Raw genomic sequence first — 42,288 nt, forward strand, 5'->3', positions numbered from 1 at the left:
TCAATCCAAGCAGTTTCCTAAAACGTGACCGCTTACTTAAGTCTCTTTGGTGAACAATAAAGCTCACCGACAAAGCCGCTCGCCACGTTTCTCTTTCTTCAAATATGCAATTGTCCAAATAACCGATGCTAAGATCAGCGCATCCAAATACCATTCCGCGTGCCAAAACCCTGGAGTTCAAACACGTCAATCAGCGAAGCTAATCGGCGGAAGTGAGGTCAACATGGTTGGTCGCGAGAGCGACCGTCGACCCCGTCGGTGATGCGCATATAGGGTGAAGCGCCCTTCAAAGTCAACACGCATTTTTCAAAAATCTGAAAAAATCCGGCTTCCGCCGCTTTCCCGCACCCTGACGCCGATGTTTGCTGATATCAGTAAGGCACAAGACAGGGAGGCGGACATACACAATCTCATCACCGATATTGCCGGCATAGGCGTCGGCAACGCTGACGACCGCAGGCTTGCCTCCGGCGTGACGACAATCGTTTTCGACCGGCCCGTCATCGCGTCCGGACTTTCTCTTGGCGGAGCGCCGGGCAGCCGGGACCTGCTTCTGCTCGACCCCGGCCGCACGGTCCAGACTGTCGATGCCTTCGTGCTTGCCGGCGGTTCTGCCTTCGGCCTTGATGCCGCCGGCGGCGTTCAGTCCGGGCTGAGGGCCGATGGTCGCGGACTGGCGCTCGGGCCTGCCCGCATTCCGATCGTGCCAGGGGCAATCCTGATGGACTTGCTGAATGGCGGAGACAAGGATTGGGGCCTGCACGCCCCATACCGCGACCTTGGCTACGAGGCCTACCGGGCGGCGCGGCCCGGCGCCTTCGCCCTCGGCACGGTCGGCGCGGGGACCGGCGCGACAACCGTCAACCTCAAGGGCGGGCTCGGATCGGCGAGCTCTGAAACCGCTGCAGGCTTCCGGGTCGGCGCGCTTGTCGCCGTCAACGCCATGGGCAGCGTCACAGTCGGCGACAGCCCGCATTTCTGGGCCTCAGCGCTGGAGGATGCAGCAGAATTCGGCGGGTTGGGACTGCCGAGGCCCGTCTCGCGCGACGCATTGTCGCTTGCCATCAAAGGTGGAACAACCACGGCGACAACAATCGGCGTGATCGCCACGGATGCCACGCTCACCAAGCAGCAGGCCTATCGCCTGTCGATCATGGCTCATGACGGCTTTGCCCGCGCAATCCATCCGGCCCATCTTCCCTTTGACGGCGACACGGTGCTTTCCGCGGCGACGGGCGAAAAGCCGTCGCCCGATGACCTCGCCTTTGCCGAGATTTGCCTTGAGGCGATGCGGACCATGGCGCGGGCGATCGCGCGCGGGGTCTATGAAGCTGAAACGCTCCCGCAAAGGGGAGCGTTGCCAAGCTGGAAGGACAGATTTGCGAAAGGTCAAAGCATTTCGCAGTCAGATGGAAACCTCTGACGTCCGCGAAAATGCCTCAAAACAAATAGATAGAGCGATTGCGCGTTTCCAGGAAAGGCAGAACCGCTCTAGATCTTACTGCGCCGCATAACCACCGCCGATCGCGACATTGAGCGCGACGAAATCGCCCGCCTGCTGCGCGATCGCATCGGCAAGGCTCGCCTCGGCGTCGGACACGGCACGCTGGGCGTCAAGCACGTCGAGCAGCGAAGTCGCGCCGTCGCGGTAGCTCGAGGTCGACAGTGCGAGCGCATCGCGATAGGAAGCGACCGTCGCACGCAGGGCAGACACCGTTCGCCCGTCGCGGGTGACAACAGCGAGCGCCGTCTCGACTTCCTGCACGGCGTTGAGCACGGTCTGCTTCCAGGCGAGATAGGCCTGACGGGCCTGGGATTCGGAACTTGAAACATTGGCGCGCAGCGCGCCGCCGTCGAAAATCGGCAGGCTGAGGGTCGGGCCGAAGGACCAGGACGTCTGGCCGGCATTGCCGAGGGAATTGGCGGAAACGCTGGCCTGCAGCGTGCCGTTCAGCGAGATCATCGGATAGAGCTGGGCCTCGGCGACCCCGATCGCGGCTGTCGCGGCGGCAAGATTGCGCTCGGCTTCGCGAATATCCGGCCTGTTGCGGATCAGGTCCGCCGGAACGCCGGAGGCAAGACGCGCATGGGTGACCGGGATGGGCTTCACCTTGTTCATCTGGTCGATCAGGGTGGCCGCCGGCAGGCCCATCAGCGTCGACAGCGCGTAGACCTGCTGACGATAGGCGGCCTCGAGCTGCGGAATTGTGGAAAGCTGCGCGTTCACCAGACCTTCCGACTGAACGACATCAAGCCTCGAAGCCGCACCGGCATCCAGCTGGAACTGGGTCAGGCGCAGCGTCTCGCGTCGGCTCTTCAGGTTGGAGCGCGCGATCGCCAGGCGTTCCTGATAGAGCCGGGCATTGATGTAGGAGTCAATCAGGCTGGAAATCAGCGTCAGCTTGGCGACGTCGGCGCTCGCATAGGCGGCGTCCAACTGGGCCATGGCCGCCTCGCCGGCGCGCTGATAGAGACCGAAGAGGTCGAGAACCCAGGAGACCGGCACGGAACCGCCGAAAGTGTTGGAGGTCTTGCGCGCCTGCGCGGATGCGCCGTCGCCGCCTGCGCCAGCACCCGTGTCATAGGCCTGAAGGTTGACCTGCGGGAAGGCGCCAGCCGTCGAGGTGACGACATTGGCTTCCGCCTGAACGATCGCCTCCAGCGCCTGCAGCACAGACAGGTTCTGGGCCATGCCGGCTTCGACGTAGGAATTCAGCAGCGGGTCGTTGAAGCTCTTCCACCAGGCGACGTCGGTGACGTCGCCGACGCTCTGGCTGCTGCCTTCGGAGAATTTGTCCGGCAAGGCCGTTTCCGGCGCCACGTAATCCGGGCCGACGGCACAGCCGGCCAGAAGCAGCAACAATAGCGGGACGGGGGTAACGCGGCTCAACACCATGGTCTCAATCCTGTCATCTCGGCATGCCCGAACCCGGGCCGCCTACCCTTACTCTTTTAGACGCCGGCACGAGGCCGGCGCAATATTGTTAATTTTCTTTTAAACGATCTGTTGCTCTTCTGCCGATTTGTCTTCCTTCTTGCCGATGCCCATGACGCGGCAAACGGCGACGAAGAAGGACGGCACGAAGAAGATGCCCAGGGTCGTTGCGGCAATCATCCCGAAGAACACCGCGGTACCGATGGCGTTCTGGGCCGCGGAACCGGCGCCCGTGGCGCGCACCAGCGGAAGAACGCCAAGGATAAAGGCCAGCGATGTCATGATGATCGGCCGGAGCCGCATCCTAGCAGCATGAACCGCCGCGTCGAACAGGGAGTCGCCCTTCTCGCTCTGCTCGCGGGCAAACTCCACGATCAGGATCGCATTTTTCGCCGCAAGCCCCATTGTCGTCAACAGACCCACCTTGAAGTAGATGTCGTTGTCCTGACCGAGGAAATGCGCGCCCATGACAGCGCCGAGAATACCGACCGGCACCGCGAGGATGACCGAGAACGGAATAGCCCAGCTTTCATACAACGCGGCAAGGCAGAGGAAGACGAACACGATCGAAACGGCGTAGAGATAGGCCGCCTCATCGCCCGAGATCACTTCCTGCAGCGACATGTTGGTCCAGGCGACCGAGAAACCACCCGGCGTCTGGTTCACGAGATCGACCAATTGGTCCATCGCCTGTCCCGAGCTCGCGTCCGCGGTCGTCTCGCCCTGGATGTCGACCGCCGTGTTGCCGTTATAATGGGCGATCGTCGGCGCGCCGGTCGTCCAGGTGATATCTGTGAAGGCGGAGAACGGGACCATATCGCCCCTGCTGTTCTTCGCGTACCACTGATAAATGTCCTCGGGCTGCATGCGGTAGGGCGCATCGCCCTGAACATAGACCTGCTTGACCTTGTCGCTCAGGGTGAAGTTGTTGATGAAGGAACCGGCATAGATGGTCGACAGCATGCTGGTCGCCTGGGCGATGCTTACGCCGTAGGCGCCGGCTTTCTGTCCATCGATGTTCAGCATCATCTGCGTTTCGTCGCCCAGCGTGTCGGTGCGGACCTGCGCGGCAATGCCGCCTTGATTCATCTGCTGGATGATCCGGTTGGTATTGGTCAGCGTCGCAGTCTGCCCCTGGCCGCCGGTATCGACCACATAACCCGTCCAACCGGTCGAGTTGCCAAGGCCGGGGATGGCGGGCGGCGAGACCACATAAACCTGCGCATCGCGCACATGGGTGTAAAAATAGCCATTGGCGCGCTGTGCAAGCGCCTGCGCCGATTGAGACGGCTTGGTGCGATCCTCGAACGGCTTCATTTGCACGAAGCTCAGGCCGTAATTCTCACCCTGCCCGGCAAACGAGAAACCAAGAACGGCGAATACCGCCTCGACCGAATCAGATTCCTGATCGCGGAAGTAGCTCGTGACCACGTCGGAAACCGCCGACGTTCGCTCCGTCGTCGCGCCTGTCGGCAGGTTGATCAGCACGAACAGCGAGCCCTGGTCCTCATCCGGGAGGAAGGATTCGGGAAGCTTCATGAAGTAGTGATAGACGCCGAAGAGAACGACCGCGAAAACGGCGAACACGACAACAGGCCACTTCAAGAGAACGCTCACCGTATTGGTATAACCATGCGTCAATCCGTTGAAACCGCGATTGAACATGCCGGAAATGCCGCGATCCTTCTTGGTCGGATCGACCGGCTTGAGGATCGTCGCGCACAGCGCTGGCGTGAAAACCATGGCCACGAAGACCGAAAGGATCATGGCCGCCACGATGGTGACGGAAAACTGGCGGTAGATGATGCCGGTGGAGCCGCCGATGAACGCCATCGGAATGAACACGGCCGTCAGCACGATCACGATACCGACAAGCGCGCCCTGAATCTCGCCCATCGAATGAATCGTCGCTTCCTTGGGAGGCAGCCCGTCCTCATGCATGATTCGTTCGACGTTCTCGACCACGACGATGGCATCGTCGACGAGAAGACCGATGGCCAGCACCATGGCGAACATGGTTAGGGTATTGATCGAGAAACCCGCAAACGCCAGCACCCCGAAGGCGCCGAGCAGCACGACCGGCACCACGAGCGTCGCGATCAACGTCGCCCTGAGGTTCTGCAGGAAGATCAGCAGCACCAGGAAGACAAGCACGATCGCTTCGATAAGCGTGTGGACAACCTGCTCGATCGAGAGCTCCACGAACGGTGTCGTGTCATACGGATAGATCACATCGACGCCATCGGGCAGAGACGGCTTCACGGAATTCATGAAGTCGATTACCCGTTTGGACGTGTCGATCGCATTCGCGCCGTTGGCAAGCTCAACCGCGAAACCCGCTGCTGCCTGACCATTGAAATAGCTTGAGAACTGATAGTAGCGCTGACCAAGCTCGACCCTGCCGACATCGGAGATCGTGACCGTCGCCCCGTTTTCCGTCGTCTTCAGAATGATGTTCTCGAACTGCGGCGCGGTCTGCAACTGACTTGACGAAACAACCGTCAGATTGAGCTGCTGGCCGTCTGACGCAGGTTCGCTGCCGAGATCACCCGCGGCAACCTGATTGTTCTGCGCCTCGATCGCGTTGATGACGTCATTGGAGGTCAGCTTGTACTGGTTCAGCTTGAACGGATCGAGCCAGATGCGCATGGCATAGGGCGTGTAGAAGCCCTGAATGCTGCCCACGCCATCGATACGAGCAACGTTGTCGTTAATCTGGCTGTCGATCATGTTGCCGAGGTCGGCAGCGCTATACTGGCCGGTTTTGTCGGTCAACGCCACGACCATAAGGAAGCTCGCCGAAGAACGCGCCACGGTGATGCCGAGGCTTTGGACGATCTGCGGCAGCTGTGGCTGGACAAGCTGCAGCTTGTTTTGCACCTCGACCTGCGCGATCTCGGGATCGATCGACGGTCCGAAGATGACCTGGATCTGCGAGAAGCCGGGACTCGAGGTCGACGTCAGATAGAGCATATCATCGAAGCCGGTCAGCCCGTCCTCGATCACATTGGTCACAGTCGTTTCCACCGTTCGCGCACTCGCGCCCGGGAAACTTGCCGTGATCGAAACCGTGGTCGGGGCGATCTGCGGATACTGCGAGATTGGCAGCGTCGCGACCCCAAGACCGCCGATTAGCATGATCACGATAGCGACCACCCAGGCGAATACAGGCCGATTGATGAAGAAATTAGACATTAAGCATTCCTCGAGCGCGTGGTCGTGTCAGTTGAGTGCCCATACGCTCAGCCATTGCTGCCTGAAGCCTTGGTCGCATCGGACGAACTGCCCGAGGCATCGCCGTTGGATCCGGATGAAGACGTATCGTCGACAACAACGCCCTTGTCGTTGATCTTGGCAGGAACCGGCGTTACTTCGCTTACGCCGCCTGCAAGCCTCTGAAATCCATCCACGATCAGGCGATCACCGTCGGAAATGCCTTTGCTCACAATCCAGGAATTGTTGGAAACCTGAACTTGGTCGAACACGCGGGTCTCGACCTTGTTGTCCTTGGTCACGAACTGCGCCGTCACCTTGCCGCCGGGCTCGATCTGGGCCGCAAGCTGCGGAATCAGATAGCCGTTCTCCTCGGTGATGAGCAGGGTTGCACGCACGAACATGCCGGGAAGCAGCACATGGTCAGGATTGTCGAAGACGGCACGCAGATTGACCGTACCGGTCGATTCGTCAACCGTGCGGGCTGACACGTCAAGATTGCCGGTCACATCATAGGTGCTGCCGTCATCCAGCTGAACCGTCACTTTCACCTTGGAAAGATCGGTCTCCGTTTTGAAATCGGCATATTTGCCCGTCGCGGCGAGCACCTGACCGGCTGACTCGTACATGTCGACATAAATCGGATCGAGCTGATTGAGCTCGACGAGCGGCGACTGCGCCGAAGGGGAGGCGATATTGCCGACCGAAACGTTGGAAACACCGAGAACGCCAGCGAACGGCGCCGTGATTTCGGCATGATTGAGGTTGATTTGCGCGGACTTCACGGCGGCCTCGGCAGCGGTAACCTCGGCCAGCGCCGTGTCGTAGCGGGTCTTGGCGTCGGTGACCTGTATTTCGGTCGCCCCGGTGTTCACGATCCGCTGATACCGTTCGTAATTTTCCTTGGCGCCGGGAACCGCGGCATTGGCTTTCTCGAGATTGGCCTGCGCGGCGGCAAGAGAGGCCTGGTAGGTGTCCTTCTCGATGACGTAGAGCAGATCGCCCTCGTTGACGAGAGCACCGTCCTTGAACGCCTTCTCGGTGATGAGACCCGACACCTGCGGACGAATCTCCGCAAACTGATACGCAACAGCCCGGGCCGGCAGGGTTGTCGTCACCGGAACAGTCTGCTCCTTCATCGTAATGACGCCAACCTGGGGCGGCGGCATCTGCATGCCGCCCTGTTGTTTCTTACCATCATCACTGCAAGCGCTAAGCGCCATTGCAAGAACACTAAGAGCGGCAATTGGAAGCTTGCGCGACAGCATGGGCACCTATCCAGAATAGAAAATCAATCAATGGCCACTTTCTTAACACAATCCCGACAGCGCAGAAACTTAATATCTCGCGTATCGGCAATTGCGGCAGAAGTTCACCACAACGCACAAAACGAATCTCCTTGGTGACGTATCGTAGATAACGTCACTTTACAACGCGGTTTTTTAAACCGCCGTCGACAAGGGCGACGATCAGCTGCGTTTTGTCAGCCAGTGTTGCGGGATCGGCACATGCGATCATGCGGGGATTCAAAACGCAGCTCAGCATGTCGACGATGGCGGCGGCATCGCGTGCGGGATCGCCCGGACCGTAAATCCCCTCCTCCATGCCCTCGGCGATCAGCGAGCACAGTTTTTCCTCGACGAGCCGGCGATAGATGCGGCCGCCCTTGGCCGGATCCTCCAGCACCAGCGGGATCATCTCGAACAGGTACTGGTTCTCGCGCTTGTCGCGCACATGTTCGCGCGAAAGCCTCGACAGGAAGGTTGTCAGCCGCCGGTCCGGAGGGTCTGAAAGGTCCTCGATCGAGCAGCGTTCGGCAAGGTGGCGGGCATGACGATAGGCGATGGCCCGTCCCAGCGTCAGCTTGCTGCGGAAATGCTTGAAGACATTGGCCGGCGACATGCCGAGTTCGCCGGCAATATCGGCAATCGAGACCGCGGCATAGCCGCGCGCGCGAAACAGCCGTTCTGCCGTTTCGAGGATGGCCTCGCGTGTTTCCTCCGCCGATCGCCGCGGTCTGCGCATCACACCTCTCCCCACTCGGCCTCCGGATAATAGGCCGCGAGATTGGCGCGCACCCGGTCCTTGACGCTTGCGCCGCTTTCATCCGGGGCGAACGGCGTTCCCGTGATCATTTCGAAGGCCCGGGCATAGACGCCGGACGCCGCCTCGATCACATCGCGCGGGATCTCGGGGATCGGGTCCGAATAGGGATCGCAGCGCTCGACCACCCAGGAGCGGATGAAATCCTTGTCGAAGCTTTCCGGCCGCTCGCCGGCCGCAAAACGCGCCTTATAGCTGCCGGCCATCCAGTAGCGGCTCGAATCGGGCGTATGGATCTCGTCGGCGAGCAAAAGATTGCCGTCGGCATCGATGCCGAATTCGTATTTCGTGTCGGCAAGGATCAGCCCCTGGCGCGCAGCCATTTCCTGGCCGCGGGCAAAAAGCGCCAGCGCCTTTTCGCAGACCTCCTCCCAACGCGCCTTCGTCAGCAGGCCGCGTTCGATGATCTCGTCTGCCGTCAGCGGCTCATCATGACCGCCGTCAAAGGCCTTGCTTGTCGGCGTGATGATCGCTTCCGGCAATACTTCGTTGTCGCGCATCCCGTCCGGAAAGTCGAAGCCATAGAGCCTGCGATCGCCGCGCTTGTAGCGGGTCAGTACGGACGTGTCGGTGGTGCCGGCGAGATAGCCGCGCACGATGATTTCGACCGGCAGGATTTCAAGTCTCTTGCCGACGACGACATTCGGGTCCGGATAGGCGACGACATGGTTGTCGGCGATATCGGCGGTCGCGTCGAACCAGAAACGCGCGATCTGCGTCAGGATCGCGCCCTTGTGCGGAATGGAGGCCAGAACCCGGTCGAAGGCGCTGATTCGGTCGGTGGTGATGATGATCCGGCGCCCGTCCGGCAGGTCGTAGTTCTCCCTCACCTTGCCGCGATAATAATTCGGCAGTTCCGGGAAAAAGGCTTCATCGAGAATGCGCAAGAAAATCGTCCTTCAGTCCTGTCGGCGGCCCCTAGACCTCACTGCGGAATGTTGCCAAACCGCTCCGCTCTCATTACAGATTGTTAACCTTATCGGCAATCATCTTGAACGGTGAACGCGTCGCCGGCGTTCCAGGTTTCGACGGTTTCTCATGGATTTCATCCCCTCGCTCCCCGTGCTTCTCGCCTTTTCGGCGGCAACCCTGCTTCTGGCGCTGACCCCCGGCCCCGACATGACGCTGTCGATCAACAAGGCGCTGAAGGAGGGCCGGGCGGCAGGCCTTGCCGTGCTGATCGGCACCAATCTCGGCCTCTGCGTCCACACAATGCTGGTCGCCTTCGGCGTTTCCGCCCTGATCGTCGCCTCGCCGACGGCCTTCATGATCCTGAAGACAGGGGGCGCTGCCTATCTGTTCTGGATCGCGGTGATGGCGATCCGCAAGGGCAGCAATTTCGTGCTCGAAGCGGAAGCGAGAACCGAGCGCAGGCGCGGCCGCGTGCGGACGGCAATCGCAAGCGGATTCTGGGTCAATCTCTTGAACCCGAAAGTCATCATCTTTTTCATGACATTCCTGCCGCAGTTTGTGGAAGCCGGAGATCCGCACGTCACCGGAAAGCTGATCTTCCTCGGCTTCACCTTCATCGCCGTGGCGCTTCTGCCGACGGTCGCCATCGTCGTCGCCGCCGACCGTCTCTCCGGCTGGCTGATGGCCCACAAACGCGTGCTGCGCGCCATCGATTACCTGTTTGCAGGCGTGTTTTCGCTGTTTGCGGTGAAGATCCTGCTGACGCAGGGGCGGTGAATCAAAATCGACAGCCATGAAGGCACAAGACTTTGACAGGCGGTTTGTGGCAGGCGAGGAGTTGAGCGACGCTATCGACTGGCCGCGGGCTCGGAAGCCGAGCGCGCGGCCCGAGCACGACGGCGCCTCACCGCACAGCCCTCAAAACTTCCCGCCCCGGAGGGGAGAGATGTCGCGAAAGCGACAGTGAGGAAGGAGTCTGTTCCCGCGAACGCCGTCAAGATTTGAGATGCCGCGCCACCCTCACTGCCCCTGTCGGGGCATCTCTCCCGCAAGCGCGAAAGAGTGTTGGGAGCAAGCGGCAAACGCAGCGCCTCTCCTCAATCCCCGTGATTGGCGATCATCATCGCTTCATAGGCCAGACGTTCGGTCTTGCGCATGCGCTCCGATTCCGACTTGAGCTGGCCGCAGGCGGCGAGAATGTCGCGGCCGCGGGGGGTACGGATCGGCGAGGCGTAGCCGGCCTGATTGATGAAATCGGCGAAGCGCTCGATCGTCTCCCAGTCGGAACACTGATAGTTCGACCCCGGCCATGGGTTGAACGGGATCAGATTGATCTTGGCCGGCACGCCCTTCAACAGCTTCACCAGATCGCGCGCGTCCTCCAGACTGTCATTGACGTCCTTCAGCATCACATATTCAAACGTGATCCGGCGCGCGTTCGAGAGCCCCGGATAATCCCGACAGGCCTTGATCAGCTCTTCCAGCGGATACTTCTTGTTGATCGGCACCAGGATGTTGCGCAGGTCATCGCGCACCGCATGCAGAGAAATGGCCAGCATGCAGCCGATCTCGTCGCCGGTGCGGTAGATCTCCGGCACCACGCCGGAGGTCGACAGCGTGATGCGGCGCTTCGACAGCGACAACCCGTCTTCGGCGGAGGCGATCAGCAGCGCCTTCTTGACGGCCTCGAAATTGTAGAGCGGCTCGCCCATGCCCATCATCACGATATTGGTGACCTTGCGGTCGGACTCGGGAATGAAGGCGCCGTTCGGCGCGTCGCGGTTCGGGAAATCGCCGAGCGCGTCACGGGCGACGAGAAGCTGTGCGAGAATTTCCTCGGGCCTGAGATTGCGCACCAGGCGCTGCGTGCCGGTGTGACAGAAGGAACAGGTGAGCGTGCAGCCGACCTGGCTCGAAATGCAAAGCGTCCCGCGATCTTCCTCGGGAATATAGACCGTCTCGATTTCCACCGGACGGCCGGCGCCGTGCGCGGGAAAACGCATCAGCCATTTGCGCGTGCCATCGGTCGACATTTGCTCGGTGACGATCTCCGGGCGGGCAATATCGAAGGCCTCGGCCATCTTCGCCCGCAGGTCCTTCGCCATATTGGTCATCTCGGAAAAATCGGAGACGCCGCGCACATAGAGCCAGTTCCAGACCTGGTTGACGCGCATGCGGATCTGCTTGTCCGGCACGCCGATCGAAGACAGCGCCTCGGCCATTTCCGGCTTGGAGAGACCGATCAGCGGGCTCTTTTCCGCCTGCCTCGGGCGGGGCTTGGCGCGCTGAGCGTCAAGATCGATGGTTTCGACAGCGGACATTGTCGGGCTCCCGTAAAAACGCCGATTGCGGGTTATCGACGCATCTGCGCCGGGCCTTCATCCCGACAGCGCGCCACCCGCGAAAGATTAAAGGGGTTTGCTTTCAAGCTTCATCAGGCGCCGCACAAAAAAGGCGCGCCTGAGCATCTTCCGCGAGCCTATATCACGCCCGTCGCCCGTCGTCATCCCTTTCGCCACATGGCTCACCCGTACGCACTGCAGGGCCGGACGCAAGAAACCCGGCCGAAGCCGGGTCCTCGAAGCGCTGCTGCGGCCTACTTGCAGGCGCTGATCTTGTCGAGCGCGGCGGTGATGCCGATCAGCGAATAGGTGTGCGTGGTGTTGGTGCCGCGCGCAGACGTGGCCTTCACCTCCATGGTCCGGCCCGCCTTCATGGCCGCGACCAGCGCCGGTTCCTGCGCGGCATTCTCCAGCCAACCGCCCTGGCCCTTGTGGTACATCGGGAAGCTCTTGCCGTCGACGATGACATCGATGGTCGAGCCTTCGCGCAGATTGTAGCCCATCATGGCCTGCGGCTCGAGCGTGACGTTCTGGCCCGGATATTTGGTGACGACGAAGAAGTTGTCGCCATGGTCGACATTCGCCGGTTCCTTCTTGGCCGGAACCGAAAGGACATAGCAGACCTTGCCGGCATCGGAATTGTAGGAATAGGCGACCCAGGCGTCGAATTTCTGGATGGGCGTCGGCGTCTGCGCGGAAGCGATCGAGGCGCCGGTGAACAGAATGACCAGTACGAGGACGATTTTTCTTGCAAACATAAGATCCTGCCGATTTTCTCTGCTGCCGCCGGCCCCTGCCCTGTCAAAAAGCGGCAAGGCCGATACGTTTCGAATTCGTTCAATTCAATACGCATTCGAGGTTACCAAAACCTCAACATGACGTGGATTTTAGCGAAGGCCGGAAGCCTGGATGATGGTGCAACGACACATGCCGCCAATCAGGGCAAGATTGCGGCATGACCTGAAACTTAGTCGGTATCCAGCGTCGTCAGCGCCCGGTCCGCCCGGTCATAATGCTCTATTCTCATATTTCTGCGGATCATCGTCAACGCCGTGGTCAGCACGGCAAGATCGTCGGTAAAGCCGACAAACAGGAAGATGTCCGGAATGAGATCGGCCGGCATGATGAAATAGGCGAGCGCCGAATAGAGCACCACGCGGGCGCCAAGCGGCGTGTCGCGGTCCGTCGCGCAGTAATAGGCGGCCACGGCATCGCGAGCAAAGGGAATATGAGCGGCCGTCCTGCGCAGTTTCGCCCAGAATCCCTCGCGCACCGTGCGTTCGTTTTCAGCCTTTGTTTCCTCGTCGCCGGGTTCGAGGATGTCTCCATATTTGATGTCGCTCATGAATGGCTCCTTCGCCCCGGAATATAGGACGGCGCGACCTCGGTTCAAATGCCGAAACGGCTTGCCGCCCTGTCCATGATGCCGGCCATCTCGATGTCGCGGGCGCTGATTCCGCCGGAGGAATGCGTGGTCAGCGAAACGCCGACGCGGTTATAGACATTGCTCCATTCGGGATGGTGGTCAAGGCGTTCGGCGGCCAGCGCGCATTCGCTCATGAAGGCAAAGGCCTCGCGGAAATCGGTAAATCTGAAATCACGGGAGATCGCGGTGTCGTCTTCGCTGATCGCCCAGTTCCCAACCGATTGCATGGCCGTCCGCAGCGCTTCAGGTTCCAGTCGCGCATCATTCATGGCATTGTCTCCCCGATCATCGAAACTCCGATCCTCCAGACAATTGCGTAAACATCATGGCACAACCGGAAAAACGCTCAATCCTCTTCGTCTGCAGCGGCAATATCTGCCGTTCACCGCTCGCCGAAGGCGTGTTCACGCATCTTGCCGAGCAGGCCGGGCGCGACAACGAATTCAGCGCCGATTCCGCCGGCATCGGCAACTGGCACGAAGGCGAACTCCCCGACCCGCGCTCGCGCGCAACGGCCAGGCGCCATGGTTTCGACATCTCAGGCCAGCGCGCGCGGCAGATCAGACCTGTCGACTTCAGCCGGTTTTCGATCATTCTCGGCATGGACAGCGGCAACATGACCGCGCTGAAACGGCTTGCCAGCAACAGCGCCGCCACCGAAGTCGCATTGTTTTCGGAATATACGCTCGGCGAGCGCCGGGACGTACCGGACCCCTATTACGGCGGCGAAGACGGTTTCGAGACCGTCTACCACATGCTCTTGGCCGGCTGCCAGTCGCTCATGTCGAAGCTGTAGTCCTCGCTCGGATCATAAAGATCGAAGGCCTCTTCCACCTGGTAGGGACCGCCGCCGACGGAATCGCGCGACGACATCAGCACGAAGCGCGGTACCGTGAAGGGCAGCGTCTGGAAATTGCCGCGGGCGGAAAGATACTCCACCACGTCCTGCACCTTCGATCCGCGAAGCCGCGCCAGCGTCACATGCGGGGTAAACTTGCGCGGGTCGGCTCTGAGCCCCAGCCGCTGGCAGATACGGTCAATCTCGCCCTGGAGCGCAAAAAGCTCGGGCGCGGGCGAGACGCCGGCCCAGATTGCATGTGGCTTCTTGCTGCCGAAGGCGCCGGTTCCGGTCAGGCTCAACTGGAAGGAAGGACGCTCGATCCGGTCGAGCCAGTGCACGACCTCGTCGGCTGTGCGGAAGTCGACATCGCCGATGAACCGCAGGGTGATGTGATAATTCTCCACATCGATCCAGCGGGCCCCGGGCAGGCCGCCGCGCAACAGCGAAAGACTTAACGCCTGTTCGCGCGGGATTTCGAGGGCAGTGAAAATTCTCGGCATGGCGAGCTCCCCGAATCTGCTAGTCACCCCTCCAGCGAATCATCTAAGCCATGTTGACGCAAGCGTTAATTTGCTTGTCCCCCGATAGTGTCGACGAAGGCCTCGACCGCAGAAAGCGTCTTTTCCACCATCACCTCGACGCCTTTGGCGTTAGGATGCATGCCGTCTGAGAGCTGCAGATCGGCATTGGCGGCGACGCCATCGAGAAAGAACGGATAGAGCGGAACGCCGTATTGTTCGGCAAGCGCTTCGTAGATCGGATTGAAGGCGTCCGCATAGTCCGCGCCCATATTTGGCGGCGCCATCATCCCCATCAGCATCACGGGAATATCGCGGCCCTGGAGGCTCTCGATGATGGCGGCGAGGTTCTCCTTCGCCTTTTGCGGCGCGACGCCGCGCAGCGCGTCATTGGCGCCGAGTTCGAGGATCACCCCGTCCGTGCCGTCGGGCACCGACCAGTTGACCCGCGCCAGGCCGCCGCTCGTCGTATCGCCGGAAACGCCGGCATTGGCGACGGCGACCTGATAGCCGGCCTCGGTCAAGGCCGCTTCAAGCTGTGCCGGATAATCTTCAGCGGGGCCAAGCTCGTAGCCGGCGACCAGGCTATCACCCAGCACCACGAGATTGACCGGTTCACGCGCTTTTGATGGCAAGGCAGCCACAAGCGCCGCCAGAAACGCAAAAACAATCGGCACCGTCGCTTTCAATCGCATCATCTCGCTCCTAAATCCTTTTCATGCCCGTTTGCCGGTCCATCCGGCGTCAGGGCCCGTATTGTCTATATGTGTTTGCCCCGCCCGAAATTTCAAAGCAGGACTGTTCCTTGTCTGAAAATCTGATCACGCTCGACAATGCCCACCTCACCCTCGGCAAGGGTTCGGCCGCCGTCCACGTGCTGAAGGGCATGTCCGTTGACATTGGCCGCGGCGAATCCGTCGGCATTCTCGGTCCGTCGGGTTCGGGCAAATCGACGCTGCTGATGGTGATCGCGGGGCTCGAACGGCTCGACAGCGGCGAGATCACGATAGACGGTACGGCGCTTTCCGCCCTTTCGGAAGATGCGCTGGCAGCTTTTCGCGGCGAAAACATCGGCATCGTCTTCCAGTCCTTTCACCTGATCGCCAACATGACGGCGCTCGAAAACACCGCCATTCCGCTGGAGCTTGCCGGCCGCGCCGATGCCTTTGAGCGCGCCCGCGCGGCACTTGAGAGCGTCGGCCTCGGCCACCGGATGACACATTATCCGGGCCAGCTTTCCGGCGGCGAACAGCAGCGCGTGGCAATCGCCCGCGCGCTCGCCCCCGAACCATCCGTACTGATCGCCGACGAGCCGACCGGCAATCTCGACGGCGACACCGGCGCACAGATCGCCGACCTTCTGTTCGACCGCCAGCGCGACAGCGGCACGACGCTGGTGCTCGTCACCCACGACCCGTCACTGGCCGCGCGCTGTGACAGGCAGGTCCATGTCCGCTCCGGTGAAATCGTCGATCACGAGAACACCGGGGCAGCCGAGTGATGCAGGCAAACCGGATAAACCTTTCGCTCGCCATGAAATTTGCGCTGCGCGAAATGCGCGGCGGGCTTTCCGGCTTCTACATCTTCCTCGCCTGCATCGCACTGGGCGTTGCCGCGATCGCCGCCGTCAATTCGGTCTCTGACGCCGTCAATGCGGGCATTGCCGAACGCGGCCGCGAGATCCTTGCCGCCGATATCCGCTTCGAGCGCGACAACGAACCGCTCACGGGCGACGAACTCGCCTATGTCGAAGACCTCGGCACGATGTCGCAGTCGGTGACGATGCGCTCGATGACGCGGCTCCCCGACGGTTCCGACCAGTCTCTGGCGGAGGTGAAGGCCGTCGACGGTCTTTATCCGCTCTATGGCAGCGTGATTTCCGATCCTGCGATGCCGCTTGAAGATGCGCTGTCGGAAAGCGGGGACGGCCGCTTCGGCGTGCTCGTCGCGCCGCTTCTCTCCGACCGGCTCGGCCTCGCCGCCGGCGACACCTTGCTGCTCGGCAATGCGGAACTCCGGGTCTCAGGCACGCTCGAACAGGAGCCTGATTCGCTTTCGGAGGGCTTTGCCTTCGCGCCGCGCATCCTGATTTCCCGCGATGCACTTGGGGCATCCGGCCTCGTCCAGCTTGGAAGCCTCGCCGAATATGCCTACCGCGTCCGCCTGCCGGCCTCCTCACCGGATCCGAATGCGGTCAAGACAGCCGCCGAGGAGGCTTTCCCCGATGCCGGCTGGTCGGTGCGGATCAGCGATCGCGCCGCGCCGTCCTTGAGCGAAAATGTCGACCGCCTCTCGGAATTCCTGACGCTTGTCGGGCTTGCGACGCTGATTACCGGCGGCGTCGGCATCGCCAATGCGGTCAGCGCCTATCTGGAGAGCCGCAGGCGCGCGATTGCGGCCTTCAAATGCCTTGGCGCGCCGGCCAATATGGTCGTCGCGATCTATTTCCTGCAGATCATGCTGGTGGCGCTGATTGGCATTGCGGCCGGCCTCGTCTTCGGCGCGGTGATCCCGCTGATCGCGCTGCCGCTCCTCTCCTCGCTGCTCGAAATCGCCATCCCCGCAGCCGTCTTCCCGCTGGCGCTTTTGATCGCCGCGCTGTTCGGCCTTCTGACCGCGATCGCCTTCGCCATCCTGCCGCTGGCTGCCGCCCGCAACGTGCCGGCAACCGCGCTTCTGCGCGAACATGGCTTTGACGAGGGCGGACGGCCGGCATGGCCCTTTGTGGCGGCAGCAGCCATAGCGCTTGCCGCGCTGGCGGCGCTCGCCATCTTCACGGCGGACGAGCGTTTCGTTGCAAGCGTGTTTCTCGCCTCCGTCGCCGGCGCCTTTCTTGTGCTGCGGCTGGTCGCGATCGCCATCAAGTGGCTGGCCCGCCGTGCGCCGCATCCGCGCGCGCCTTCGTTACGCCTTGCCATCGGCAACATCCATCGCCCCGGCGCGCTCACCGGTTCGGTCGTGCTGTCGCTCGGCCTCGGGCTGACGCTGCTGGTGGCGCTGGCGCTGATCGACGGCAATCTGAACCGCGAGCTTTCCCGCACGCTTCCCGAACGCGCTCCCGACTTCTTCTTCGTCGACATTCAGGGCAGCGAGGTCGACGGGTTCCGTGATCTGATCAGCGAAGAGGCGCCCGAGGGCGAGCTTTCTCTGGTGCCCATGCTGCGCGGCCGCATCATGGCGCTGAACGACACAAGGGCTTCGGAGTGGGAAGCTCCGCCCGAAGCGCGCTGGGTGCTGCGCGGCGACCGCGGCATCACCTATGACGCGGACCTGCCGGAAAATTCGACGCTGGCCGAAGGCGAATGGTGGCCTGAGGACTATAGCGGCGAGCCGCTCGTCTCCTTTGCCGCCGAGGAAGGCCGGGAGCTTGGGCTGAAGCTCGGCGACACAGTAACCGTCAGCGTGCTCGGACGCGAGATCACCGCGCGGATCGCAAGCTTACGCTCGGTCGAGTGGGAATCGCTGTCGATCAATTTCGTCATGGTGTTTTCTCCCAACACCTTTGCCGGCGCGCCGCATGCCTGGCTGGCGACGCTGACCAATCCGGACGGCAATACGGAAAAGAACGCCGAAATCCTCGGCGCTGTGACCCGGACCTTCCCGACCGTCACCACGATCGAGGTCCGGGCAGCACTTGAGATCGCCGGCGAGCTCGTCGGCCAGCTTGCCACCGCCATCAGGGCGGCAGCCGCCATTGCGCTGATCGCCTCGGTCATGGTTTTGGCGGGTGCGCTTGCCGCCGGAAACCGCCGGCGCGGCCATGACGCGGTGATCATGAAGACGCTCGGCGCAACGCGCCCGGCATTGATCCGCGCCTTCGTCTATGAATATCTCATCCTCGGCGCGATGACTGGCCTTTTTGCCCTTGTCGCGGGATCGGCGGCGGCCTGGTACGCACTGACCCAGATCATGATGCTGCCCTTCGCGCTTCTGCCTTCGGTCGCGCTCGCGACCGTCTGCGGCGCGATCCTCGTCACCGTCGCCATCGGGCTTTTCGGCACCTGGCACCTCCTGGGTCAGAAACCCGCGCTCTACCTGCGCGAACTTTGAGGCCACAAAACTAAGCCGGCTGGGGGCACCCCTGCCGGCTGTCTGAAATCCTCTGGGATCGCTTGCGCGACTATCTGTCGCGCCGCAGCGTTTCCATCAGTTCCTCGTTGCGGCGGTCGGCGAAATAGTTCTGCACCGCGAACAGCGCCCAGAGTGCGGCGACCGGCCAGCCGATGAGCGTGAGCTGCAGGATCAGGCAGATGATGCCGGAAATCGGCTTGCCGATGGTGAAGAAGGAAAGCCAGGGCAGAATGACGGCGATGAAATAGCGCATGGGAGATATCCTCTCTTTCAGACTGTCCCGCGTGTCAAAGCCGGACGATTTCCTGCTAGATGGGGCGGTCCTTGTCCGTTTTTCAGGTCTGACGGGACGTTTCTTACGAAAATTTGAGAAAGCGCCGTCGCTTTTCATTCCTGAACGCCTTGTATCCCATTGCCGTTCCTATCATATTGAGATCAGGCTTGCTGGAGCCCCCCAGCGGCGCCTGGGTTCTGCGCATGCCGCATTTTCCCGACACCGTGATCAACGAGGGGCTTTTTAAGAGGAAATTGATGGCTGATCTTCGTAACTATCAGAACCGCGCGCAGGCGGGAGCGCACGCGAGTGCTGAAATCGATCAGGGTCTGCGCGCCTATATGCTGCGCATCTACAATCTCATGGCGCTTGGCCTGGTGATCACCGGCGTGATGGCCTTCGGCCTGAGCTCGCTCGCCACCACCACCGATCAGGCAGCCGCCGTCGCGCAACTGCCGAACGGCATCCTGCTGACGAGCGTCGGCGCCGCCGTCTACGGCTCGCCGCTGAAGTGGCTGGTCATGTTCGCGCCGCTGATCGCGTTCTTCTTCCTGGCCTTCAGGGTCAACAAGATGAGCGTGAGCGCCGCGCAAACCTCGTTCTGGGTCTATGCCGCGCTCACCGGCCTGTCGCTGTCGTCGATCTTCATCATGTACACGACGGCGAGCATCGTACAGACCTTCTTCATCACCGCGGCCTCGTTCGGCGCGCTGTCGCTTTATGGCTACACCACCAAGCGCGACCTGTCGGCCATGGGCTCCTTCATGGTGATCGGCCTGTTCGGCATCCTGATCGCCATGGTGGTCAACATCTTCCTGCAGTCGAGCGCGCTGTCCTTCGCCGTTTCGGTGATCGGCGTTCTGGTCTTTGCCGGCCTGACCGCCTGGGACACGCAGAAGCTCAAGGAAATGTACTATGAGGGCGACGGTCATGAAGTCGCCGGTCGCAAGGCTGTCATGGGCGCTCTGACGCTCTACCTCGACTTCATCAACATGTTCCTGTTCCTGCTGCGCCTGATGGGCAACCGGAACTGATTGAACGGAAAACGATCCGATCAAGGCGGCCTGCGGGCCGCCTTTTTCATGACCTGAACCAGCAAGAACCGCACTGTCATCATGTCCGTCACGATCCGCCCCGCCACCGCAGAAGACATCAACGCCATCACCGAAATCTACGCCGAGAGCGTTTTGAACGGCGTCGCCAGCTATGAGCTCGAGCCGCCGACCCGCGCCGAGATGACCTCGCGCATGGAAACGATCGCGGCCGGCGGCTTTCCCTATCTCGCTGCCGTCGAGAACGGCGCGCTGCTTGGCTATGCCTATGCCAGCGCTTTCCGCACCCGTCCGGCCTATCGTTGGCTTGTCGAGAATTCGGTCTATCTGGCGCCCCCGGCGCGCGGCCGCGGCATCGGCAGGCTGCTGCTCCTGCATCTGGTGGAGGAATGCGAAGCCCGCGGCTTCCGCCAGATGGTCGCCGTCATCGGCGGCGCGAGCCCGGCCTCGATCGCGCTTCACAGAGCCTGCGGCTTCGCCGATGCCGGCAGGCTGACAGGCACCGGGTTCAAACATGGCCGCTGGCTGGATACGGTGTTCATGCAGCGTCCGCTCGGCGCGGGCAATACCACCGACCCGCTGCCTCTGTCGCTCTGATACCGTAGCTTCCGCCTATTTTTCGACGAGCTTCAGCTTGCGGTCGAAGACCTTGAGCACCTGGCGCAGGTCGTGGCCGCGTTTCAGCACCATGCCATGGGTATTGGTGACGCTGAAGGCGCCCTGTTTCGACGCCAGCTTGGGGTTCTTCTCGATTCTGAACAGCGGCATTTCCCCGGACCGCTTGAACACGGAAAAGACCGCCTTGTCCTTCATGTGGTCGAGGGCGTAGTCGCGCCACTCGCCCTCGCCGACCATCCGTCCGTAAACCCAGAGGATTGCGTCGAGTTCGCGCCGGTGAAAGGTCACGGGCAGCGGCTCGGCCTTCTGCCCCGGCCTGAACTGGGAAAGCTCGACGACATTGTTGTCGTCGGCACCGTCCCTGCGTTGCGTATCCGGCTTTTGCGCCATGCTTTCCCGCCTCGCATGCGTGATGACATTTTGAAGACAGTCTGCCCGCTTCAGCCAGAATTGCAAGAGCCGTGCGGAACCCGCTCCACCGGTGCGGACCAATAATTTGTTAACCCAGACGGCTTATCACTTTGCCAAGGGTTCTCGATCAGTAGTGCGTATCCATGTGTTCAGTCCGCAAAAGACCGCTCGCCTCCGGCGCGTTTGAATGGCGCCCGGCAGCCGCACGCCGCCACGGCGGGCGAAAGGCGGCGCGCCGATGAGCATCATCCGCAAGGACCTCGGCCCCAGACCGCCTGCCCGGCTGAAATCGAAACTCTCGGTCGTGCGCCCCGGCAAGGCCGTTGCCGACCTTCGCCTGGAGCTGAGAAGCGGCGGCGAGTTTTCCATCTTTTCCGAAGCCCCGGACGATCTCGAGCCGTCCATCGATCGCCTCGCCAACCAGGCCATCGAAGCCAACCCGTTCCAGTCGGCCGCCTTCATCATGACTGCGCTTGGGCGAAACGACGCGCATCAGCGCCTCGCGCTCATCGAGGACACGGCGTCGGAAGCGGGATCGCTTGCAGCGCTCATGGGCTTTGCGGTGACCGATCGCGGCTCGCACATGGTCGCGGCGACGGCCGATGGCGGCTACCATGCGCCGCTGATCGCGCGCCATCGACCGATGGCAACCATCGACCAGCTGTTCGAGGCGCTTGCCGGCTCGCTGGCCAATCTTCCGGGCATCATTGCCTTTCCGGCGCTTCTGGCCGATGGCGCCTTCATGCGTTCCGCCCGCGCCGTGGCCGCTGCCCGCGGCCTTGCATTCCGCGTTGCCGGCGCCTTTCGCGGCCGCGCCCTATCGGGCAGGATCGAACCCACAGGCGCGCTTTCACAGGGAGAACGCGATGCCTGGCAGGACAATCTCGGCAAGTGGGAGACGCTGCGTAAGAAGGGCCGGGTTACATATCACGTCGCCCGCAACCCTCGCGAAATATCAGAGACGCTCGAGGATCTTTCGCTTTTGTGCGACACGCCCGAAAACGCCAACCGGTTCTCGGCCTTCGTACCGGTGGCCAGGCTTCTTTCCGAACAGGACCGGCTCAGAATTCATACGCTCTATCTTGGCGAACTGCTGATCGCGGCGGCCATTCAGCCGGTTCATCTGGGCGCGGCCTGGGTCTGGAAGGTGCTGGTGCGCCCCGACATGGAAGAGCTTGCCGTGGACGAACAGCTGATGATGCGGCTGACGGAGTTCAATCTTGGCGACGCCAATATCGCCGTCACCCGGGTTGCGCCCGGCACCGGCCCGTTTCTTGCCGAGCGGTTCTGGCCAGGCGAAGACGGCTATGCCAGCCTGCTCGTGGCGCTGCGTCCCGGCATGGAACGCGCGCTCGACAGCGTTGCAGCGTCATATGAAGAGAAAAGCGCCTGAGGGCGCTGGTTCAGACGTCTCGAGATCGCGATCTACCCCTCACGAGCAGGGTTTCAGCCGCGATTCCTCGGGACGGTTCATCAGCGCGAAAATGTCGATGTCTTGGAGCAGCGGGTGGAACCCCTCCTCCGTGCCGGCCTCGATCAGAACGTCGAGCGGCACGGCCGGCGCGACCATCGGTCCGTTCCAGCAGGTTGCATCGAGATCGACGGAGAAGCCCGGCTTGGCGCCGCCGGCCTCGCGGGCGGCAGCCATCTCCTGCTGCTGATCCCTGAGCGCCAGCGCATCGGCCGGCGACAGACGAAGCACGGTCAGCGTCTGTCCGGGCTTGCGGAATTCGGCCACGGCTGCGGCTTCCGCATCGGCATCCGCCGCCATCAGCGTATAATCCCGGCTGATCTCGCCGGCGCCGGATTTCTGGTAGACCGTCAACACGATCTCGTTCTTCGGCAAGCGGAATTCCTCCGGCGCCAGCACCGCGATCCTGAGCGAGGCCGGATTGGCCGCGATCGGCGACGGGATCGTCGGCTTGCTGCCCGGCAGGAAATTCAGGGAGCAGGCGGACAGAAGAACAAGACCGGAAGCAGCCATGAGCGTTTTGAAATCAGGCATGATCGGAAGCGTCGCAAATATGGTTAATAATTATTCATGCTATCGGAGATAGCTTAAGGCCAAGTAAAGACAAAGCGAGGTCCGTTCGCCCGCCGACCTCCTTCGAAAAGACCTCGCTACACACCGCCGCCCGCCCCCTTTCAGCAGTCGGGCAATCCATCTCCGCCGCGGCTTTGCAGCAACCTTCCGATGTTGGCGCCCCGCATCAGGTCGATCGGCGGCTGACCGGGTTGAAGGGTGAGCGTGACATCGACGGTCATGCCGGAAAGATCCGCGCCGCCCATAATACAGTGCGCTGTGAAAGACACCGAGAGCGCGCCCTTGCCGTCGACGCCTTCCTGCTTGTCAGTCCGGATCCGGGCGAGAAGTGCGCCCATGCGCGCAGCATCCTCCGGCGCGAGCACGAGAGCGACCGTGTTCTGCATCTTGCCGCCTCGGCGGGATGCCGCAGCCGGCGTCCGGCGCGCCACCCTCAGACCCGCCTCTTCCTCCAGGCGTTCCTGGCCCGGCACGTCCCATCGCAGCGCAAGCGCCAGATCATTGTCATCGACCGGCAGCGCCGCCGGCTTTGTCAATTCGATGACGAGCGTGCCTGGGTCGGCGTCGAGCGGCGAGGCTGCCTCAAGCGCATCCGGCGCAACCCCGCCAATTGTCGAACAGCCCGCAGGCAACACCAGACCCGCGAAAAGGCACGAGCAAATGAAAAATAAACGAACCATGACAAAACCTCGATTGACATCTATTTTTTATTGTTCTACGATAATTTTATATCGCAAAACAAGAGGCAATGAAAATGAATTCGAACAATGCGGTCGCGCTTTCCAGATTATGCGGCCAGATGAAGCTCCTGACGCGGATCATTCAGGCTGGACTTGCAGCGATCCTCGTCTATGCGGCATGGTCGGCCTTGGCCCAACCGGAGCGGGTCGCCATTTGGCTTGGCGATGCGCTCGACATTGCCGTCGCCGTGACGCTGACGCCGGCAACGGGGCTGGCGCTCCTCACCCTTTTCGCGCTTTTTGCCGGCCTGTTGTTCTACGGGTTGCAGACCGTCTGGTCGCTGTTCGACAAGCTCCAGCATGACAGCCCGTTTTCCCATGAGGTCGCAGCGCTTCTGCGCCGCGCGGGCCTGATCGCGCTGGCCGGGGCCGTTGCCGGTCTCGTGCTGCAACCCGTGGCAACGCTTCTGGCAACGTTCGCCAACCCGCCGGGCAGCCGGACCCTGGCGATCGGGCTCGGCAGCGATCAACTGATGCTGTTCCTGCTCGCAGGGCTTCTGTTCGTGATGGGTCACGTGATGGTGCTCGCGACCGCAATCAACGACGACTATCAGCGTTTCGTCTGACCATGCCCATCATTGTCAATCTCGATGTTATGCTCGCCCGCCGCAAGATGCGGGCGAAGGCCCTTGCCGAACATGTCGGCATTACCGAGCAGAACATTTCGCTGCTGCGCTCGGGCAAGGTCAAAGGCGTACGGTTTGAAACGCTGGAGAAGATTTGCGAGGCGCTCGAGTGCCAGCCGGGCGACATTCTCGAATATCAGCCGGAGGACACCGGCTGATCATATTTCATCAGAAAAGCGGAAAGCCGTGCGAAATGTCAGAGTCCGATTTCATGCGCATAGGGCGGGTTGGCCCCCGCGCGAGAGACGGTGACGGCGGCAGCCTTGGCGCCAAGCGCCAGCGCGGCGGCGATCGCTTCGGGAGCAAGCGTCCCGATCTTCTCCTTGGTCAGGAGACCGGCGATATCAAGCGAGGCCAGAATACCGGCATCGAACGTGTCGCCCGCCCCGACGGTATCGACCACCGCGACCTTTTCGCTCGGCACCTCGACCTTGTGCTCGGCGGTGTAACCGATCGCGCCATCCGCGCCACAGGTGATGACGACGAGGCTCGCGCCGGCCGTGATCCAGTGGCGGGCCTTCTCGTCAAGCGAACCCTCAAGGCCGAACCAGTCGAGATCTTCATCGGAGAACTTCACGATATCCGATTTCGCCGCCATCCGCTCGATCCGGGCCCGGTGGCTGTCGGGATCGGTGATGAAGGTCGGGCGGATATTGGGGTCGAGCGAGATCACGCGCTTGTCCGCTTCGCGCATCAGGAGCGCCTCATAGGTGGAGCCGCAGGGCTCGGGAATGAGGCTGATCGCGCCGAAATGCATCGCCGTGCAGTCATCGCCGATTTCGGGCAGGTCATCCTTTGTGATCATTCGCCCCGCCGTGTTCTCGTCGTAAAAGGCGTAGCTGGCCGAACCATTGACCAGCTTGACGAAGGCGAGCGTCGTCGGACGGTCCGACACGGCGACATAGCTGTGATCGACCTTCGACGCATCCAGCTTTTCACGGATGATATCGCCCATCAGGTCGGAGGAGATGCCGGAGAAGAAGCCCGTCTTGCGGTCGAGCCGCGCAAGCGCGACCGCCGTGTTACAGACCGCACCGCCCGCGTAAGGCGCAAAGGCGGGCTCGCCCTTGTCCGTCTGGCGCGGCAACATGTCGATCAGGGCTTCTCCGCAGCATAAAATCATCGTCTTCTCCCAATTCCTTTTGGCGTCCATGCGAGAGGACGCACCCCACCGGCTCTTGCGTCCTCAGACGATCAGTTCCTCAAGCCCGCCGCGCGCCCGCGACCAGTCCATCGGATGATCGAGAAAGGCGCCGACCGCATCGAGCGTCGCCTGATCGGCGAGCCCTTCCTTGCGCGCGATCGCAAGCACGTCCTTCCAGGTGGCGATATAATGAAGGTCAACGCCGCCCTCGCGGAAACGTTTCTCCGCTTCGCCGAAAATTCCATAGTAGAACAATGCCATGCCGTGTTCCACCACGCCGCCGGCCGCGCGGATGGCATTGATGAAGTTGAACATGGAACCGCCGGCCGTCGTCAGGTCCTCGATCACCAGAACCCGCGCGCCCTTGGGCAGGTGGCCTTCGATCTGCGCGTTCTTGCCGTAGCCCTTCGGCTTCTTGCGCACATAGATCATCGGCAGTTCCAAGCGATCCGCCAGGAAGGCGGCGAAGGGAATGCCGGCCGTCTCGCCGCCCGCCACACAATCGAATTTCTCAAAGCCGGCATCGGCGAGCACCCGGGCGGCGGCGAAATCCATCAGCGTGGAGCGGATGCGCGGATAGGAAATCAGCTGCCGGCAGTCGATATAGACGGGGCTGACCAGGCCGGAGGCAAGCTTGTAGGGCTCGTCAGGCGAGAAATGCACCGCGCCGATTTCCCACAGCATGCGCGCCATCAGATCGCCCATCACCGCGGGTTCCGCGAAACTTGCTCTGCTCATCTCAAAAATCCTCTTGTGCTGCGGCTTTTCGGGATGCGGGGAGGTGGCATCCCTGAAAAGCCCTCTTGCCGGCGCGCATATCGGCCGACGGCCGCCCTCAGTCCAATTGGACAATCGGGCGTGAAAAATCAATCGCCGCAGATCTGTTTCAACAGAGCCGAACGGCTGACCGGCACAGCATAGCGCAACCGGATAGACCCGCAATGACGGATATTAAATCGTTTAGAAAATCTTTTCGGCTGCTTCGTGGACGCAGCTAGACTTCCATCGAATAGCCCGCGCCGCGCACGGTGCGAATGACATCCGGCATCTGCGAGAAGTTGAGCGCCTTCCTGAGACGGCCGACATGCACGTCGACGGTGCGTTCATCCACATAGATGTCATGGCCCCAGACCCCATCGAGAAGCTGGGCGCGGGAGAACACCCGGCCGGGCGAGGTCATCAGGAATTCCAGAAGCCTGAACTCGGTCGGGCCGAGACGGACTTCGCGCGTCTTTCGATGCACCCGGTGGGTCTCGCGATCAAGCTCGATATCGCCGCATTTCAGCACGCTGGAAAGCACTTCCGGACGCGCACGCCGCAGGATGGCTTTCACCCGCGCCATCAGTTCCGGCGTGGAGAACGGCTTGACGACATAATCGTCGGCGCCGATCGCGAGACCCCGCACCCGCTCGCTCTCCTCGCCGCGCGCCGTCAGCATGATGATCGGCAGGCGTTCGGTCTCCGGCCGCATTCTCAGGCGGCGGCAAAGCTCGATGCCGGAAACGCCGGGCAGCATCCAGTCGAGGAGAAGCAGGTCGGGCACCCGCTCCTGAAGCCGGATTTCGGCCTCGTCGCCGCGCATGATGGTTTCGACCTCATAGCCTTCCGCTTCGAGATTGTAACGCAGCAGAACGCTGAGCGCTTCCTCGTCTTCAACAACTGCGATTTTCGGAACCATAGGACGTATGTCTCCCTTGTCTCAAAAGGCCTTTAAAGATCATCGGAACCGACGGCCGGGGAATTGTCGTCCTTGGGACGCTCTCCCTGCGGCTGGGAGCCGGTGGCGATGTAGTAGATCATTTCCGCGATATTGGTGGCGTGGTCGCCGATGCGCTCGATATTCTTGGCGCAGAACAGAAGATGCGTGCACGAGGTGATGTTGCGCGGATCCTCCATCATGTAGGTCAGGAGTTCGCGAAACAGCGAGGTGTAGATCGCGTCGATCTCGTCGTCGCGCTCGCGGATGGAGCTCGCCTTGTCGGCCTGGCGCGATGTATAGGCGTCCAGCACCTCCTTCAGCTGCAGGAGCGCCAGCTCGGACAGATGCTCGATGCCGTGGGCAAGCTTGCGCGGCACCCCGGAGCCCTGCACCGAGATCACCCGCTTGGCGGTGTTCTTGGCCATGTCGCCGACGCGCTCGAGATCGGATGCGATGCGGATCGCGCCCATGATTTCGCGCAGGTCAGCCGCCACCGGCTGACGGCGGGCGATGATGACGACGGCTTTCTCGCCGATCTCGCGCTCCGCCTCGTCAAGCACAAGATCGTCCTTGATCACCTTTTCGGCAAGCTCGGTGTCGGTGTTGACGAGTGCCGAAACCGACTCGCTCACCATCTCCTCCGCCAGGCCGCCCATTTCGGAAATGCGGCGCTGGAGATATTTCAGCTCGTCATCGAATGCCGTCAGAATATGCGAGGGGGCCATGTCTGTTCCTTCCTTGGCGTGAGCGTGCGGCAACCGCCCCTCAGCCGAAACGTCCCATGATGTAATCCTGGGTGCGCTGGTCCGCGGGATTGGTGAAAATCGTGTCGGTGCTGTTCTCCTCGACCATATGACCGAGATGGAACATGGCCGTGCGTTCGGAAACGCGCGCGGCCTGCTGCATGGAGTGGGTCACCATCACGATGGTGTAGTTTTCTTTCAGCTCAGAGATCAGTTCCTCGACGCGGGCGGTCGCGATCGGGTCGAGCGCCGAGCAAGGCTCATCCATGAGGATCACTTCCGGATTGACGGCAATGGCGCGGGCGATACACAGCCGCTGCTGCTGGCCGCCGGAAAGGCTGGTGCCCGGCTCGTGAAGCCGGTCCTTCACCTCGTTGAACAGGCCCGCCTTGACCAGGCTGGTCTCGACGATCTGGTCGAATTCGCTGCGGTGGCGGGCAAGCCCGTGGATGCGCGGCCCGTAGGCGACATTCTCGTAGATCGATTTCGGGAATGGGTTGGGGTTCTGGAACACCATGCCGACGCGCGCCCTGAGTTCCACCACATCGATCCCCGAGGCATAGATGTCCTCCCCGTCAAGCGTGATCGTGCCGGTGACGCGACAATTGTCGATCGTGTCGTTCATGCGGTTGAGCGTGCGCAGGAAGGTCGACTTGCCGCAGCCCGACGGACCGATCAGCGCAGTGACCGCGTTTTCGCGGATGTTCAGGCTGACATCGAACAGCGCGCGTTTCTGTCCGTAATAGACGGATACCGCCTGGCCGGCCATCTTGTAGGTCGTGTTGCTCATTGTCTGTTTCCAAGTCTTTTCGCGTTCGCCATGGCCTATCTGCGTCGCTCGAAACGTCGTCTCAGGATGACGGCCGAAATGTTCATCAGGATGAGGAACGCCAGAAGCACGATGATGGCGGCGGAGGTGCGTTCGACGAAGGCCCGCTCCGCCTCCCCCGCCCACATGTAGATCTGAACGGGCAGCGCCGTTGCCGGATCGAGCGGGCTTGCCGGATAATCGGCGACGAAGGCGACCATGCCGATCAGAAGCAGCGGCGCGGTTTCGCCGAGCGCCTGGGCAAGGCCGATGATCGTTCCCGTCAGGATGCCGGGCATGGCCTGCGGCAGGACGTGGTGGAACACCGCCTGCATTTTCGAGGCGCCGACACCAAGTGCCGCCGACCGGATGGAGGACGGCACGGCCTGCAGCGCCGCGCGTGTGGCGATGATGATCGTCGGCAGCGTCATCAGCGTCAGCACAAGGCCGCCGACGAGCGAGGCGGAGCGCGGCAGCCCCAGAAGCCCGATGAACACGGCAAGCCCCAAAAGGCCGAAAATGATCGAGGGAACGGCCGCCAGATTGTTGATGTTGATCTCGATGATATCCGTGAAGCGGTTCTTCGGCGCGAATTCTTCCAGGTAGATCGCCGAGGCAACGCCGATCGGCAATGCCAGAAGCAGAACCACGCCCATCATGTAGAGCGTGCCGACAAAGGCGACGCCGATGCCGGCCGATTCCGGGCGGCTCGACGCGCCGTGGGTGAAGAAGCCGGTGTTGAAGGACTTTTGCATGAGGCCGAGCGCCTCAAGCCTTTCCATCCATTCAAGCTGACGATCGGAAACGCGTCGACTTGTCTCCGGCACGGAAAGGTCGATCTGGCCCTTGTTGGCCGAGTCGATGTCGGCCGACGCCAGAAGCCGCACATTGACCGTTTCGCCGATTACCGCAGGGTCCTTCAACACGACGTCGCGCAATTCCACCCGGCTGGAGCGGGAGATCATCCGCATCGCCTCGCGCATTTCGGGACCGTTTGCCGGGCTGATTTCCAGCGTTTCGGCAAGCGCCGCCTCGACCAGTTCGGGATAGTCAGCCGTCAGCAGCAGGCGGGGATCGTCTTCCCGCGCGCCCTCGGGATCGATGACGGCGGCATCGAAGGTAATGGGCAGAGTGATGGTCGTCTGCTCGAAGGCGGTATAGCCCTTGCCGACAACGGAGAACAGAAGGGCAGCGAGGAAGAAGATTCCGGCCGAGATCGCGAACATGCCGTAAAGGCGGAAGCGGCGTTCGGCGGCATGGCGGCGCCTCAGCCCCTTGCGCCGCGTTTCCGCCGGTTGCCGACGGCTTTCCTCCCGCTCGGTCGCTGTGCTGAATGTCTCGGTCATTCATACTGCTCCCGGTATTTGCGCACGATGTAAAGCGCGTAGACATTGAGGCAGAGCGTGATCACGAACAGCGTCAGGCCGAGCGCAAAAGCGACCAGCGTCTGCGGCGTGTCGAACTGCAGGTCGCCCGTCAACTGGTTGACGATCTTGACCGTGACGGTCGTCATTGGCTCCAGCGGGTTCAACTGCAACTGCGCGGCAACGCCTGCGGCAAGCACCACGATCATCGTCTCTCCAATCGCGCGCGAGGCGGTCAGGAGAAGCGCGCCGACGACGCCGGGCAAAGCCGCCGGCAGGACCACGCGCTTGATCGTTTCCGAGCGCGTGGCGCCGAGAGCAAGCGAGCCCTTGCGCAGGCTGTCCGGCACCTGGCTGATGATATCGTCCGAAAGCGAGGAGACAAAGGGAATGAGCATGATGCCCATGACCACGCCGGCCGTCAGCACCGACTGCGCCTCGATGAAATTGCGGTAGCTGCCGGTGAAAAGCCCGTTCAGTTCCGCCGAGATGTCGCGCAGCAGCGGGCCGACAGTGACGAGCGCGAAAAAGCCGTAGACGATGGTGGGGATGCCCGCCAGCACCTCCAGCAGGGGCTTGGTGAGCGAACGCAGGCGCTGGCCTGCATATTCCGACATGTAGATCGCCGCATAAAGCCCGACCGGCACGGCAACCGCCATGGCGACGAGGGAGATGTAGAGCGTCCCGGCGAGAAGCGGGATCAAGCCGAACTGCCCGGACGAACCGGCCTCGCCGGCCGCGGCAAAGCGCGGATCCCAGACCGTGCCGAAGAAGAAATCCGCCGGCGGCACGGCGGAGAAGAAACGAAGCGTCTCCGTCAGCATCGACAAGACGATGCCGACGGTTGTGAGGATCGCGATGGTGGAGGCGAGCAGCAGCGCGGCAAGCACGGTCTGCTCGACGCGCCTGCGCGCTGCAAAGGCAGGCCGCACTGAACGGTAAGCAAGTCCCAGCGACACCAGGGCGAGCGCGAGAACCGCCGCCGCCATCGCCGCGTTCGACAGTGCCGAAAGCGCGTTCAGCCTTTCGGCGGACGTAAGGACGAAGGGACGCGGTGCGGCGGCAAGCGGAATGCCGCGCTCGGCCAGCACGGCGCGCAGCGCGCCGGCATCCTCGTCGACCCGAGCGCGCGCTTCTTCCGGCAATTGCCTGAGGCCATAGGCAACCGAGACGACGGTATTATAGACGAGGTTCTGCGCCGCCGCCGGCTGTTCCTTCACGCTTTCGGGGAAGCCGGTGCGGATTTCGGCGCCGATGATCAGCGGACTTGCCACCATCCAGGCCGCCATCAGCAGCAGCGCCGGGGCAACGGCGGCGATCGCCGCGAAGCTCGCGTGATGGGCGGGCCGTGAATTGAGGCGCGACAGGCTTTCGCCGGCGAGCGCATAGGCTTTCGCCCGCGCCGAGAAATAACCGGCAACGCCAAGCGCGATTACAAGCGCCAATATGATCAAAAAGACATGCGTCATATCGATCCAGACCGTCCGGGCAGTTCCGGACACTTGATTGCGGTCGCCTCAGACTTTCGGGCGGCGACCTTCATTTATTGCAGCGCGGCCTCGAAGACCGCCAGCATCTCGGCGCGCTGTTCTTGCGACGCCGGCACAAGGCCATATTCGGCAAGCGGGCCGTAGGGCCCTGCCATGCCGTCCGACAGGAAGAATTCAACATAGTCCTTCAGGCCCGGGATAGCTCCGACATGGGCCATCTTGACGTAGAAGAACAGAGGCCGCGACACCGGATATTCGCCGGTCCCCACCGTTTCGGCCGTCGGCGTCACGCCGGAAATCTTGGCAACGTTCAGCTTGTCGGCATTGTTGTCGTAAAAGGACAGGCCGAAAACGCCGAGGCTTTCCCGGTCGGAGACCACGCGCGCCAGCGTCTCGGTATAGTCACCGTCAATGCCCGGCGCCCGGCCATCCTTGCGAACGGCGATGCAGCGGCTCATGCCCTGCTTTGCGCCGAAGTTTTCCCTCAGATAAGGCAACGCGCCCGCCTGCTCGCAGCCGACGGCCAGAACCTTCTCCTCGAACACCTCGCGCGTGCCGTGCTTTTCACCGGGAATATAGGCCTTGATCTCTGTGTCGGGCAGCGCCGGATCGATCTCCGACCAGCGCGTATAGGGATTGTCCACGAGTGTGCCGTCGATCACGAGTTCGGCAGCGAGAGCGCGGTAAAGATCGAGCGGCGTCAGGTCCATGGCGGGCATGGAGGCATCGGTGGCGAAGACGATCCCGTCATAGCCGAAGGCGATTTCAGCGATCCCGGTCACGCCGTTCTTCGCGCAGGCCTCGATCTCGCCCGGGCGGATCGGCCGCGATGCGTTGGCGATATCGATGGTGCGCGGACCGACGCCCCGGCAGAACTCCTTCAGGCCGGCCGAAGAGCCGCCCGATTCCACGATCGGCGTCTTGAAGTCGGGAAAGATCTCGCCGAAAGTCTCGGCGACGATCTTGGCGTAGGGCAGAACGGTCGACGAACCGGCGATCTGGATCTGATCTCGCGCTTGCACCGGGCCGCAGGCAAGAAACGCGGCGAAAACCGCAGCGGCCGGCATTACGAATAGCTTCATGACGCGTCCCTTGCGGGTTACCTGTTTGCACCGTCTCGAGCGATGCCTGGTCCGTCTCCGCCGCGAACCGGCGAAACCGGACAGCCCGGTTTTATGTCATTTTTGATTCAGTTTTATGACAGTTCAGACCATTGTTTTTATGACGTTTTTAATAAGCGTCGACGGAGTCAGAATCGCACCGTGAATGTCGTGCCCTTGCCAACCGCGGACTTGACCACCAGCCGCGCGCGATGGCGGGTGAGGATATGCTTGACGATCGCAAGCCCCAGCCCAGTGCCCTTCTTCGAACGGCTGTCGGCAACCGAAACCCGATAGAAGCGCTCGGTCAGGCGCGGCACGTGTTCGGCGGGAATACCGGGGCCGTAATCGACGACGGAGACCTCCGTTCCGCCGTTTTCGAGCGGCTTCAGATAGACGTCGACCCTGCCGCCCTCAGCGCCGTATTTGCAGGCGTTCTCGATCAGGTTCTCGAACACTTCGACCAGTTCGTCATTGTCGCCGTTCACTATAACCGGTTCTTCCGGCAGGAACAGATTGATGGCGACGTCCAGTTCCTCGGCAAGCGGCAGAAGGCTGTCGCGCACATGTTCGAGCAGCGCGTTGAGCTTCACCTTCTGGTCCGGAGAAAGATGGGCCTTGGCCTCGAGGCGGGACAGCGACATCAGGTCGTCGACAAGCCGGCTCATGCGGGTCGCCTGGTCGAGCATGATCGGCAGGAACCGCTCCTGCGCCTTGGCATCGTTCTTGGCCGGGCCCTGCAGCGTTTCGATATAGCCACGCAGCGAGGCAAGCGGCGTTCTCAGTTCATGACTGGCATTGGCAACGAAATCGGAGCGCATCCGGTCGATCCGCCTGGCCTCGGAAATATCGCGCAGGATCAGCATGAAAACCGGCCTGCTTCCCTCTGTGTCGGCGACGGGGGCCACCCGGACGAGATAGACGCGTTCGGACGGCAGGCGCTCGGAATATTCAATCTGGTTGGAGCGGCCATTGGCGAGCGTATCGCGGATGATGTCGAGCACGCCCGGCGCGCGCATGCGGGCCGAGATGTGCGATCCGAGCGGGAAACTCCCAAAAGTGCTGCCGGCCGAGCGGTTCTGGAACAGCACGGTTCCGTCTGCGGCCAGAAGATAGATTGCCAGGTCAATTTCGTCGAGAAAACGCGGCAGGTCGCCGAAATCGATCCGTCCCTCGCCGGGTTCCGATACTTCGTCCGGCGTTTCTGTTTCATCCCCTGCGGGCACGGCGCCGATGAGGGCCGCGATCGAAACGGCAAGCCAGCCAACAGCCACAGCCGCTGGCGGGGCGAGGCCGAAAAAGAAGGCGGAAACGGCGACGACGGCGGCAACCACAAGGACAAGCCGCGCGGCCAGTGCCCGGGCCGCAATCGCCCTAACCGTCTCGTCCACCCTTTTCACCTGATTCCCTCGAATTCTCTGCAAGTAGCGTTGCATATACGTCTTTTGTGACAGGAATATTCAACGCTGCAAAACTCAGTCGGCGAACTGCGCACGGATTGCGAAGATGTCGAGCGGCGCGCCCCCGCCGCTGAGATCGCTCGAGATCATCAGCCGCGTCGGCACCACGCCGCCCCGGCTCGGATCGAGCAGGACCACGAGGCTTTCGCGATGGGCGCTCGGGGTGAACCGATGGCGCTGGCAGCCGTCGATCGTGCCGTCAGCGCAGTAGATGCCGACCTGCTGGCCGCCGCCGTCCGGCGCCAGCACGCTGACCTCGACCAGCACCGGCCCTTCCTCAAGCATGCCCCTGACCGCCGTCGGCAGGGCGACGGTTACCGCGCCGGCATCGCCCGTCGCCTGCGATGCGATCTCGACGGCCGGCAAACTATCGACCGTGACATTGGCCATGGCCGCAGCAGGCCCCGGAACGAGGCCGTTCGCACCGCCCGGCTGGAACACCGCGGTCCAGCTGGATGCGCCCTCGAAATCTTCCGCCTCGATCAGCGGCGCGGGATTGGGCACGGCGGTATCGAGCGTTTCCGGGTTGAGGGCGAAATTGGAGGTGACGACCCACCATCCGCCGAACAGCAGGAAGGCGAGGACGACGACGGCGATCAGCGCCCGGGCGAAAAACCCGCGTTTGCGCGGCGGGCGCTCCGTCCGTTCCGGGCGGCGAGCCTTTTGCTTTTTCTTCGGGCGCTTCGGCTTCGAAGCCTTCAGCGTCTTGCCGACCGGCCGGCGCTCCTCGGCTGCGGCCGTGATATCGTCGATCGCGGAAAACTCTCCGGCGTCGAGATGGCCGCTGTCCTTGCGATCCTCCGGAGAAACCGCGAAATCGGCCTCGGTGAAATCGGCGTCCCGTCTGCTATCGGGCTCCACGACCGGGCTTGCGGGATAATCGAAATGCGCCTGCGGTTCCGTATGAAACGCCATGTCTTCGATCTCGGGTTCGCCCGGCTGCTCCGGCTCGAAGGAAGGCTCCCGCTCTTCCGGCGGTTCGGCGGAGCTACGGCGGCTCGAACCTTCCGGCACACGACCGACGGCGAAGGGATCATCAAACACATCGGGACGCGGCTGGCGCGCGGCGCGCGCTTGCCGCGCGGCTTCCGCTTCCTCGCGCTCGATTGCGGTAATGATCTCGTCGAGCCGGCGACGCTGGCGGCCGATCGCCTTGGAATCCGTGATGCCCTGTTTGGCAAGGCCGCTTTCCAGCGCTTGGCGCGCGGACTGGTAAATCCGCGCACGTTGGTTGGCATCCTCCCTGTCGGTGCTTTCCAGCGCTTTCCTGATGGCTTGTTCCAGTCCGCTCACAATTTCATCCCGTCACGTTTCATGAGGCGCTCAAAACGCTATTGACAGTGTTTCCCCCGTCCGATCAAGGCAAAACAGCGAATGCCGCCTTTGGCGAGGCAATAGCCTCTTCGACCGGTGTTCAACGCCTGACAGCCTCAAAGCGTTGCAAAAGCGCGCGAAAAATGTCTCCCTTGCGGCCAATGTGCCCCATCATCGGCATGGGGACAAAGCCTGAGGAAACAATGTCGCAAACTTTTCGCCTCGACGACCTGATGCAGATGGCCCGCACCGAAGGCCGGATCGTGGCCGAGGACGCCGCAAAGCGCATGGGCGTTACGGTGCAGACGATAAGGCGCGATCTCCTGAAGCTTGCCGAGGCGGGCAAGCTCACCCGCGTCCATGGCGGCGCGGTTCTGGCGTCGGGCACCAGCAATATCGGCTATGCGGACCGGCGTGCGCTCAACACCGCGGAAAAGGCGGCGATCGCCGCCGCCTGCGCGGCCGAAATTCCCGACAATGCCGCGATCTTCATGAATATCGGCACGACCACCGAAGCCGTCGCCCAGGCCCTTCTCGGTCATCGCGGCATTCTGGTTGTCACCAACAATATCAATGTCGCCAATACGCTCGTCGCCAATCCGGACTGCGAGATCGTGGTCGCCGGCGGGCAGTTGCGGCGCACCGACGGCGGCTTGGTGGGAACGCTTGCCAACCGCATTGTCGATGAATTCAAGTTCGACCTCGCCATCATCGGCTGTTCGGCGATGGACGCGGACGGCGACCTTCTTGATTTCGACATGCTGGAGGTCGGCGTCAGTCAGACGGCCATCAGACGCGCGCGCAAAACCTTCCTCGTAGCAGACCACACCAAGTTCACCCGCTCCGCTCCGGCCCGGATCGCCTCGCTTGCCGACATAGACACATTCTTTACCGACCGGCCGCTCGATGCCGCGCTCACCGCGCGCTGCAAGGCCTGGAACACGCGGGTCGTCATTGCCGGTTGAGCCCTTCACGAAACCACCGGAATGTCCGCCCGAACGCCGGCGAGGGAACAAACCGGCCCCTGCCCGCTTTGATAGCGTAAGGAGCGGCCTGCCGCCCGCCAGAACGCATGCCTTTGGAAACCGACAGCTGTCGCGCCGCCCTTGAGCGCATCGGCCCGAAAACCGGAACCGGTTTTCGGAAAGCACGATGCGTCGATTGAAGAGGTTGGAGCAGTCGCACGGCCAAGACGCGGAGCGCGAGACTTGACAACAAAACTGAAGGGCCTGACCTGGAGCCACCCGCGCGGCTATGCGCCGCTGGAGGCCGCCGCCCGCAAATGGCAGGAAAAGACCGGCACCTGTATCGAATGGGGCAAGGGCAGCCTGCGGGATTTCAGCACCATTCCCGTCGATGAACTGGCGCGGGACTACGATCTCCTCGTCATCGGCCACACGCATCTGGGACGCCTGACGCGCGACGGCTCTTTGCTGCCGCTCGAGATCGAGGGCCGCGAAGGCGCGCGCCGCGAGATCGAGGCGGGCGCCATTGGCCGGACCTGGCGAGCCTATCATTACAGGGGCCGACAATGGGCCTTCCCGATCGATGCCTCCGCCGAGGTCATGGCCTTCCGCCCCGACCGTCTCAGCGAGCCGCCGGCCGACTGGCGTGCACTGATGGGTCTCGCCGAAGAAGGCAAGGTCCTGTTGCCGCTGCGGGCGCCGCATGCGCTGATGGTGTTCTTCACGCTTGCCGCCGCGCTCGGGACGCCCTGCCGGACGGAGGCCAACGGTCCGCTGATCGACGATGACGAAGGCATCACGGTCTATGAACACCTTGCCGAGCTGGCAGCCTTCGTGCCGGAAGACAATCTCGCGGCAGATCCCGTCGCCGTTCTAGAGATGCTGTCGGCTGGCGACACCGACGCCGTCGCGGCGCCGTTCATCACCGGCTATCAGAATTATGCGGTCGCGGGCTTTCGCGCCAACCGGCTTGCCTTCACGGACGTGCCCGTGATCAAGGGCGAAGGCCCTGCCGCTTCGGCGCTCGGGGGAACGGGAATCGCGATCTCGGCGCTCTGCCGCCATGCCGACGCGGCGCTCGATTTCTGCCAATGGGTCGCAAGCGGTCCGGTCCAGTCCTCGCTCTATGCCAAGGCCGGCGGCCAGCCCGCCCATGTCGCCGCCTGGGACGACGAGACCGTGAACGCGGCCTCCGGCAATTTCTACCGCGACATCCGCGCTGCCGTCGAGCGCGCCTTCTGCCAACCGCGTCACGACGGCTATGCCGGCTTCCAGCAGGAGGCCTCCGACGTCATCATAGAGGCGCTTCGCACCGATGCGCCGGCGATCGCCGTCATCGGCCGGCTCAACAAACTGTTCGAGGACAGTTTTCCAGGCGCGCGCTCCTCTGCTTTATGATCTATGCTGCGCCGAGGATCGCGCCGCAGCCTTTGCATGTGTCAATTATATGGCCTCGGCTTGCCCGGAAACTTCTGATTTCACGGGAATTTCATCAAATCGATGATTTTTGATTTACGTACATCATTCTTCGCGCTATAGTCCGCCCAACGATGGCCGCAAAGGTCTCGGGCGGAGCCGTTCGGCTCCGGTGAGGAGCGAAACAAACCAGGCGGACACGATGCGCCCCACCGTACATGATATCGCTGCAGAGGCAGGCGTGAGCCTTGCGACCGTCGATCGCGTGATGAACGCACGCCCCGGCGTCAGGGAAAAGACCAAGGCCAAGGTGGAGCAGGCGATTGAAAAGCTCGGTTATGTGCGCGATGTCGCGGCCGCCAACCTTGCCAAGGGGCGGACATACCCCTTCACTTTCATTCTGCCCTGCAACGAAAACGCCTTCATGGGCGAATTGCGCGACGCCGTGCTGCAGGCCAACGAGCGCGGCCGCATCGAGCGCACGCAGATCACCATTGTCGACGTGCCGGCCTTCGACGCCGAGGCGCTGGCCGAGGCCCTTGTCGCAGCGGGCGAGAGCAATCCGGCCGGCATCGCCGTCGTCGCCATTCAGGCCGATCCGGTGCGCGCGGCCGTGCGCAAGTTGACCGACCGGGGCATTCCCGTGGTCACCCTCGTTTCCGATCTGGAAGACAGCACCCGCGATCATTATGCCGGCGTCGACAACCCGGCGGCCGGTCGCACCGCGGCCACCCTGCTGGGGCGCTTTCTGTCCAGGCAGAAGGGCACGATCGGCGTGCTTGCCGGCTCGCTTTCGGTGCGCGACCACCAGAACCGCTTTTCGGGATTTTCCGAGATCATGGCGGCGCATTTTCCGGAGCTTTCCATCCTGCCGCCGATGGAAGGCCGGGATGATTCGGCGCTCGCCCGCAAACTGGTTTTTGAAGCGATCGAGGCCCATCCGGACATGATCGGCCTCTACAGCCTCGGCGCGGGGAATCGCGGCCTGATCGCGGCGCTGGAAGAGGCCCGGGCAAAAGGCCGCGAACTCGTCACCATCGCCCACGAGCTCTCCGCCCACTCGCGCGAGGCGCTCGAAACCGGCCTCTTCGACGTCGTCCTCAACCAGGATGCCGGCCACGAGGTCAGAAGCGCCATCCGCGTGCTGAAAGCCAAGGCCGACGGCCTTGAGGTGATCGCCGCCCAGGAACGCATCCGTATCGACATATTCATCAAGGACAATCTGCCGTGAACAGGCAGCAACAGAACACGACAATGGAGGAAAGACATGTATCTCGGGCTTGACCTCGGCACCTCCGGCCTCAAGGCGATGCTGATCGACGAGAACCAGAAGGTGATCGCCAGCGCCGACGCGCCGCTCACCGTCCAGCGCCTGCATCACGGCTGGTCGGAGCAGAACCCGGCTGACTGGATCGCCGCCTGCAAGATCGCCGTTGGCCGCCTTGCCGAACGCCATCCGGCGGAACTTTCCGCCGTCAAGGGCATCGGCCTGTCAGGCCACATGCACGGCGCGACGCTGGTCGATGCGACGGGCGAGGTTCTCAGGCCCTGCATCCTGTGGAACGATACCCGCTCCTATGTGGAAGCCGCGCAGCTCGACGATGATCCGCGCTTCCGCGCGATTACCGGCAATATCGTCTTTCCCGGCTTCACCGCGCCGAAGCTCGTCTGGGTGAAGAAGAACGAGCCGGAGACCTTCGCCAAGGTTGCCAAGGTCCTGCTGCCGAAGGACTATCTCCGCTTCTGGCTGAGCGGTGAATATATTTCCGAAATGTCGGATTCGGCCGGTACCGCCTGGCTCGATACGGCAAAGCGCGACTGGTCCGACGAATTGCTGGCAGCAACCGACCTGAAGCGCGAACAGATGCCCGCCCTTGTCGAGGGCTCCGAGGCCGGCGGCACGCTGAAACAGGCGCTCGCGTCGGAATGGGGCATGACCGGCCCGGTCGTGGTTGCCGGCGGCGCCGGCGACAATGCGGCATCGGCCTGCGGCATGGGCACGGTCGCCGATGGCGCGGCCTTCGTCTCGCTCGGCACGTCCGGCGTGCTGTTTGCCGCCAATGATCGCTACAGGCCGAAGCCCGAGAGCGCCGTGCATGCCTTCTGCCACGCCCTTCCCGGCACCTGGCACCAGATGGGCGTCATCCTCTCGGCCACCGACACGCTGAACTGGTACGCCAAGGTGACGGACAAGAGCCCGGCCCAGCTTGCGACAGAGGTCGGCGACACGCTTCAGGCCCCGGGCGACGTGACCTTCCTGCCCTATCTTTCCGGCGAGCGCACGCCGCACAATGACGCCGCCATTCGCGGCGCCTTCATCGGCCTTGCCCATGAAAGCGACCGAGCGGCGATGACCCGCGCGGTGATGGAGGGCGTCGCCTTCGCGCTGCGCGACAATCTCGAGGCTTTGCGGTCTGCCGGCACCGAGCTTTCGCGCATCACCGCCATCGGCGGCGGTTCGCGCTCGCGCTACTGGCTCAAAGCGGTGGCGACCGCGCTCAACCTGCCGATCGACATTCCCGCCGACGGCGATTTCGGCGCGGCCTTCGGCGCGGCCCGTCTCGGCCTTCTGGCCGCGACCGGGGCCGACCCGCTTGCCGTCTGCACCCCGCCGGAAACGGCGGAAACCGTTGACCCGGAGACGGCGCATACCGCCGCCTTCGAGGAGGCCTATCAGCGTTTCCGGGCGCTGTATCCGGCCATCAAGACCCTTTCCGGAGAATGACGCGAAGAGCGGGCGTCCGCCAGGACGGATCCCGCGCCTCCGCGGATAATGACAACCCCAACAGGGAGTATCCAAGATGAGCACCGGCTTTTTCGGCGACATCAGCAAGATCCAGTATGAAGGCCCCGAAAGCGAAAACCCGCTTGCCTTCAAGCATTACAATCCCGACGAAATCGTCATGGGCAAGCCGCTGAAGGAACATCTGCGCTTTGCCATCGCCTACTGGCATTCGCTGGCCTGGGAAGGCGGCGACCCCTTCGGCGGCCGCACCTTCGACCGCCCGTGGTATGACGGCGGCATCGAAAAGGCCAAGCTGAAGGCCGATGTCGGCTTCGAACTGTTCTCCCTGCTCGGCGCGCCCTACTACTGCTTCCACGACGTCGACGTCCGCCCGGAAGGCACGAGCTTCGCCGAAAACACCAAGAACCTGAACACGATCGTCGACTATCTCGGCGAAAAGCAGGAAGAAACCGGCGTCAAGCTGCTCTGGGGCACCGCCAACCTCTTCACCAACCGTCGCTTCATGTCGGGCGCTGCCACCAACCCGGATCCGGACGTCTTCGCCTTTTCGGCTGCAACCATCAAGACCTGCATGGATGCCACCGCAAAGCTCGGCGGCGAGAACTATGTCCTTTGGGGCGGTCGCGAAGGCTATGAAACCCTGCTCAACACCGACATGGGCCGCGAACTCGACCAGATGGCGCGCATGCTGCACATGGTTGTCGAGTACAAGCACAAGATCGGCTTCAAAGGCTCGATCCTCGTCGAACCGAAGCCGCAGGAACCGACCAAGCATCAGTATGATTACGATGTCGCCACGGTTTACGGCTTCCTGCAGAAGCATGGTCTCGAAAAGGAAGTGAAGGTCAACATCGAGCAGGGTCATGCCATCCTCGCCGGCCACACCTTCGAGCACGAGCTGGCGCTCGCCCGCACGCTCGGCGTCCTCGGTTCCATCGACATGAACCGCAACGACTACCAGTCCGGCTGGGACACCGACCAGTTCCCGAACAATGTTCCGGAAATGGCGCTGGCCTATTACCAGGTTCTGCTCAACGGCGGCCTTGGCACCGGCGGCACCAACTTCGACGCCAAGCTGCGCCGTCAGTCCATCGACCCGGCCGACCTGCTTTATGGTCACATCGGCGGCATGGACAGCTGCGCCCGCGGCCTGAAGGCTGCTGCAAAGATGGTTGAAGATGGTGCCCTGCAGAAGCCGCTCGACGAGCGTTATGCAGGCTGGGAAAGCGAAACCGCCAAGAAGATGCTCGCCGGCGAAATGACGCTGGAAGACATCGCCGCCATGGTCGAGAAGGACGGCATCAATCCCGAGCCAAAATCCGGCCGCCAGGAATATCTGGAAAACATCGTCAACAAATACGTCTGATCCAAAGTCGGATTTGAGCGAAAACGCTTAACCTCCGCCATAGGCGGAGGTCAGCCTGCCAAGGCCTGTTTTGAAAAGCAAAGAGCCTGCCCCATTCTCCGTCACCCCGGCTCCGGGCCGGGGTGACGGATGAGGGCGAAGCGAGTTTTGATTACACGGACCTCCGCCACAGGCGGGGTTTGAAACGACCTATACACCCGGTCAGGTATTATGTGTCTCTCTACGACGTGATGCACTATCGAGCCGCTTCGTCCGGTGCTTGCTGGTCCGAAAAACGTGACATTCGCGGCCGGGGTTAGTGTATGTTTTTCATTCATAGAGCTCCGATGCTGACGCATCTTGCCGTCATTTCAGACATGACGACCTCTCGCCCTTCATCCAGAACGCGTCCAGCCCTCGTCCAGGCAGAAACTCTTTTTGGAATTAGGCTGTGTGGACGGATTTGATGAGGTTGAATGCTGCAGCGATTGACACGATGGCTGAAAAGTTGCGTTTGGTTTTCTCGCAGCGCAGAGCCACCCGTTTGAAGCGCTTGAGCTTTCCTACA

General features: G+C 62.3%; 40 protein-coding genes. 15 read left to right on the forward strand and 25 right to left on the reverse strand.

The features are described from left to right. Positions 1-358 precede the first annotated feature (358 nt). Positions 359-1,423: a P1 family peptidase gene (locus FF124_RS20055; protein WP_187327020.1), complete on the forward strand. Its 1,065-nt coding sequence runs from the start codon at positions 359-361 to the stop codon at positions 1,421-1,423. A 75-nt stretch (positions 1,424-1,498) separates the two neighbouring features. Here the strand turns inward: FF124_RS20055 and FF124_RS20060 are convergent, their stop codons facing one another. The 5 genes from FF124_RS20060 to FF124_RS20080 all read right to left on the reverse strand — a co-directional run bounded on the left by FF124_RS20060 (position 1,499) and on the right by FF124_RS20080 (position 9,138). Then, the gene (locus FF124_RS20060) at positions 1,499-2,896 is read right to left on the reverse strand and encodes an efflux transporter outer membrane subunit (protein WP_138750263.1); all 1,398 of its coding nucleotides are present in this window, start codon (positions 2,894-2,896) and stop codon (positions 1,499-1,501) included. Between the two features lie 99 nt (positions 2,897-2,995). Further along, on the reverse strand, positions 2,996-6,130 hold the full coding sequence (locus FF124_RS20065) for an efflux RND transporter permease subunit (RefSeq protein WP_138750264.1): 3,135 nt from the start codon (positions 6,128-6,130) through the stop codon (positions 2,996-2,998). Between the two features lie 47 nt (positions 6,131-6,177). Further along, entirely contained in the window at positions 6,178-7,416 is a 1,239-nt protein-coding gene (locus FF124_RS20070; protein WP_138750265.1) for an efflux RND transporter periplasmic adaptor subunit, read from the reverse strand. A 154-nt stretch (positions 7,417-7,570) separates the two neighbouring features. Beyond that, a complete protein-coding gene (locus FF124_RS20075; RefSeq protein ID WP_138750266.1) occupies positions 7,571-8,176 on the reverse strand; it encodes a TetR/AcrR family transcriptional regulator in 606 nt (201 codons plus the stop codon). Continuing rightward, positions 8,173-9,138, reverse strand: a complete 966-nt coding sequence (locus FF124_RS20080; protein ID WP_138750267.1) for a phosphoribosylaminoimidazolesuccinocarboxamide synthase — start codon at positions 9,136-9,138, stop codon at positions 8,173-8,175. Before FF124_RS20080 ends, FF124_RS20075 begins: the two co-directional genes overlap by 4 nt. Positions 9,139-9,289: 151 nt before the next feature. On the opposite strand from FF124_RS20080, the gene FF124_RS20085 reads away from it, so the two are divergent. Beyond that, positions 9,290-9,940 (forward strand): LysE family translocator, encoded by a 651-nt coding sequence (locus FF124_RS20085; RefSeq protein WP_138750268.1) that lies wholly within the window; start codon positions 9,290-9,292, stop codon positions 9,938-9,940. A gap of 320 nt (positions 9,941-10,260) precedes the next feature. Here FF124_RS20085 and rlmN read toward each other — a convergent pair whose 3' ends face one another. The 4 genes from rlmN to FF124_RS20105 form a co-directional block, all read right to left on the reverse strand. Then, positions 10,261-11,484: a dual-specificity RNA methyltransferase RlmN gene (gene rlmN / locus FF124_RS20090; protein ID WP_138750269.1), complete on the reverse strand. Its 1,224-nt coding sequence runs from the start codon at positions 11,482-11,484 to the stop codon at positions 10,261-10,263. A 275-nt stretch (positions 11,485-11,759) separates the two neighbouring features. Next, positions 11,760-12,263, reverse strand: coding sequence for an invasion associated locus B family protein (locus FF124_RS20095; RefSeq protein WP_138750270.1), 504 nt, complete (start codon positions 12,261-12,263; stop codon positions 11,760-11,762). Positions 12,264-12,472: 209 nt separating this feature from the next. Beyond that, on the reverse strand, positions 12,473-12,850 hold the full coding sequence (locus FF124_RS20100; RefSeq protein ID WP_138750271.1) for a YkvA family protein: 378 nt from the start codon (positions 12,848-12,850) through the stop codon (positions 12,473-12,475). A 44-nt stretch (positions 12,851-12,894) separates the two neighbouring features. After that, positions 12,895-13,200 (reverse strand): 4a-hydroxytetrahydrobiopterin dehydratase, encoded by a 306-nt coding sequence (locus FF124_RS20105; protein ID WP_138750272.1) that lies wholly within the window; start codon positions 13,198-13,200, stop codon positions 12,895-12,897. 56 nt (positions 13,201-13,256) lie between these two features. On the opposite strand from FF124_RS20105, the gene FF124_RS20110 reads away from it, so the two are divergent. Next, positions 13,257-13,727: a low molecular weight protein-tyrosine-phosphatase gene (locus tag FF124_RS20110; protein WP_138750273.1), complete on the forward strand. Its 471-nt coding sequence runs from the start codon at positions 13,257-13,259 to the stop codon at positions 13,725-13,727. On the opposite strand, the gene thpR is transcribed toward FF124_RS20110, so the two are convergent. Beyond that, a complete protein-coding gene (gene thpR, locus FF124_RS20115; RefSeq protein ID WP_138750274.1) occupies positions 13,679-14,272 on the reverse strand; it encodes an RNA 2',3'-cyclic phosphodiesterase in 594 nt (197 codons plus the stop codon). The genes FF124_RS20110 and thpR overlap by 49 nt on opposite strands. Before the next feature lie 65 nt (positions 14,273-14,337). Next, on the reverse strand, positions 14,338-14,985 hold the full coding sequence (locus FF124_RS20120; RefSeq protein ID WP_138750275.1) for an arylesterase: 648 nt from the start codon (positions 14,983-14,985) through the stop codon (positions 14,338-14,340). A gap of 110 nt (positions 14,986-15,095) precedes the next feature. On the opposite strand from FF124_RS20120, the gene FF124_RS20125 reads away from it, so the two are divergent. Together FF124_RS20125 and FF124_RS20130 are read left to right on the forward strand one after the other, a co-directional pair. Next, positions 15,096-15,791: an ABC transporter ATP-binding protein gene (locus tag FF124_RS20125; RefSeq protein WP_138750276.1), complete on the forward strand. Its 696-nt coding sequence runs from the start codon at positions 15,096-15,098 to the stop codon at positions 15,789-15,791. Beyond that, positions 15,791-18,340, forward strand: coding sequence for an ABC transporter permease (locus FF124_RS20130; RefSeq protein ID WP_138750300.1), 2,550 nt, complete (start codon positions 15,791-15,793; stop codon positions 18,338-18,340). The genes FF124_RS20125 and FF124_RS20130 overlap by 1 nt, the downstream gene beginning before the upstream one ends. Before the next feature lie 70 nt (positions 18,341-18,410). On the opposite strand, the gene FF124_RS20135 is transcribed toward FF124_RS20130, so the two are convergent. After that, positions 18,411-18,614 (reverse strand): YqaE/Pmp3 family membrane protein, encoded by a 204-nt coding sequence (locus FF124_RS20135; protein WP_106312048.1) that lies wholly within the window; start codon positions 18,612-18,614, stop codon positions 18,411-18,413. Positions 18,615-18,892: 278 nt separating this feature from the next. On the opposite strand from FF124_RS20135, the gene FF124_RS20140 reads away from it, so the two are divergent. After that, the gene (locus FF124_RS20140; RefSeq protein ID WP_138750277.1) at positions 18,893-19,669 is read left to right on the forward strand and encodes a Bax inhibitor-1/YccA family protein; all 777 of its coding nucleotides are present in this window, start codon (positions 18,893-18,895) and stop codon (positions 19,667-19,669) included. Between the two features lie 81 nt (positions 19,670-19,750). After that, the gene (locus FF124_RS20145; RefSeq protein WP_138750278.1) at positions 19,751-20,284 is read left to right on the forward strand and encodes a GNAT family N-acetyltransferase; all 534 of its coding nucleotides are present in this window, start codon (positions 19,751-19,753) and stop codon (positions 20,282-20,284) included. A gap of 15 nt (positions 20,285-20,299) precedes the next feature. Here the strand turns inward: FF124_RS20145 and FF124_RS20150 are convergent, their stop codons facing one another. Then, positions 20,300-20,695 (reverse strand): DUF2794 domain-containing protein, encoded by a 396-nt coding sequence (locus FF124_RS20150; protein WP_138750279.1) that lies wholly within the window; start codon positions 20,693-20,695, stop codon positions 20,300-20,302. 259 nt (positions 20,696-20,954) lie between these two features. On the opposite strand from FF124_RS20150, the gene FF124_RS20155 reads away from it, so the two are divergent. Then, positions 20,955-22,109, forward strand: a complete 1,155-nt coding sequence (locus FF124_RS20155; RefSeq protein ID WP_187327021.1) for a GNAT family N-acetyltransferase — start codon at positions 20,955-20,957, stop codon at positions 22,107-22,109. Positions 22,110-22,148: 39 nt separating this feature from the next. On the opposite strand, the gene FF124_RS20160 is transcribed toward FF124_RS20155, so the two are convergent. Beyond that, positions 22,149-22,721, reverse strand: a complete 573-nt coding sequence (locus tag FF124_RS20160; protein ID WP_138750281.1) for a hypothetical protein — start codon at positions 22,719-22,721, stop codon at positions 22,149-22,151. 140 nt (positions 22,722-22,861) lie between these two features. Then, on the reverse strand, positions 22,862-23,440 hold the full coding sequence (locus tag FF124_RS20165; RefSeq protein ID WP_138750282.1) for a hypothetical protein: 579 nt from the start codon (positions 23,438-23,440) through the stop codon (positions 22,862-22,864). A 74-nt stretch (positions 23,441-23,514) separates the two neighbouring features. Between FF124_RS20165 and FF124_RS20170 the strand changes: the two genes are divergently transcribed. Together FF124_RS20170 and FF124_RS20175 are read left to right on the forward strand one after the other, a co-directional pair. Beyond that, the gene (locus FF124_RS20170; protein ID WP_187327022.1) at positions 23,515-24,066 is read left to right on the forward strand and encodes a DUF2975 domain-containing protein; all 552 of its coding nucleotides are present in this window, start codon (positions 23,515-23,517) and stop codon (positions 24,064-24,066) included. 2 nt (positions 24,067-24,068) lie between these two features. Further along, the gene (locus FF124_RS20175; protein WP_138750284.1) at positions 24,069-24,284 is read left to right on the forward strand and encodes a helix-turn-helix domain-containing protein; all 216 of its coding nucleotides are present in this window, start codon (positions 24,069-24,071) and stop codon (positions 24,282-24,284) included. A 38-nt stretch (positions 24,285-24,322) separates the two neighbouring features. On the opposite strand, the gene FF124_RS20180 is transcribed toward FF124_RS20175, so the two are convergent. The 10 genes from FF124_RS20180 to FF124_RS20225 all read right to left on the reverse strand — a co-directional run bounded on the left by FF124_RS20180 (position 24,323) and on the right by FF124_RS20225 (position 35,227). Continuing rightward, entirely contained in the window at positions 24,323-25,249 is a 927-nt protein-coding gene (locus tag FF124_RS20180) for a carbohydrate kinase family protein (RefSeq protein WP_138750285.1), read from the reverse strand. A 63-nt stretch (positions 25,250-25,312) separates the two neighbouring features. Next, positions 25,313-26,008 carry an orotate phosphoribosyltransferase gene (locus tag FF124_RS20185; RefSeq protein WP_138750286.1) on the reverse strand — a complete coding sequence of 232 codons (696 nt, stop codon included), beginning with the start codon at positions 26,006-26,008 and terminating at the stop codon, positions 25,313-25,315. Positions 26,009-26,264: 256 nt separating this feature from the next. Further along, positions 26,265-26,948: a phosphate regulon transcriptional regulator PhoB gene (phoB, locus tag FF124_RS20190; protein ID WP_138750287.1), complete on the reverse strand. Its 684-nt coding sequence runs from the start codon at positions 26,946-26,948 to the stop codon at positions 26,265-26,267. A 32-nt stretch (positions 26,949-26,980) separates the two neighbouring features. Further along, a complete protein-coding gene (gene phoU / locus FF124_RS20195; protein WP_138750288.1) occupies positions 26,981-27,694 on the reverse strand; it encodes a phosphate signaling complex protein PhoU in 714 nt (237 codons plus the stop codon). A gap of 40 nt (positions 27,695-27,734) precedes the next feature. Beyond that, entirely contained in the window at positions 27,735-28,502 is a 768-nt protein-coding gene (gene pstB / locus FF124_RS20200; RefSeq protein ID WP_138750289.1) for a phosphate ABC transporter ATP-binding protein PstB, read from the reverse strand. A 35-nt stretch (positions 28,503-28,537) separates the two neighbouring features. Beyond that, the gene (gene pstA / locus FF124_RS20205) at positions 28,538-29,866 is read right to left on the reverse strand and encodes a phosphate ABC transporter permease PstA (RefSeq protein WP_138750290.1); all 1,329 of its coding nucleotides are present in this window, start codon (positions 29,864-29,866) and stop codon (positions 28,538-28,540) included. After that, complete coding sequence (pstC, locus tag FF124_RS20210; protein WP_138750291.1) at positions 29,863-31,353, reverse strand: phosphate ABC transporter permease subunit PstC; 1,491 nt, start codon at positions 31,351-31,353, stop codon at positions 29,863-29,865. The genes pstA and pstC overlap by 4 nt, the downstream gene beginning before the upstream one ends. Positions 31,354-31,427: 74 nt before the next feature. After that, a complete protein-coding gene (locus tag FF124_RS20215) occupies positions 31,428-32,456 on the reverse strand; it encodes a substrate-binding domain-containing protein (protein ID WP_138750292.1) in 1,029 nt (342 codons plus the stop codon). A gap of 167 nt (positions 32,457-32,623) precedes the next feature. Beyond that, a complete protein-coding gene (gene phoR / locus FF124_RS20220) occupies positions 32,624-33,910 on the reverse strand; it encodes a phosphate regulon sensor histidine kinase PhoR (protein ID WP_138750293.1) in 1,287 nt (428 codons plus the stop codon). A 39-nt stretch (positions 33,911-33,949) separates the two neighbouring features. Next, positions 33,950-35,227 carry a hypothetical protein gene (locus FF124_RS20225; RefSeq protein ID WP_138750294.1) on the reverse strand — a complete coding sequence of 426 codons (1,278 nt, stop codon included), beginning with the start codon at positions 35,225-35,227 and terminating at the stop codon, positions 33,950-33,952. 224 nt (positions 35,228-35,451) lie between these two features. Here FF124_RS20225 and FF124_RS20230 point away from each other — a divergent pair, with 224 nt between their 5' ends. The 5 genes from FF124_RS20230 (at position 35,452) to xylA (ending at position 41,741) form a co-directional block, all read left to right on the forward strand. Next, positions 35,452-36,213 (forward strand): DeoR/GlpR family DNA-binding transcription regulator, encoded by a 762-nt coding sequence (locus FF124_RS20230; protein ID WP_138750295.1) that lies wholly within the window; start codon positions 35,452-35,454, stop codon positions 36,211-36,213. A 243-nt stretch (positions 36,214-36,456) separates the two neighbouring features. After that, positions 36,457-37,611, forward strand: a complete 1,155-nt coding sequence (locus tag FF124_RS20235; protein WP_187327023.1) for an extracellular solute-binding protein — start codon at positions 36,457-36,459, stop codon at positions 37,609-37,611. A 220-nt stretch (positions 37,612-37,831) separates the two neighbouring features. Then, positions 37,832-38,860: a LacI family DNA-binding transcriptional regulator gene (locus tag FF124_RS20240; RefSeq protein ID WP_138750296.1), complete on the forward strand. Its 1,029-nt coding sequence runs from the start codon at positions 37,832-37,834 to the stop codon at positions 38,858-38,860. Positions 38,861-38,896: 36 nt separating this feature from the next. Continuing rightward, the gene (gene xylB, locus FF124_RS20245; RefSeq protein WP_138750297.1) at positions 38,897-40,354 is read left to right on the forward strand and encodes a xylulokinase; all 1,458 of its coding nucleotides are present in this window, start codon (positions 38,897-38,899) and stop codon (positions 40,352-40,354) included. A gap of 76 nt (positions 40,355-40,430) precedes the next feature. After that, complete coding sequence (gene xylA, locus FF124_RS20250; protein WP_138750298.1) at positions 40,431-41,741, forward strand: xylose isomerase; 1,311 nt, start codon at positions 40,431-40,433, stop codon at positions 41,739-41,741. Positions 41,742-42,288: the final 547 nt, after the last annotated feature.

This window comes from Martelella lutilitoris (assembly GCF_005924265.1).
Taxonomy (GTDB): Bacteria; Pseudomonadota; Alphaproteobacteria; order Rhizobiales; family Rhizobiaceae; genus Martelella; species Martelella lutilitoris.

Excerpts from the sequence above, each read along its gene's own strand:
- FF124_RS20145 (WP_138750278.1), top strand. The coding sequence starts at position 19,751 with ATGTCCGTCACGATCCGCCCCGCCACCGCAGAAGACATCAACGCCATC.
- FF124_RS20110 (WP_138750273.1), top strand. The coding sequence starts at position 13,257 with ATGGCACAACCGGAAAAACGCTCAATCCTCTTCGTCTGCAGCGGCAAT.
- FF124_RS20065 (WP_138750264.1), bottom strand. The coding sequence starts at position 6,130 with ATGTCTAATTTCTTCATCAATCGGCCTGTATTCGCCTGGGTGGTCGCT.
- FF124_RS20060 (WP_138750263.1), bottom strand. The coding sequence starts at position 2,896 with ATGGTGTTGAGCCGCGTTACCCCCGTCCCGCTATTGTTGCTGCTTCTG.
- pstB (WP_138750289.1), bottom strand. The coding sequence starts at position 28,502 with ATGAGCAACACGACCTACAAGATGGCCGGCCAGGCGGTATCCGTCTAT.
- xylB (WP_138750297.1), top strand. The coding sequence starts at position 38,897 with ATGTATCTCGGGCTTGACCTCGGCACCTCCGGCCTCAAGGCGATGCTG.
- FF124_RS20105 (WP_138750272.1), bottom strand. The coding sequence starts at position 13,200 with ATGAATGATGCGCGACTGGAACCTGAAGCGCTGCGGACGGCCATGCAA.
- FF124_RS20055 (WP_187327020.1), top strand. The coding sequence starts at position 359 with ATGTTTGCTGATATCAGTAAGGCACAAGACAGGGAGGCGGACATACAC.
- FF124_RS20150 (WP_138750279.1), bottom strand. The coding sequence starts at position 20,695 with ATGGCGCAAAAGCCGGATACGCAACGCAGGGACGGTGCCGACGACAAC.
- FF124_RS20215 (WP_138750292.1), bottom strand. The coding sequence starts at position 32,456 with ATGAAGCTATTCGTAATGCCGGCCGCTGCGGTTTTCGCCGCGTTTCTT.
- FF124_RS20155 (WP_187327021.1), top strand. The coding sequence starts at position 20,955 with ATGAGCATCATCCGCAAGGACCTCGGCCCCAGACCGCCTGCCCGGCTG.
- pstC (WP_138750291.1), bottom strand. The coding sequence starts at position 31,353 with ATGACGCATGTCTTTTTGATCATATTGGCGCTTGTAATCGCGCTTGGC.
- phoR (WP_138750293.1), bottom strand. The coding sequence starts at position 33,910 with ATGCAACGCTACTTGCAGAGAATTCGAGGGAATCAGGTGAAAAGGGTG.
- rlmN (WP_138750269.1), bottom strand. The coding sequence starts at position 11,484 with ATGTCCGCTGTCGAAACCATCGATCTTGACGCTCAGCGCGCCAAGCCC.
- FF124_RS20140 (WP_138750277.1), top strand. The coding sequence starts at position 18,893 with ATGGCTGATCTTCGTAACTATCAGAACCGCGCGCAGGCGGGAGCGCAC.
- FF124_RS20070 (WP_138750265.1), bottom strand. The coding sequence starts at position 7,416 with ATGCTGTCGCGCAAGCTTCCAATTGCCGCTCTTAGTGTTCTTGCAATG.
- FF124_RS20100 (WP_138750271.1), bottom strand. The coding sequence starts at position 12,850 with ATGAGCGACATCAAATATGGAGACATCCTCGAACCCGGCGACGAGGAA.
- phoB (WP_138750287.1), bottom strand. The coding sequence starts at position 26,948 with ATGGTTCCGAAAATCGCAGTTGTTGAAGACGAGGAAGCGCTCAGCGTT.
- FF124_RS20240 (WP_138750296.1), top strand. The coding sequence starts at position 37,832 with ATGCGCCCCACCGTACATGATATCGCTGCAGAGGCAGGCGTGAGCCTT.
- FF124_RS20170 (WP_187327022.1), top strand. The coding sequence starts at position 23,515 with ATGAATTCGAACAATGCGGTCGCGCTTTCCAGATTATGCGGCCAGATG.
- FF124_RS20120 (WP_138750275.1), bottom strand. The coding sequence starts at position 14,985 with ATGCGATTGAAAGCGACGGTGCCGATTGTTTTTGCGTTTCTGGCGGCG.
- FF124_RS20180 (WP_138750285.1), bottom strand. The coding sequence starts at position 25,249 with ATGATTTTATGCTGCGGAGAAGCCCTGATCGACATGTTGCCGCGCCAG.
- FF124_RS20165 (WP_138750282.1), bottom strand. The coding sequence starts at position 23,440 with ATGGTTCGTTTATTTTTCATTTGCTCGTGCCTTTTCGCGGGTCTGGTG.
- FF124_RS20175 (WP_138750284.1), top strand. The coding sequence starts at position 24,069 with ATGCCCATCATTGTCAATCTCGATGTTATGCTCGCCCGCCGCAAGATG.
- FF124_RS20230 (WP_138750295.1), top strand. The coding sequence starts at position 35,452 with ATGTCGCAAACTTTTCGCCTCGACGACCTGATGCAGATGGCCCGCACC.
- phoU (WP_138750288.1), bottom strand. The coding sequence starts at position 27,694 with ATGGCCCCCTCGCATATTCTGACGGCATTCGATGACGAGCTGAAATAT.
- FF124_RS20135 (WP_106312048.1), bottom strand. The coding sequence starts at position 18,614 with ATGCGCTATTTCATCGCCGTCATTCTGCCCTGGCTTTCCTTCTTCACC.
- FF124_RS20160 (WP_138750281.1), bottom strand. The coding sequence starts at position 22,721 with ATGCCTGATTTCAAAACGCTCATGGCTGCTTCCGGTCTTGTTCTTCTG.
- FF124_RS20130 (WP_138750300.1), top strand. The coding sequence starts at position 15,791 with ATGCAGGCAAACCGGATAAACCTTTCGCTCGCCATGAAATTTGCGCTG.
- FF124_RS20095 (WP_138750270.1), bottom strand. The coding sequence starts at position 12,263 with ATGTTTGCAAGAAAAATCGTCCTCGTACTGGTCATTCTGTTCACCGGC.
- FF124_RS20185 (WP_138750286.1), bottom strand. The coding sequence starts at position 26,008 with ATGAGCAGAGCAAGTTTCGCGGAACCCGCGGTGATGGGCGATCTGATG.
- pstA (WP_138750290.1), bottom strand. The coding sequence starts at position 29,866 with ATGACCGAGACATTCAGCACAGCGACCGAGCGGGAGGAAAGCCGTCGG.
- xylA (WP_138750298.1), top strand. The coding sequence starts at position 40,431 with ATGAGCACCGGCTTTTTCGGCGACATCAGCAAGATCCAGTATGAAGGC.
- thpR (WP_138750274.1), bottom strand. The coding sequence starts at position 14,272 with ATGCCGAGAATTTTCACTGCCCTCGAAATCCCGCGCGAACAGGCGTTA.
- FF124_RS20085 (WP_138750268.1), top strand. The coding sequence starts at position 9,290 with ATGGATTTCATCCCCTCGCTCCCCGTGCTTCTCGCCTTTTCGGCGGCA.